The sequence below is a fragment of the Cesiribacter andamanensis AMV16 genome (assembly GCF_000348925.1).
GTDB lineage: Bacteria > Bacteroidota > Bacteroidia > Cytophagales > Cyclobacteriaceae > Cesiribacter > Cesiribacter andamanensis.
The window spans coordinates 1-57236 of the sequence record NZ_AODQ01000009.1; the positions used below are offsets into that span (position 1 = coordinate 1).

Here is a 57236-nt window from a genome sequence, read left to right on the forward strand (position 1 = left end):
GGCCCACCTGCAGGTTGATGCTCTTCAGAGGATTAAAGCTCACATGCCCGCGGGCCGTAAAATAATCGACCCCCTGCTCTTTGAAGCGCTTCCAGAAGGCTTCGCCGGGTACTACCCCCCGCTCGGCAATTCGCTCCCGCACGTAAAGGGGGTAGCGGGCCTGGTTTTCGGCCAAAAACGCATACAGGCTTACTTTCTGTTCAATGGTAGCCCGCAGCTCCAGGCCCCGGGTGTTGCGGTAAGGCTTGGGGCGGTCGCCCCCCTCGCTGCCGGCCTGCAGCCAGAGCACCGGGCTGAGGTGCAGATCAAAATCAGGGGTCTGTACGCTGAAGAGATCGGGGGTAGTGCGGTAAAAATACTTCAGGAGGGGATTGCGGGCCACCTGCGCCTTCTGGCTCCACTCCCAGTTGTCGTTGGCCAGAAACTGTATGTTGAAGCGGTCGGCGGCAGAGCCCTGCTGCTGCAGGCTGTCGTACAGCGCATCGGCCAGGCGGGCAATGGCCAGGCGGCCGTAGGGGCGGTGGCTGGTATGGTAGGGAGCAAAACTGCCCCTGCCAATCTCATAGCGGTCCAGCAGGTGGTAATAGTAGGGGTCCAGCGGCGCCATGGCTCCCTGCGCCTGGGCATAGGCAGGAGGTGAAAGAAGCACCAGCAGGCACACCAGCAGGGCGCCTGTTCCTGTGTAGCGGCCAAAGCCTGCAATCCGGTTCATACTTGTAGCAATTGCTTTGTTTTTGATCCCCTAAGTTGCGGAAACATTTTGCATCAGCAAAGAAAACACGCCTGACCCACACAAAATAGCGATAAGGCGCAACAAAAGAGCGCCTGCCCGGGTCCTACTAGCTATGCTGGGCGCCATTGCAGGTGATATTATCGGCTCGGTCTACGAGCACCACCCCCTGAAAACAACGGACTTTCCGCTGCTGCAACAAGCCTCTGCCTTTACCGACGATACAGTCTTAACGATTGCTGTTGCCGAAAGCCTGCTAACAGGCAAAAGCTATGCCGCTGCCCTCAAGCATTGGGGGCGCCGCTACCCAACTGCCGGCTATGGCGGCAACTTTTACCAGTGGCTGATGAGCCGCTGCAGTGTGCCCTATGGCAGCTGGGGCAATGGGGCAGCCATGCGGGTAAGCCCCATTGGCTGGGCCTTTGAGGGGCTGGAGCAGACCCTGGAAGAAGCTGCCCGCTCGGCAGCCCCTACGCATGACCATCCCGAAGGCATTCTGGGCGCCCAGGCGGTTGCCGGCGCCCTGTGGCACATCCGGATGGGAAAAAGTAAGGAAACAATTAGCAAATGGCTGGAAGAAACAATTGGCTATGCACTACCTCCATCCATAGAACGTATCCGGGAGGGCTATGCGTTTGATGTAAGCTGCCGGGGCTCGGTGCCCCCCGCCATTCAGTGTTTTCTGGAGGCAAAGGATACGGAAGAGGCAATCCGCCTGGCCGTTTCCCTGGGGGGCGATGCCGATACGCAGGCCTCCATAGCCGGGGCGCTGGGGGAGGCAAGATGGGGGATAGATGAAAAGCTCAGGCAGCAGATCATGGGCATGCTGCCTACTCAGATGCTGGAGGTGCTGCAGCAGTTTCAGAACCGCTACCAGAGCGGCTAACTAGCTTTTTGAGTGTGACGACACCCCACTCTGGGAGTGATGGGCAATGAGGGCCCGGTATTTATCGACCGTAAGCGGCTTTGTAACCAGCTCTTTAATGCTGGCATAGCTGGTGGCACGCTGCACATCGCGGCTATCCAGCGTAGAAGACAGCAGAAAAATATCTACCGGTTTGTCGTTGAGGAAGCCTTCTTCCTTAAGCCGGTCCAGAAACTCAAAGCCATCTAAAATGGGCATTTTAATGTCCATAAAGATAATATCGGGCAGCTGCTCGGGGGTATCTCTGGCCAGGCTGCGCAGGCGCTCATAGGCGGCAGGGCTATCGGAATAGAAAGTTAGCGTAAGATCGGGCTCGTCTGCAAACAGCTCCTGCAGGATGAAATTGTTAATCTCATCATCATCTATAAACAGCAAACGGGTCTTATGCTTCTCTTGAAATGCCATGGGCAGGGTAAATCCTTATGTTTCTCTACTAGTAGAAATCGCTTATCTAACCTAAGTACGCAGGCAGTACCTGCAAAGTTAAGTCATGCCCTGAATTAAAATACTTTAATAGAAAGATTTTTGTTTTTCAGTTTAAGTTTTTCTCTTTAACTTTGTGCCTCTAAAAATAGCAGAGGCCGCAAATAGAGATTTGGTTATGAAAAAAGACATTCACCCAAAATACAACGAGGTAGTATTCCTGGACACTACGAGCGATTTTAAATTCAAGACTCGCTCTACCATGACCTCTAAAGAAACAATTGAGTGGGAAGACGGCAAGACCTACCCCCTGATCAAAGTGGAGGTAAGCTCTGCATCACACCCCTTCTACACTGGCAAGAAAATCTTCCTGGATACAGCCGGTCGTGTTGAGAAATTCAACAAGCGCTACGCTAAAAAATAAGCGGCCCCCGGGCCAGCACATGGCGCCTCCTGCTCTTTTGCGGGAGGCGCTATTTTTTTGTGCCTCCCTGGCAGCCGGCCGCAGAAATCCCCCCGGGCAGCCCGTGCATTCCGCTGCTTTTTTCCTACTTTTGCCCGCATGAATCTTGTTCTCTTCGACGATCCCACCCTGCGGCAACAGCTTCTGCCCCTTAGCTTTACCCGGCCTCTGGCAGCCCTGCGCTGCGGCATTCTTACGCTGGCCGAAAAGTGGCAGCTACTGCTTCCGCAGGCAGGCATCAGCTACCTTACGCAGGAGTACCTGCAGCAAAAATATCCGCTCCACGCCACCGCCGATACCGTTTATTTGAATGGGGCCTGCTGCCCCAGTCCCGAGCTGCTGGCCGCCCTGCAGCAGCTGCAGCCCGGACAGGCCCTGCAGCAGGGCTCCATCCTGCTGGCCTACCGGGCGGGAACAGATGCCGCAAGTGAGTACCAAAACGCTTCCTTTTCCCCGCAGTCTACCCTGCCCTGGGAGGGGCCGCTTAGCCTTATCCAGCATCCCTGGGACCTGTTTCGCCTAAATGGGGAGCAGCTCCGGCAGGACTTTGCCCTGCTGACCCGGGGCCGCCGCTCTGCCGGCATTAACGATGTGCATACGCGTTGCTATGGCGAAGAGCAGATATTTGTGGAAGAAGGGGTAAAGATACGGGCGGCCATTCTCAATGCCGAAGACGGTCCCATTTACCTGGGCAAGGGCGCACAGGTGCACGAAGGCGCCATCATCAAGGGCCCCTTTGCCCTTTGCGAGGGCGCACATGTAAATGTAGGCGGCAAAATGCGCAGTGATACTACCATTGGCCCCTACTGCAAAGCCGGCGGTGAAATAAGCAACTCCATCCTGATGGCGCACAGCAACAAAGGCCACGAGGGCTTTTTGGGCAATAGTGTGCTGGGCGAATGGTGCAACCTGGGCGCCGATACCAACACCTCCAACCTCAAGAACAACTATGCCAATGTAAAGGTCTGGAGCCATGCCCGGGAGCGCTTTGTGGATACAGGCCTGCAGTTTTGCGGCCTGATCATGGGCGATCACAGCAAGGCGGGCATCAACACCATGTTCAATACCGGCACCATGGTGGGGGTCAGCGCCAATATTTTTGGTGATGGCTTTCCGCGCACCCTTATTCCCAGCTTTGCCTGGGGGGGCGCCGCCGGCTTTAGCACCTACAAGTTTGAAACCGCCATGGAGACCGCCGAGCGCGTGCTGGAGCGCCGCAAGCTGCCCCTGAGTGCCCAGGACCGCGCCATTCTGCAGCATGTTTTTGAGCTGTCGGCTCCGCTGCGGGTGTGGGAGAAAAAACCAAGTGACTAATCCCTACACACAGCCGCAGCCGCTACTGAAAGTGGGAGAATGCCATACAGCCCTTAGCCACAGGTCCCATCCCCTCCTTCTTTACCGTTGCAGGCCTTAATTTCCTGCCTCTACCAATAGACCCAACCCCCATGCGCTTTGCTGACATCACCGGACTAGAGGAAACCAAACACCAGCTGGTACAGGCGGTTCAGGACAACCACCTGGCCCATGCCCTGCTGTTTGTAGGGCCTCAGGGCTCGGCCAACCTGGCCATGGGCCTGGCCTTTGCCACTTACCTGCAGTGCACCACCCGCCTGGCTTCCATGCAGCCCCAAGAGGCAGAAGCTCCCGGCCTGTGGGGCGATGCGCCTGCCTCGCCTGCAGACGGGCCGGCAGGCGGGCCTGCTCCAACAACCCCTTTAGAGGATGCCTGCGGCCAGTGTTCTTCCTGCCAGCGCATGGCCAAATTTCAGCATCCGGATGTGCACTGGGTATATCCGGTAAGCTCCACCAGCACCATCAAGGGCGAGGCCCATGTGGTAAGCAAAAGCTTTATTGCCGACTGGCGGCAGTTTCTGGCCCAGAACCCCTACGGCTCGCTGGGCGACTGGCGCCAGCAGTATGGAGGTGAAGACAAACAGGTAAACATCAGCAAGGAAGAAAGCCGCAACATCATCAGCACCCTGGCGCTCAAGAGCTTTGAGGGGCCCTACAAGATCATGCTCATCTGGCTGCCCGAGCACATGCACCCGGCAGCGGCCAATGGCATCCTGAAGATCCTGGAAGAACCCCCTGCCAAAACCCTCTTTATCCTGATCACCAACGATACCGAGCGCTTGCTGGCCACTATCCTGTCCCGTACTCAGCTGGTGAAGATCCGGGGCTTTAGCGATGGGGAGATCAGCCAGATGCTAACCGAACAGCACCAGCTGGCCCCTGAGCGGGCTGCCGCCATCGCACGCCTGGCAGGCGGCAACCTGCAGGAAGCCCTGCGCCTGGCCGCCGACAGCACCGATGAGAGCTTTGCGCTGTTCCGGGACTGGATGCGGCTCTGCTACGAGCACCAGTACAGCAAGCTCATCTCCTTTTCGGACGATATGGGCAAGGCCGGCCGCGATGCCCAGCGCAACCTGCTGCTCACCGGCCTTAACCTTTTGCGGGAAACCCTGGTTTATCCCTATGCCGAGGGCAAGCTGCTGCGCACCCAGTCCGACGAGCTGGCCTTTGCCGAGCGCTTCACCAAAGTAGCACCGCCTGAAAAGGTGTACCAGATGAGCGAACTACTAAACCAAACTTTATATTATCTTGAGCGGAATGCCAATGCTAAACTAGCCCTGCTGGACCTCTCGCTAAAACTGGCAGGGGTGCTGCGGGCCTAGGCTGCCAGCCCTAAAAAGCCCCCTCAACTGCATGAAGAAAAAAGCTTCTAAACCGCTGCTAACACTTGGCCGGACCGATATAGTAGATTTGCCGGATCTGGGCCTTCACAATGTAGATGTTAAAATAGATACAGGGGCCTACACCTCTTCTATTCATTGTTCCCGTATAAAAGTAGTACAAGAAGCCGACGGCAGCCAGGCCATTACCTTTACCATACCTGGCTCCAAACTGCACGAAAAGGGAGTCCACCATTTTAAAGTAAAAGAGTTTGAGCAGCGCAGCATTCGCAGTTCCAACGGGCACCTGCAAAAACGCTTTATCATTCACAGCCACATTGTACTTTTTGGCAAACGCATACAAACCGAATTTTCCCTGGCCGACCGTAGCCGCATGAAATACCCCATTCTGCTGGGCAGGCAGCTCCTCAACAAGCGCTTTCTGGTAGATGTGAGCAAAACCAACCTATCCTACAAAGAAAAAAATAGATATGAACATAGCTGTTCTCTCCCGCAATTCCAACCTGTACTCTACCAGGCGCCTGGTAGAAGCCGCCCGGCAGCGCGGGCATGAGTGCCGGGTACTGGATCATTTGCGGTGCGATATCATCATCGAGCAAAACAATCCGGCCATCCACTACAAGGGCGATTTGGTACGGGGGGTAGATGCGATCATTCCCCGTATTGGCGCCTCGGTCACCTTTTACGGCTCGGCGGTGGTGCGCCAGTTTGAGATGATGAACGTGTTTACCACCACCAAATCACAGGCCATAGTGCGCTCCAGAGATAAGCTGCGCAGCATGCAAATTCTGGCCCGCTCGGGCGTGGGCCTGCCCAAAACCGCCTTTACCAACTACAGCCGGGAAGATAAGTACCTGATTGAGGCCGTAGGCGGCACCCCCTGTGTGATCAAATTGCTGGAAGGCACCCAGGGCCTGGGCGTGGTGCTGGCCGAAACCCGCAAGGCAGCCCAGTCGGTGATTGAGGCCTTTCACAACCTGAAGGCCCGCGTAATTGTGCAGGAATTCATTAAAGAAGCCAAGGCCGCCGATATACGGGCCTTTGTGATTGGCAACGAAGTGGTAGGGGCCATGCGCCGGCAGGGCAAGGAGGGCGAGTTCCGCTCCAACCTGCACCGGGGCGGCAGCGCCACCGTATACAAGCTCAACCGGGCCGAAAAAGCCGCTGCCCTTACGGCCGCCAAAGCCATGGGCCTTACCATTGCGGGGGTAGACATGCTGCAGTCTAACCGCGGCCCGCTGATCCTGGAGGTAAACTCCTCGCCCGGCCTGGAGGGCATCGAGCAGGCCACCGGCATCGATATAGCTTCCAAAGTGATCCGGTACATTGAGCAGGAGTTGAGTGCCCAGCAGCCCAAACGCAAAAAGCCGCATACCGATGCCTGATGGGCAGGGATGTAACAGAAGTAGGTTAAGTAATCAGACGAGTAAAAAATGAACATACGCATAGGAACCCGTGGCAGCATGCTGGCCCTCTGGCAGGCCCATTATGTGGCCGACCTGCTGAAGGCCGGAGGGCTAGAAACAGAGTTGGTCACCATAGAGACCCGCGGCGACAAGATCCTGGATGTTTCCATTGCCAAGATCGGCAGCAAGGGCGTCTTTACCGAAGAGATTGAGGAGCAGCTGGCCCAGGGCACCATTGACATTGCCGTTCACAGTGCCAAAGACATGCAGTCGGAGCTGCCCGAGGGCTTCTCGCTCATAGCTTTTACCGAGCGGGAAAAGGTAAATGATGTGATCATCAGCCACCGCAGCGACCTGGAGCTGGACAATCCGGACAAGCCCCTGGTGCTGGGCACCTCCTCTACCCGCCGGGTAGCCACGCTCAAAAAATACTACCCCCATGCCCGGCCGGTATCGGTACGGGGCAATCTGCAGACCCGCATCCGCAAGATGGAAGAAGGGGCCTGCGATGCCCTGCTGCTGGCCTATGCCGGCGTGCACCGTATGGGGTACGGCAGCCTGATTCTGCGCCACCTGCCGGTAGATGAGTTTATCCCCCCTGTAGGGCAGGGCAGCGTGGCCATAGAAGTGCATGCACAGCTGGATGCCCAAAAGCGGGAGCGCATTCGCCAGTTGGTAAACCACCCCCTTACCGAAACCCGTCTGCTGGCCGAGCGTGCCTACCTGCGCCGCCTGCAGGGAGGCTGTAGTGTGCCTGTTTATGCCCTGGCCCAGCTGGGCGAGGGAGATACGGTAAGCATCCGCGGCGGTGTGATCAGCCTGGATGGGCAGGAGCGCATTGACCTTAGCCTTAGCGGCCCCACTGCCGAAGCCGAGCGCCTGGGCACTGCCCTGGCCGAACAGGTGCTGGCTGCCGGCGGCGAGCGCATCCTCAAGCAGATCCGGGGGCAAATGGCGCATTGATCTGCTCTAAATTACCACTCTTAAGTCTTCAGGCAACCTCAGTTGCAGGTTCCCCGAACCTGCAACGCTTTAATTTCTGTCGCAGGTTTTCCAAACCTGTGACTATAATTCCCAGGTTCTCTGAACCTAATCAGTTAACCCCGGTTAATCGTTCATGAGCACAAACTACCGCAGCGGCGATGAAGCATACCCCCATTTTCTTACCCTTACGCTGGTAGAATGGGTGGATCTGTTCAGCCGGAAACGGTATAAAGACATTCTGCTGGAAAGCCTTCGCTTTTATACACAACACCAACGCTTTCGGCTGCATGCCTGGGTGATCATGACCAACCATGTGCACCTGATTGCCAGTGCTGTCCCGGGACAAAAGCTGGTTGAAGCCATCCGGACGCTCAAGCGTTTTACCGCCAAAGCCATGTATGAAAGCCTGCAGGAAGATCAGCAGGAATCCAGAAAAAACTGGATGAACTGGATCTTTAGGGCACAGGGCAAAAGAAGCAGCAGCAATGAACACTACAAAGTATGGATTCATGAAAACCACCCCATTGAGCTATCAACCCCTGTACTGCTTAAGCAACGCTTAGACTATCTTCATCAAAATCCGGTGAGGGCTGGGATCTGCTATCGGGCAGAAGATTATATTTACTCCAGCGCGGGGGCCTATGCCGGTGAACAGACACAACTGCCGCTGGTTTTATTGGAGTAAAGCAGGTTCAGAGAACCTTATTCATTTGTATCACAGGTTTGGAAAACCTGCGATAGCACGGCCTATAGCGTAGGTTCCCTGGGCCGCCCCAAAGCCCCCGAACATTAAAACTGAAACTGTCGCAGGTTTTCCAAACCTGTGACAGAAATTAAAAGGGCTCTCCGAACCCGCATCCTATCAAAACACAACTGGAACACCTTTACCATTTCATCGACCGGGCCTGGCCCAGCCCGCAGCTGTGGGCTTATCTACTGCCGCTGGCCTTTTTGTATGGCATAGGAGCAGCCTGGCTAGCCGGCTGGCTGCGGGTAACGCGCCGCTGGCGGGTGGGCTATACGCGCAAGCTTTTTCACTTTTTCATTTTTACGGCCGCTGGTGTGCTGCAACTGCGCTGGGGCCTGCCCGTGGTGGTGGTGTTTGGTACGGCCATTAGCCTGCTGGTGTTATGGGCAGTATACAAAGGTCCGAAAAGCTCGTTTTACCTGGCTATGGCCCGACCTTCTGATGCCCCGCAGGAACGCCTCTTTATCCTGATCCCCCTTGCCACCACGGCGGTGGGGGGCGTACTGGCCAACCTGTTCTTTGGCCCCTGGGCCGCCATTGGCTACCTGGTAGGCGGCTGGGGCGATGCTATTGGCGAGCCGGTGGGCAGCCGCTGGGGAAAACATCGCTACAAGGTGCCTTCCATGGCCGGTGTTGCCGCTACGCGCAGTCTGGAGGGCTCCGCAGCCGTGTTTGCCGTAAGTGCGCTGGTGGCCTTCTGGGGTCTGCTGGCACAGGGTACAACCCCTGCAGATGCTTTTACCTGGGCGCTGCTAATTGCCCTGGCGGCCACCAGTGTAGAAGCCGTCAGTACCCATGGGCTCGACAACCTTACCATTCAGCTGGCGGCGGCCGGCATGGCTTACTGGCTGGCCGCCTGATCTCCCTTGCCCTACAATCTACCTTCTAGCTTATACCCTTTACTCGCTCACTTCTCAGCAGAATTCCGTATTTTTCGGCTACCATCTAAACCCTGGCTTCATGATCCGTATTGTTGCATTTACTTTTTGCGTTCTCCTGCTGGCCTCCTGCAAGACTGAGAAGGATTCGCTGGTGATCATCCAGACCCGCTATGGCGACATGACCGCCATTCTCTTCGACGCTACCCCCCGGCATAAGGAAAACTTTTTATCCCTGGCCCGCAGCGGCGCCTTTGATAGCACCACCTTTCACCGGGTCATTCAGGAATTCATGATCCAGGGCGGCGATGTAAATGCCAAAACCCCCGATGCCGACCCCATTGACTACACCCTGCCGGCCGAATTCAACGATTCGCTTATTCACCGCAAGGGGGCGCTGGCCGCTGCCCGCCAGGCCGATCAGGTAAACCCCAAAAAAGAGAGCAGCGGCAGCCAGTTTTACATTGTACAGGGCAAGATCTTTCAAGAGGAGGAACTACGTGCCATGATGTTCAACCGCAGCCAGCAGGCAAAGCAGGAAGGCTTTAAGCGGCTGCTGGGCATGCCCCAGTACCTGCGCCTGCGCCAGGAGGTGATGCAGCTGCAGCAGGCGGGCAACTATGCGGCCATCCAGGAAAAAATGGAAGAAAGCCTTCCCCTGATCGAAAAAGAATTTGGTCCCCAGCCCCGCTATGCGCTTGACGAGCAGCAGGTGCAGGTGTATACCACCATCGGCGGTGCGCCGCACCTGGACCGCGAGTATACCGTTTTTGGGCAGATTGTAGAAGGCCTGTCGGTAATTGATTCCATTGCCAGTGTGCGAACCGCCGCTGCCAACCGCCCGGTAGAGGATATTCACATGCGCCTGCGCGTAGAAGACGTTTCCCTAAAGGAGCTGCGCAAGCGCTATCCCGCCTATTATCCCAAGGAGAACAAGAACTAATGAAACTGCTGATTACAGGAACCAACGGATTGCTGGGCCAGAAACTGGTTAGCCAGCTGGAGAAGGAAACTTTTTGGGACGTGCTGGCCACCTCCCGGGGGGAGAGCCGCCTGGGCGAAACAGCCATCCGCTACCAGTCCATGGACATCGAAAACAGGGAAGACGTACTGCAGACCGTAGCAGCCTTTGCTCCGGATGTGATCCTGCATACCGCCGCCATGACGCATGTAGACCAGTGCGAGCTGAACCGGGAAGCCTGCTGGCGCGCCAATGTAGAAGCCGTACAGCACCTGATTGCCGCCGCCGAGCAATGCGGCGCCTTTCTGCTGCATGTCTCCACCGATTTTATCTTTAGTGGCGAAGAGGGGCCGTATAGTGAAGAAGCTACCCCTGCCCCGGTAAATTTCTATGGCGAAAGCAAGCTGGAGGCCGAACGCCTGGTGCAAGGGGCCCGCACCCCCTGGGCTATTGCACGCACCGTGCTGGTCTATGGCATCACTAACAGCCTGAGCCGCTCTAACATCATCGTCTGGGTAAAGAACAGCCTGGAAAGCGGCAAAGCCATACAGGTGGTGGATGACCAGTGGCGCACCCCTACCCTGGCCGAAGACCTGGCCGCCGGCTGCCTGCTCATTGCCCGCCAAAAAGCAGAAGGCATCTGGAACATCTCCGGCAAGGATTTTCTTAGCCCCCTGGAGATGGCTCAAAAAACGGCCGATTTCTTTGGCCTGGACAGTAGCCTTATAAGCAGGGCCGACAGCAGCACCTTTACCCAACCCGCCCGCCGCCCGCCCCGCACAGGCTTTACCATCCAAAAAGCACAATCCCAATTAGGCTACCAACCCCATAGTTTTGAAGAAGGCCTGGCCCTGGTGGCCCGGCAAATAAAACAACTGCAGTAGCAGGAATCCCGTTAGGAAGTCGCATATTTTCTGCTAATTAATTCTTACATTAGCCGGTATTACCAAATAGAATACCGGCCTCATGAAGAAAAGTAGCCTGCTCTTGCTCCCCTCGCTCCTGCTGGCGATGGCACCGGCAATGGCCCAGGAAGTCCCTGTTTCCCCTTCTGTCGATGAACAGATCAACACCAAAGTCGCCCCCTTTACCCAGGCCATTTCCGACTTTGTGTTCTATCCGGTACAGATCACCGAGGCCATACAAGTGCCCTTTATTCTGATCTGGCTGCTGGCCGGCGCGCTCTTCTTCACCTTTTACCTGAAATTCATCAACGTACGGGGCTTTCTGCGAGCTTTCGAAATCATAAAAGGCACCTACACCAGGCCCGAAGATCCCGGACAGACCACGCACTTTCAGGCCTTGTCCGCCGCACTGAGTGGAACGGTAGGTCTGGGCAACATAGCCGGGGTAGCCATTGCCATTTCCATAGGGGGTCCCGGGGCTACGCTCTGGATGATCCTGGCTGGTTTTCTGGGCATGTCCAGCAAGTTTACCGAATGTACCCTGGCGGTTAAATACCGGGAGATTGATGCCGACGGCACCGTAAACGGCGGGCCTATGTATTACCTCAAAAAGGGGTTTGCCGAGCGGGGATTTGTAGGCCTGGGCAAATTCCTGGCCGTTTTCTTCTGCATCATGTGCATTGGGGGTTCGTTTGGCGGGGGCAATATGTTTCAGATCAACCAGGCCACCCAGCAGTTTATGAGCATGCCGGGCATCTCAGATTCTTTTTTTGGCCGGCAGCAACTGGATCTTTGGCCTGATAATGGCCCTGCTGGTAGCGGTGGTGATTCTGGGCGGCATTACCAGCATTGTAAAAGTAACCGAGAAGATTGTACCCCTTATGTGTGGCATTTACCTGCTGGGAGCACTGGTGGTGCTTGGCGCTAACCTTGGCAACCTGCCCGAAGCCTTTGCAGCCATTTTTGAAGGCGCCTTTAGCGGCACAGCCGTTGCCGGTGGTGTGGTGGGCGCCATGATCCAGGGCATTCGCCGGGCGGCCTTCTCCAACGAAGCCGGCATTGGCTCGGCGGCCATTGCTCACTCTACCGTAAAAACCAGCATTCCCGTAACCGAGGGCTTTGTAGCCTCGCTGGAGCCCTTTATCGATACGGTGGTAGTATGTACCATGACGGCCCTGGTAATTGTGGTAACCGGCAACTACAGCGCCGCCGATGGCGATGGCATTGCGCTTACCTCCGATTCCTTTGCTACGGTGATGAGCTGGTTCCCGATCATACTGTCAGTAGCCGTGGTGCTGTTTGCCTTCTCGACCATGATCTCCTGGTCGTACTACGGCCTCAAGGCCTGGACCTACCTCTTTGGGCGCAGCAAAACGACCGAGCTGGTGTACAAAATGATCTTCTGCGCCTTTGTGGTGATTGGCTCGGCCATGAACCTGGCCGCTGTTACGGACTTTTCTGATGCCATGATCTTTGCCATGGCCTTCCCTAACATGATTGGCCTTTACTTCCTGGCACCGGTGGTAAAGCGGGAAATGAACAGGTTCCTGGACATGGTAAACAACAAACCCCAGGGCCCGGATGCCCCAAGTATGCGGGTAGTGCGGGATGAGGCTGGAGTTAAACCGATGGTATAGGGTGGGGGCCCAGCTATGTAGTGGTGCCACAACGCAAGAGCAGAAGCCAGCAGGATCTTTGCTCCTGCAGAGTTTTGAGAAACTAAAATCGGGTACCACATGCCCTGTAATGAAAGAAGCCCGCTGCACAGCGGGCTTCTTTCATTACAGGACTATTTCCCTTATTCCAATACCTCCAGGATGGGGCTGCCGGTGGCGCCATTGGGCAGGCCAATGCCCAGCATCTGCGATACGGTAGGAGCAATGTCGGTAATGGCCTGATAGCGGTAGCTTCCGCCTCTCTTAATGCCGTTGCCATACCAGATCAGCGGTACGTGGGTATCATAGGTATAGCCCGAGCCGTGGGTGGTGGCGTAGGAGATCTTGTGCATCCAGGCCGGGTTCAGCACCAGCAGCACATCGCCGGAGCGGGGGCGGTAGTAGCCCATCTGCAACAGATGGCGTATGCCGCCGCTGTATTCATTCTGGCGCATCTGGCTGCCGGTATAGGCATCTACCGTATAAGGCTGCAGCACCAGGTAGTTTACTACTTCGGCCTGCACCTCTTCCAGATGCAGTTTGGCAGCACGTATGCGGGTATGGTTCAGGTATACCTGATCGTTGGTAATATATTCTACCAGCTCCTGCTGCTTAAAGCGTTGCTGCAGCTGCTTATTGAGCGCTGCCTTAAGCTCGCCTTCGGGATAATAACCTGCCGGCAGGCGCTCGTCCATCAGAAACTGGGGCACATCGGCAGCGGCATGATCGGCGGTAAGAAAGAGCATGTAGTTGCCCTCGCCTACCTGTGCATCCAGTGCGTCCAGCAGGCGGGCTATTTCGCGGTCCAGGCGCAGGTACATATCGTGCAGCTCCCGGGAGCGCAGGCCAAAATCATGGCCAATGATATCGGGAGTAGAATAGCTAACCGTAAACAGGTCGGGGGTTTCGTCCTGGCCCAGCCCCTCACCTGCCAGCGCTGCCAGGGCTATTTCCGTTACCAGCGTATTGCCCCATGGCGTGCTGCTGAGAATGTCATAACCCCCATTTTGCTCCTGCAATTCAGGCAGCACATAGGGAAAGGTTGCCTCGGTTCGGCCGGCAAATACCCGTTCGTAGGGCTGGTTGTCGGGGCCGCTGTTTTGATACGCGGCTTCGGGCAGCAGCAGGGTCCAGGTACTGTCCAGGTACTGTTTGGCCAGTTGGCGGCCATTGAACTGCTGCATCCAGCCGGGCAGCTGCTCCATGTAGTAGGTGCTGGTGATAAAACGTCCGGTGGTTTTATCATACCAGTAGGCGCCATCGGGAATATGGCCGGCGGGCATTACAGCACTACGGTCCTTCAGGCTTACCCCAACTACCTTGGCCCGGCGGTTGGTGGCCAGCTTTAGCTCATCGGCCAGGTTGGTGACCAGCAGGCGATGCGGCGAGGCGGCCATGCCTGTTTCGCTGCCTACGGGTTTTTCGTCCGGATCGCCGGCGCAGTAGACTGAGCGGGCCTCTTCCCGGCTGTACCAGTTGTTGCCGATAATGCCATGTGTGGCGGGTGTAGCGCCCGAAAAAATAGAGGCATGGCCCGGACCGGTAAAGGTGGGGATGTAGTTGTAATGGGTGTTATAGTTGACAAAACCCTCCCGCATCAGGCGCTTAAAGCCCCCTTCGGTAAATCCCTGTGCAAAACGGGTGAGGTACTCGGGCCGCATCTGGTCAATCACCAGGCCTACAATCAGTTTTGTAGCAGGCCGTTGGGGTTCCTGCAGCGCCTCCTGCACGGCCTCAGGGGCCGGAGGGGATGAGGAGGAGTCAGCTGCCGGGGCAGGCGGCTGGGTTTTGCAGGCGGCCATCAGCAACAGGGTACTTGCAATCAATCGGAGTTTCATGAAAATAGGGAATGGGCCTTGCAGGCCACCCCTTGGTAGCCGGCAAGGCCGGTGGTGAATCTTATTTGCGCAGGGGGGCCTGTATGCGGTAGTCGGTGCGCACCTGTCCCTTGCTGATGTTCTGCAGCTTGGTTTGCAGCAGGCGCTTTTTAAGCCCGCTCAGGTAATCGGTAAACAGCACCCCCTCGATGTGGTCGTACTCGTGCTGGATGATGCGGGCGGCAATGCCGTCATAGTCCTCGGTATGCTCCTGCCAGTCGGCATCGTAGTAGCGGATGCGGATCTGTTCGGGCCGGTACACATCGGCCCGGATGCCGGGTATGCTCAGACATCCCTCCTCAAAGGCCCAGTCCTCGCCGCTTTCTTCCAGAATCTCGGGGTTGATGAATACTTTCTTGAAGTCTTTCAGCTCCTCGTCCATGGGCTCGCCATCCACCACAAACATGCGAATGCTTTTGCCGATCTGCGGGGCGGCCAGGCCTACGCCACTGGCGGCGTACATGGTCTCAAACATATCGGCCGCCAGGGCTTTTACATCAAGGCTGCCCTGCTCAATATCCTCGGCCTGCTTTTTCAGTACCGGATCGCCATATACAACTATGGGATAGATCATCGTATTCCTTTGCTTTCCAAAAATGATTGTAAAATAATCGTGGCGCTTACCCGGTCTACCAGCTCCTTGTTTTGCCGGTCTTTCTTTTTAACCCCTCCGGCCAGTATGGCTTTCTGGGCCATGCTGGAGGTAAAGCGTTCGTCATGCAAATGTACGGGAATCTGCGGAAAATGCTTCCGTAAAATTGTGGCGCAGCCCTTAGCGCCGGCTGTGGCATCGGTATCGGTATTGTCCAGGCGGCGGGGCATGCCCACCACAAAGGCTTCTACGCTTTCCTGCCTGAGGTAAGCGGTTATAAAGGGCACCAGGTCTTTGCTGTGAATGGTCTCCAGCGGCGAGGCAATGATCTGAAGGGGGTCTGTGGCGGCCAGCCCTACCCGTTTGGATCCGTAATCAATGGCTAGTATACGCCCCATGTCTAGTTCTGTGCGGTGAGTCCCCGCCATTTGCGGCGCACCCGCTTCTCCAGCGCCAGCGCCTTGGGAAAGAGGATCTCGTCTTCAATGTGCGAATGGCTTCTGAGGCTTTGCTCAAAGGCCTGCAGCTCGCCATACACCACTTTTAGCAGCAGGGGGGTAGTATCTGAGGTGCTGTAGTTATTGGTGAGCACCCGAATGCCCTGCATCTCATCATCGTGGCAGTCGTGCTCCACGGCTAGTTCTTCAATGGTGTTTTTCTCCATCATAAAAAACAGCCTGCCCGGATGAAAATTGCCCTGCGTGGCGGCCTGCAGCAGTAAGATGTAGGTAAAGAGCGTATCTTCTTCTTTATAGATATGGCGGATAAAATCCTCTACATAGAGGGGGAAGATAAACTTCAGGTCTTCGGCAGCCGGGCTGTGCAGCAGGTCGGCGGGGCTCAGCTCCTGGATGAGCCGGGCAATGTAGGGCAATTTATGCTTTACAAAAAGATAATGGCTGTGCTTGAGGTAGGCAATGATGATATCAACCGGTAGGCTGGTAAGGTTAGGCGTCTCGGGCTGCTGCAGGGCCGATTCCAGGCTGTCTACCACTTGCTGTACACGCAGGCCCCGCTGCTGGCATACCTGCTCCAGGGTTTGCTCGGAGTACTCGTAAAATTCTATTCCAAAGTAGTACAGCACCGACGCAAACACGTAGTTCTTCTCAATCAGTTCTGTGATTTTGGATTTGTCGTAGCTCACCGCACCAACTGTTTAAAGCAAAATAACTCTCAGAAGCCGGGTCCCGTGCTGCTGCGGGGGGGTGCCCGGCTGGTTCTGATCGCCTGTTAATCCTAAAATTTCTTCGGAAGAAAAGTAAATATACAAAAATCCCCTATGCAGTGGTAAAAAATTTCGGCCTGGCCCGCAAGATGCAACTCTGGGCGGCAGATGCATGTTTTAGGCCAAAAGAAGCTTTTTTAACCGCTCCGGTCTTGCTACCTTTCTTATTCCTATATATGCAGCAGCACAAAATTTGTTTCAGCGAAAACGAAGCAACAACCGGCAGCGTTACAAAAATACACAGACTGCATGGCCGGGCCCGCTGAGCAGGGCCCCTGTGAGAGCGATCATCTACCCAAGAAGCATTACACCCTATGTATAAAAACACCAAATCCGCCGCCAAACTTCCTTTCTTTGTATTTCTGGGAGTAGCTGCAGGCCTGCTCCTGGGCGCCTCCATTACCGACCCCACCGCCAACAACCCCTTTAACAGTCTGTTGAAGTTCCGGGAAATTGTGACCCACATCGACCGCTACTATGTGGATGATGTGAATACCGAAGGCCTGGTAGAAGACGCCATTAAAGGGATGCTGGTAAAGCTGGACCCCCACTCGGTCTACATCCCCAAGGAAGATCTGCAAATCTCCAAATCGCAGCTGGAGGGCGAGTTTGATGGCATTGGCATTGAGTTTAACCTGATCCGCGATACCATTGTAGTGGTAGCCCCTCTGGCGGGCGGGCCTTCCGAAACGGCCGGCCTGCAACCCAACGACCGCATTGTGCAGGTAAACGGCCAGCCGGTAGCCGGACGTGGCGTAAGCAACAAAGAAGTATTTAACCTGCTGCGCGGCCCCAAAGGCAGCAAGGTAGAGCTGGGTGTACTGCGCCGTGGCAAAGCCCAGGTGCAGCAGTTTACCGTAGTGCGCGATAAAATTCCGCAGCATTCCGTAGCGGCCACCTACATGGTTAACGATGAGGTGGGCTACATTAAGGTAACCCGCTTTTCGGCCACCACCTATACCGAGTTCCGCAAGGCCATGGACGACCTGGCTGCCCAGGGCATGAAAAAACTGATCCTTGACCTGCAGGACAATCCCGGCGGCTACATGGACCGGGCCGTAAACATGGCCGATGAGTTCATCAGCGGCAACAAGATGATTGTGTATACCGATGGCAAAAAGAGCCGCTACGATACGCAGTCCCGCGCTCAGCGCACCGGCATCTTTGAGCAGCAGCCCGTAATTGTGCTTATCAACGAAGGCAGCGCCTCCGCTTCCGAGATTGTGGCCGGCGCCCTGCAGGACAACGACCGGGCCCTGATCGTGGGCCGCCGCAGCTTTGGCAAAGGCCTGGTGCAGATGCCCATCAGCCTGAGCGACGGCTCCGAGCTGCGGCTGACCATTTCCCGCTACTTTACCCCCAGCGGCCGATCCATCCAGAAACCCTACAGCGCCGATGGCGAATATAGCAGCGACCTGAAGAACCGCTACGAGCATGGCGAGTACTTTACGGCCGATAGCATCCGCTTTAGCGATACGCTGCGCTTTGAGACCAGCAAGGGCCGTGTGGTGTACGGCGGTGGCGGCATTATGCCCGATGTATTTGTGCCCCTGGACACTACCCAGAACAGCACCTACATGACCAAGCTGTTTCTTAACAATGCCGTAAACGAATATACCCTTAACTGGGCACAGGCCAACCGCGCCAAGCTGGAAAAAGGGGGCTTCAAAGACTATTACGCCCATTTTCAGGTAACAGATGCCATGCTGAAGGAGATTGTGAAAATGGGTGAGCGGGAAGGCACCCCCTTTGATGAAAAAGGATATACCCGCTCCAAAGAACTGCTGCGTACGCATGTAAAGGCCCTTATTGCCCGCAACATTTGGAAGAACAACGGATATTATCCAATTTACAACCAGACTAGCAGAATTTTTCAGCAGGCCCTGCAGCGCTTCGATGAAGCTGCCGAGCTTGCCAGTAACCACTAAGGCCATGTTTTATACCCGATTAGGCGAGCTTCCGCCCAAGCGCCACATCCAGTTTCGCCAGCCCGATGGCAGCCTGTATGCCGAAGAACTGGTAAGCTCCCGGGGCTTCTCCGGCGTGTACTCCAACCTCTACCATGTATACCCCCCCACCCGGGTAAAGCAGGTAGGCAAGCCGCAGCCCTTTGGCACTAAGATCAAGGAAGATTACCCCCTGCTGCAGACGCACCTGAAAACTGCCGGCGAGGGTCTTACCGGCCATGATTACCTGCACGGCCGCCGCATGCTGATGAAGAACAGCGATGTGGCCATCGGCATCTGCAACATACCGGCCGGCAGCCGCATGCCCTTTTTCTACAAAAATGCCGAGGCCGACGAGGTCATTTACATCCATGACGGCAGCGGGCGCCTCTACTCGCAGTTTGGGGTTATTGATGTGCGCAAAGGCGATTATGTGGTGATCCCCCGCACCACCATATACAGATTTGATTTTGATAACGAGGGGGATATGGTGCGCCTGCTGGTAATTGAGGCGGCCAACCCTATTGAAACGCCCCAGCGCTACCGCAACGAGCTGGGCCAGTTGCTGGAGCACAGCCCCTTTGCCGAGCGGGACATACGCCCGCCGCATGAGCTCATTACCGAAACCGAAAAAGGCGATTACCTGGTAAAGATCAAGAAAGGCAATTACCTGCATCAGTACCACTACGAGCACAGCCCCATGGACCTGGTAGGCTGGGATGGCTACCTCTACCCCTTTGCCTTCTCTATCTACGACTTTGAGCCCATCACAGGGCGCATCCACCAGCCGCCGCCGGTGCACCAGACCTTCCACTCCGATGGCTTTGTGATCTGCTCCTTTGTGCCGCGCCTGTTCGATTACCATCCGCAGGCCATCCCGGCGCCCTACAACCACTCCAACATCGATTCCGACGAGGTGCTCTTCTATGCCGAAGGCAACTTTATGAGCCGCAAGGGCATCGACAGGGGGTCGTTTACGCTGCATCCCGGCGGCCTGCCCCACGGACCCCATCCCGGAACGGTAGAAAAAAGCATTGGTAAGAAAGAGACCAACGAATATGCCGTAATGGTGGATACCTTCCGCCCCCTCTACCTCACCGAAGAAGCCATGGCCTATGTAGATGAGAACTACCCCATGAGCTGGACGGAGTAGGCCCAGCTTATTCATTAAAAGCACAGGAGCTGGTAGAATTTACCAGCTCCTGTGCTTTTTTACCCCAGCCTTTTTCCTATTCAGATTGATATTTGATCTCATTGTAGTGCTGCACCAGCAGCACTACATTATTCAGCAGCTTGTTGTTTGATCTCATTAAAATAAGCCACAATTCGCAAAACATCTCCCGGCTTTCGAAGACTCAATCGGTTTTTAGTTATAAATGCGTTTATCCGCTTCTCTTCATCCTGCATCAACTCCTGCAGCACTTTTTTTTGAGGATTACGAAGATAAACCGGCTGAGTATTCATTGGCGTTGGCTCATTATACCGTTGAACAAAAGTAGTTGGTGTAATCAGATAGATAGTCAAATAAGGAACTGTTACATTATTTGCCTCTATAACCTGAAAACTTGCAAAGTTTGTAAATAGAGGATTATAGCTACTGAACCCTTTTATGCCGCTATAATCCTCAGGAATAGCCTTATCAATATTTTCCTGAATAACCGCCCTATTTTCATACACAAGGTTTTGCTTGACATCATATTCTAATTTTTGCAATGCCAGCATATACTCACCTTCTACCAATGCCTCAAAAAAGCGAAATTCAACCTTGTTTTTAGCTGGGAAATAAGGCAATGCGTAAAATGTACGCATAGTATTTATCCGTTCATCATAAACCCAAAAAAGCCTAATCTGTCGAGCATCATAATCAAAGGGGGTGTTATTAATATAAATTTGAAGTACATCATTTGTTGCTTCAGAAGAGAACTTGATGTAACCCTGCATCTGCGTTCCTGTTTTTAGTTCCACCCCGCCCTCATACCACATCCATTTTCCTATCTCTGTCTGGCCATATAAGGTTCCCGAAGAAAAGAAAAACAGGAAGAATGATAAAAGTTGCTTACTAGTCATGCATTTAGAGTAAGAAGACAAATGTATTTTTAACAAACAGCACAAGCAATTATTGTGCCTATATTGTTACGGCATGTAGATAACTTGATGTTTTTATTACTCAATAACCCATACCACTAGAAGCAAAAAAGGAGCCTGCATACGCCGGCTCCTTTTCATTTGGATTAACTCAACCTAAAACACTCAATTCGAGCGATCTTTAATTTCGTTGTAGTACTGCACCACCCGTAACAGGTCCTGGCGCTTGCGTACATCCAGCTTGTTCTGGCTGATGAAGGCATCTACCTGGCTGCGCTTGTCCCGCACCAGCTGCATGAGCATATCGGGATTGGGCTTGCGGAAGCGCACCTCCTGGCTGGCCAGGGAAGTAGGCTGGTTGTAGGCTTCTATGTGACTATCGGGGGTAACCAGGTAAATGGTTTCATAGGGCACCACCACCGAGTAGCCCCGCATGGCGTTGCGATCATACCAGCTGGGAATGTAATGCCCGCGGTACATATAGGGATTGCGGGGCTGGCGGGTTTCGGTCCGGAACTCGGTTTTGCTCAGGGCTGTCAGATAGCCCCCCTCCAAGAGCGTTTCGAAGAACAGCATGATCTCATGCCCGCTGCCTTCTGGGGTAAAGGGCAGCGAGTAAAAGGTGCGGGTAATGCCCAGCTGATCGTCATAAAAGCGAAAGAATACCACCTGGTTGGCATCGTACGAAAGCGTACGTCCATCGGTGCGGATCTGCAGCAGGGCGGCTTTAAAATCAGAATAGTAGCTGATGGCCCCCTGCAGGCGCTGGCCCGTTTCCAGCTCAACCATCCCCTTAAACCAGAGATCGCCCCTTTGCTGGGCAGAAGCCGGAGCTGCACCAACACCTATCAACAGAAAAAGCACCAGCAGGTGTATAAAGTTTATTCGCATCGAGCGTCTATTTAGGAGTTTATTCTCAGTTTTTATAACGAAAACAGAGCAAAAAACGTGCTAGTTATCTACCATACCCTAAAACAAAAATAGTATCTTTCACTGTCATGCAGCTGCCAGTTCCCAGTTTATCTCCTTCTGCCCCCCTGGTACTTTTTAGCCTTTTTCAGCTGGAGAAGGGCCATCGCCTGTGGGCGCTGCGTAAAATGGGACTTTCCTCCTTTCTGTTACCCCCCTCTGCTGCCATGCCCTTCGGGCTGATGCTGGGGGTTGGCAAAGGCTTTGGCCTGGACCCGGACTGGGACCGCTATGCCCTGCTGAGCAGCTGGCGACGCCCGGAGGAAGCGTATGATTTCCTGGAAAAGAATCGGCTGGCGCAGCAACTGCAGCATAAAAGCCGGGAGCGCTGGTCGGTGCTGATGCAGCCTGTGGTGGCCAAAGGTGAATGGGGTGGCAAAAACCCTTTTCTGCCCGCCGCCCCTCCGCTGGAGGCCGGGGAACCTGTGGTGGTACTTACCAGAGCCACCATTCGCCCCACTCGCATGCTGGAGTTCTGGCGGCAGGTGCCTCCGGTGAGCCTTTCCACCCAACAGGCCCCGGGGCTGCTGGCCAAGATCGGCATTGGTGAGCTGCCCGTAGTGCAGCAGGCCACGCTGAGTGTATGGGAGAATAAGGAAAAGCTGGAAGGTTTTGCCTACCATATGCAGCAACACCGGGCCGTTATTGGCCAGACCCGACGCCGCAACTGGTACAGCGAAGAGCTGTTTGCCCGCTTCCGTCCTCTCTGGACGCAGGGAAGCTGGTCAGGGCAGCAGGTGCTTCCCCAGCTAAATACTCCCCTTAAATCGTCCTAAGCTCTTTTTCTTCACCCTTTTATGGAATAGGGATCCTAAATTAATAACTAAAATATTAGTTATAAAACTAAACATTTAGTATGTTTGATTACTTCTACTAGAAACTTACCCCCTTAGCCCCCATGAAGGAATTAACCAAAGCGGAAGAGCAGGTGATGCAGCTGCTCTGGCAACAGGAAAAAGCCTTTGTAAAAGACCTGGTGGCAGCCATGCCTGAGCCCAAACCCGCCTACAATACGGTATCAACCATTGTGCGCATCCTGGAAACCAAGGGCTTTGTAGCGCACCAGGCCTATGGCAAAACGCATGAGTACTACCCCCTCATCACAAAAGATGACTACCGCTCCTTTTATCTGAAGAGCATGGTCAGCACCTATTTCGGGGGCTCGTTTCAGAAGCTGGTTTCCTTCTTTGCCAAAGACAACGACCTGGATGTGCAGGAACTGGAAGAGCTGATGAAGCATGCCAAACAAGAATTAGATAACCCCAAAGGCGATGACTAACATAGTTCCCTACCTCCTTACCGCCAGTGTGCTGCTGGCCGTGCTCTATGCGGGCTACTATGTATTTCTGCGCAACCAGAAAGCCTTTGCCTTTACCCGCTTTTACCTGCTGGGCAGCCTGTTCCTTTCCCTGCTGCATCCCCTGTTAAGCGGACTGCTGCCTGGTACTTCTCTGGCATCCGGCACAATACCCCTGGAATTTTCCGAACAGTATCTACCGGCCCTGGTGATATCACCAACCCATGAAGCGATCTATCCGGCTCCCTATTCTCTTCTGCTATGGGGCTATCTGGCAGGTTGCGGGCTTGCAGGCATGCTGTTTCTTGTTCGCCTGACAAAGCTGGGGCTTGCCCTTCGGCAATTGCGCTTTCGGCCCGGCCCGGACGGTTTTTGGGTAGCGCACACCAGGAGCAAACAATCTACCTACTCCTTTTTCCATTACCTGGCCCTTAATCCGGCGCACTTCAGCAGTCCGGAAGAATACCAGCTGGTATTGCAGCATGAGCAAGCCCATGCCCGCCAGTGGCACTCGGCCGATGTGCTGCTGGGGGAGCTGGCAACCATCATCCTCTGGTTTCACCCCGGCATCTACCTGCTCAACCGGGCGCTGCGCCAGACCCACGAGCACCTGGCCGATGCCGCCGTGATAATGGGCGCTGCTTCCGCCCGCAGTTACATCAATTTAATGGCCCGGCAGGGCCTGGCCGCTGCCGGTTTCTCCCTAAGCAGTCATTTTTTTCAATCGTTTACCATAAACAGAATTCGCATGATCAACAACCCAAAAAACACCTTTGCAGCTTGGCGGCTGGCAGCTCCTCTGCTCATAGCCGCATCGCTTACTGCCTTTGTCGCCTGCGAGAAAGAAAGCCAGCTGCCACCCCCTCCGCCCCCCTCAGAAATATATGCCTCTGAAAACACTCCACCCCCTCCACCTCCTGTTGAAATTCAGACTGATCTTCCCAATCCTCCTATAAACTTGGCCACACATGGCTTACATGAGTTTAGGAATGGAGCGGATGTTAAAGTAGAATTTGAGACACTACCAGAAGGAGGTATGCAGGACTTCTATCTGCAACTGAAGAACAACATTCGTTATCCAAAGGAAGCCTTGGACAATGGTATAGAGGGAACCACCTATATTAGCTTTGTAGTAGATGTTAACGGAAATGTGGAATCAGCAGAATCTATAGAAGGTAGAGAATTGGGGTACGGGTTAGATGAAGAAGCCATCCGGGTAATCAAAAGCTCTAAATGGACCCCAGCCAAAAATGAAGGAAAAGCCGTAAAGCAGCGCAAGGTCTTGCCGGTAAAGTTTACACTCGATAAAGAAGCAAGCCAAAAACAGGCCAACAATAAAACGAGTGTCCGGTTCAAACAGCTCTTAAAGCTTCCCGTACAGTCACAGGACGCCTGTTAACGTTGAGGAGTGTAGTTGATAGACTATTTCTATCCATCAAGCAGAAAAAAAGGCCGGTAATTCACCAGCCTTTCTGCGTTAACCATTGTGTAATCCGAATCAGCTCACTAGTAAGTGCTCCTTGTTCGTCATTTCGGCGAAGGCGGCCGCCGCCTTCGCCGAAATGACGGCTCATAGGTAGCTATGGATGTTGATATTAGCGCACAAAGCAACAGATTAACCTACATACCTATTAACCAAGCTTCTTCGCCTCATTCCAATACACATCCATCTCGGCCAGCGTCATGTCGCTCAGGTTCTTGCCGGCTTTGGCGGCTTGCTGCTCCAGGTACTGAAAGCGGCGAATGAATTTTTTGTTGGTGCGTTCCAGGGCTTCTTCAGGATTAATACCGGCAAAACGGGCGTAATTGATCAGGGAGAACAGCAGATCGCCGAATTCTGACTGGGCCCGCTCCTGATCGATGGGCTGGTCGGATGCGGCATTGAACTCGCTCCTGAACTCCTGCATCTCTTCCTCTACCTTCTCCCACACCTGCTCCTTTTCTTCCCAGTCGAAGCCTACGCCCCGGGCCTTTTCCTGGATGCGCATGGCCTTTACCAGGGCCGGCAGCGAGCGGGGCACCCCGCCCAAGACTGATTTTGGCGCATCGTCCACCCCTTTTTCCTTTAACTTGATCTTTTCCCAATTGGCCTTTACGGTTTCTTCGTCGTGGGCCTCCACATCGCCATAGATGTGCGGGTGGCGGTGAATGAGCTTCTCGCAGACCCCATTCAGTACATCGCCTATATCAAAGGCGCCTTCTTCATCCCCAATTTTGGCATAAAAAGCCAGGTGTAGCATCAGGTCGCCCAGCTCTTTTTTGATCTCCGGCAGGTCCCGCTCAATGATGGCATCCGACAGCTCGTAGGTTTCTTCTATGGTGAGGTGGCGCAGGCTTTCAAGGGTCTGCTTTTTGTCCCAGGGGCAATTCAGGCGCAGTTCGTCCATGATGGTGAGCAGGCGGTCAAAGGCCTGTAATTTCTCAGTGCGGCGGCTATCGGCAGGGGGGGTAATCAGGGGCATAGGCGTAAGAAACTTTGCGGGAAAAACATTCGTTTTCACTCTAAAGAGCGTAAATTTGTAAATAAAAAAGGACTATGGCTACTTTGTTGCTGGGAATCGGGTTTGTGGCGTTGTTTTTCATCCTCATGTCCGTACGGCTCATTTTCCTGAAAGACGGACAGTTCAAGGGCACCTGCGCCTCACAAAACCCCTTTCTGAATAAAGAGGGCGAAGCCTGTGGTTTTTGCGGACGCAAGCCGGGCGAAGCCTGCGGCAATCCGGATGGTGAGCCCAAAAACGAAGTAGAGAAGGTGCTGGCCAAATTCTCCTAAGCTCCTCAGGCTCAAACTATTTTTATAGCCTGTCCCATTTGAAATAAATACGTGATTGCTGCGCTTTTTGCTGCAGCGGCTCCTGAATTTTCCTACCTTTGCACTCCCATTGCAATTCTTACCCTTTAGATCTACAACGTGGCCTTAATTAAATCAATATCCGGTATTCGGGGTACGATTGGCGGGCAGCCCGGCGATGCCCTCACCCCCATTGATGTGGTACTGTTTACTGCCGCTTTCGGCAGCTGGATCCGCGATGCCGGCGGCAGCCCCAAAATTGTAATTGGCCGCGATGCCCGCCCCTCGGGCGATATGGTTTCCAAGCTGGTGACCGCCACGCTGCAGGGCCTGGGTCTGGATGTGGTAGACCTGGGCCTTTCCACCACTCCTACTGTAGAAATGGCTGTAACGGCCGAGGGGGCCGGCGGCGGCATTATCCTCACCGCCTCGCACAACCCCGTGCAGTGGAATGCCCTGAAACTGCTCAATGCAAAGGGTGAATTTATCTCCGGCCAGGATGGCGAAGAGGTGCTGCGCATTGCCGAAGCCAAAAGTTTTTCCTTTGCCGAGGTGAAAAAGCTGGGCAACTATACGCTCAAAGAAGAAGAATACCTGGACTACCATATCCAGAAGATCCTGGACCTGCCGCTGGTGGATGTGGACGCCATCCGGGCGCAAAACTTCTCCATAGTGGTAGATGCGGTAAACTCCAGCGGCGGCATTGCCATACCGCGCCTGCTGAAGGCCCTGGGCGTAACGCAGGTTAAGGAAATGTACTGTGAGCCCAACGGCCAGTTCCCGCATAATCCTGAGCCGCTGCCCGAGCACCTGACCGATATCTGCCGCGAAATTAAAAACGGCAAGTACCACCTGGGCATAGTGGTAGATCCGGATGTGGACCGCCTGGCGCTCATCAGCGATACCGGCGAGCCTTTTGGCGAAGAATATACCCTGGTGGCCGTGGCCGATTATGTGCTGCAGGCCAATGGAGGTGGCAATACCGTTTCCAACCTATCCTCTTCCCGCGCCCTGCGGGATGTAACCGAAAAGCAGGGGGGCAGCTATGCCGCCGCTGCCGTAGGCGAGGTAAATGTGGTGGAGAAAATGAAAGAAACCGGGGCCCTCATCGGCGGCGAGGGCAATGGGGGCATCATTTACCCCGAGCTGCACTACGGGCGCGATGCCCTGGTAGGCGTAGCCCTGTTCCTGAGCCATCTGGCCAAGTGGGGCAAATCGGTGGCCATGCTGCGCAGCAAATACCCCAACTACCACATCTCCAAGAACAAGATTGAGCTTACGCCGGATATTGATGTGGACCGCGTGCTGCAGGAGATCCAGCAGCGCTACGCCAAGCACGACATTAACACCATTGATGGGGTAAAGATTGATTTTGAGCAGGAATGGGTACACCTGCGCAAGTCCAATACCGAGCCCATCATCCGTATTTATTCAGAATCCTCTTCGCCTTCTACGGCCGAGCATTTGTCTAAAAAAATAATTTCCGATATTAAGGAGATCATTTCCACCAAAGCAGATCAATAAGGCATGAGGGTTTACCTGGACAACGCCGCCACCACTCCGCTGGATCCCGAAGTATTTGAGGCCATGAAGCCGTATATGCTCAACCTGTGGGGCAATCCATCCTCCATCCACAGCCATGGGCGCGAGGTACGGTCCGCCATTGAAAAGGCCCGCAAAAAGGTAGCCGAGCTGCTGCAGGCCGCCCCTGCCGAGATCTTCTTTACCTCGGGCGGCACCGAGGCTGATAATATGGCCCTGCGCTGCACTACCGAGGCTACTAAGGTACGCCATGTGATCTCCTCGCCCACCGAGCACCATGCGGTGCTGCATACCCTGCAGCACATGGAAAAAGCCGGGCAGATTCGCCTGCACCTGCTGGAGCTGGACAGTACCGGCTCTGTTTCGCTGGACCATCTGGAGCAGCTGCTCAAGGCCCATCCCGGTAGCCTGGTGTCGCTCATGCACGGCAACAACGAGATCGGCAACCTGCTGGATCTGGAGCGGGTAAGTGCCCTTTGCCAGGAGTACAAGGCTCCTTTCCATTCCGATACCGTACAAACCATGGGGCACTATGCCCATAATCTCAGCCGGCTTACCATCCAGCACCTGGTAGGTTCGGCCCATAAATTCCATGGCCCCAAGGGGGTTGGGTTTCTCTACATCAATGCCGGGCACAAGATTCATCCCCTGCTGCATGGCGGCGCTCAGGAGCGCAATATGCGCGGCGGCACCGAAAATGTGTACGGCATCATAGGCCTGGCCAAGGCGCTGGAGATCGCCTACCGGGATATGGAGAAACACAAGCGCCACATCAGCGGCCTTAAGCAGCGCATGATCGACAAGCTGAAGCAGTCTGTACCGGGTGTAGGCTTCAATGGCAACTGCGCCGATCTGGAAGGCAGCCTCTATACTGTGCTGAACGTAAGCCTGCCCCCTACCGACGACAACGACATGCTGCTTTTTAACCTGGACATCAACGGCATTTCGGCTTCGGGCGGCAGTGCCTGCAGCAGCGGCTCTTCCATTGGCTCACATGTACTGCAGGCCATTAAGTGCGATCCCAGCCGGGGTGCTGTGCGCTTCTCCTTCAGCAAATACACTACCCCTGAAGAGATCGACTATGCCGTAGAAAAGCTGGCCGAGCAGTACCGGGTAGAGGCCTAGCACAGGGCATTAGCACATCATTCACCGTACTTGCAGCTGCACATGCAGCCGCCGCACTAATCTTTACCATTTTCTGTTAGAAGTTCATGCCAGTAAATAAACAGGCGGTAGCGCCGATTACCGGACGGCGTCACCTGATTCAGGTGATGTGTTCGGCCCCTAATTTCGAGGAACATTCCCCGGACTTTTACGAAGAGAACAACATAAAGCCCCCCACCACCCTGCAGCCGGTGCTGATTGATGTGCGCTTTATCCAGGCCATTGAAAAATGTGAGCATGGCGAGGACGAATGCCACATTACGCTGCAGGACGGCACCCAGTACCATGCCTCGGTGCCCTATGAGATCATCCTGCGCTTCTTTCAGGAGCAGGAAGGGGCCGTTATCTTTGATTTTACCAACTACAGTTTTTAAAAAGGAGCGGCCTGCGGGCTACCCCTCATAAAAAAGGAGCTTATTCGGCTCCTTTTTTTGTTTCTGCATCCCACTGCAACAGGCTTTGCAGCAGTTCTTTCTGGGTATCCAGCGTTTTATTATCGGCATACCACTTGTGCACCAGCTGCATAAACTCTTCCTGCGTGCGGCCGTTGGGGTTGGCCTTAAAGTCCATGACCACCGCCTGTGCGGTCTGGGGCGGGGGCCCCAGCTGCCGAGCTCCCCCAGGTGCTGCGGTTCCAGGGCAATCAGTTTGGGAATGGAACGGGTTCCGTTGGTCAGGTAGGCATCCATTACAGCAGGGTGCTCATCCCGCAGCAGTAGCTTCAGCCCTATTTTGGAGGAGTACTCGGCTACTTTGGCCATTACCGGCACAATCTGGGCCGCATCGCCGCACCAGCCCTCGGTAATCACCACCCATAATTGGGGCTTCTCGAGCCGGTCCAGCGCCTGCCGAAATTCATCGATCAGTACCGTGGTTTTGTTGAGCCGGCGCATGCGCTGCAGGTTCAGGCGGGCATAGTCTACCAGCCAGGGGCTTTGGTCGGTGCCGGTGGTGCGGCCCTGGGCCATTTCGCTTTCCAGCAGGTCCATGTACTGGGGGTAGCTCATGGCCTGGCGGAGCAGGTCTGGGGTTATGATAGTCTCAGTTTGTTGTTCTTGCATGATCAAAAAGATAGATACTAGTAAACAGATACGATTAAAAAAAGCGAGGGGGTTGGCCCTCGCTTCTGTAGGCAGCTTAGGCTACCTGTAATTCTTTTTCTTTGGCCGCTTTGGCCAGCTGCCTGGCGTGCTCTTTATTTCTGGAATGCTTGATGTGGTTGGGTACACCGCGCAGGTCCCAGATCAGGCCCATCCAGCTGAGCATCTTAAGGCCGTAGTAGGTAAGGTCAATCTCCCACCAGAAGAAGCCCTGCCGGGCAGCCACCTCATAGTAGTGGTGGTTGTTGTGCCAGCCTTCGCCCAGGGTGAGCAGGGCCAGCCAGAGGCTGTTCTTGGACTCATCGCCCGACTCGTAGCGCTGCTTGCCAAACTTGTGCATGATGGAGTTGATGGAGAAAGTACCATGGTAGAGCAGCACCGTACTCAGGAAAAAGCCGATCAGCAGGGTAGAAAAACCGGCAGTTGTGAACATGTCCAGAATACCGTTGCCGTTCACCATCCCGCCCAGCGCCATCAGGCCGATGGCCAAAATAGTCGGCGGCACCAGGTAGTGCTTGTTCAGCCACACCAGCTCGGGGTATTTGGCATAGTCGGCAATTACCTTATAGTTGGTTTCCTTATGGTCGGGACCCACAATCCAGCCCACATGCGAGTGCCAGAAGCCATAGAGCTTCATGGAATGCGGATCTTCGGGCTGATCGCTGTGGCGGTGGTGCACCCGGTGGTGGGAGGCCCACCAGAGGGCGCCCTTCTGGGCACTGGTTTGCGCCATAAAGGCAATCACGGCCTGAAACCAGCGGCTGGTCTTATAGGATTTGTGGGAGAAGTAGCGATGGTAGCCGCCCGTTACCCAAAACATGCGAAACACATACAGAAAGATACACACCGCCCAGTCAAAGAGGGTGGCACCGGTGAAAATAGCCGCCAGCGGCAGCAGGTGAACAATCAAAAACCCAATCTCACTGGATAGCTTGGGCTTGCCATGCGGTACCAGGGCTGGAGCGTCAGATGCGTGCTTCATTCGTTCTTTCAATCAATTCTTCACAAAGATGGGTAAATTTCCGCGCTTCATTGCACGGCAGGGCACTATTGGCTCATTGGGATTATCTATAGGGCAACAGCAGTGCGCCTGCAATAATTCAGGGGAGCGCTTTTTTTTAATTTCGGCAAAAGTGCTGCCTCCCCAGGCCATAAAAAATGATCTGGATCAGGTTTACCCCCTTTTTTAGCAACCATAGGCCTTGTTGCGGGCAGGTGGAGGACTAGTTGCCGCTGCGGCGCAGCACCATCTCCTGCAGGCATTTTACCCAAAGGGGGTGTACATTCAGGCTGGGCACCAGCTCCCATTGCTCGCCGCCATGCTCCAGAAATACTTCCTTAAAGGCCTCGCCTACTTCTACGGTGGTTTCCAGGCAGTCGGAAACAAAGGCGGGGCTAAAGGCCAGCACTTTTTTCTTCCCTTCTTTGGGCAGCTGCCGGATCAGGTCATCGGCATAGGGTTGTATCCAGGGGTCTTTGCCCAGCCGGCTCTGAAAGCAGGTGGTGTACTGATCGGGCCGCAGCCCCAGGCGCTCGCCCAGCAGGCGGGAGTTGTAAAAGCACTGCGCCCGGTAGCAATGCTGGTTCTGAGGGGTATAGGTGGCGCAGCAGGTAGCGTTTATCTTGCAGTAATCGCCGCAGGATCCCTTATAGATCTGCCGCTCGGGCACCCCATGGTAGCTAAAGAGGTAGTGGTCCCAGGCCTGCTTTTGCACATAAGGTCTGGCCACCTCCACCAGCGTTTGCAGGTACAGCTCATCCTCTACAAAGCGGCTCACAAACTGTATGCCCGGAATGGTCTGCCAGGTCCGCACAATCTCCATAACCCTGTCGATGACCGAGCCCGAGGTAGCCGAGGCATATTGCGGAAAAAGGGGATAACGATCAGCTCCTTTAGTGCACAGGCCTGCAGCTTGGCCAGCACGTCGGGAATGGAGGGGTTTTGGTAGCGCATGGCCAGCTCTACTACATACTCCTGCCCCAGCGCCTGCTGCAGCAAATCGCGCAGCTCATAGCCATAAAACTTCAGCGGAGAGCCCTTGCCCGGCACCCAGAGCTTTTCATACTCGTGGGCCGATTTTGGCGCCCGAAAGGGAGCGATAATGCCGTTAACCAGCGCAAAGCGGTTAGGATAGGGAATATCAATTACCCGGGCATCCATCAAAAACTCCCGCAGGTAGCGCCGCACATCGGGCACAGCCGTGCTATCGGGCGTACCCAGGTTTACCAGAAGTACACCGGTTTTAAACGCAGAAGGGCTGGATTGCATCTCTCTCTGTATAGCGTGTGAGTTGCAAAGTTACACAAGCAGGCGCATACTTGGTGGCCAAACGCCAAAAAGCTTACTGTTTTATTAGAGGAAGCAACACCCGCTGATCTCCCTGCCGGAGTAGCAGGTAATAGAGGCCGGCCGGCAAATGCGCCAGCGAAAGGGGCTGTTGGGGATTCAGCAGCTGTTCTGCCCCATGCAGGCGGCCCCGGGCATCCAGCAGCTGCAGGCGGGTATTTTGCTGCCAGCCATCGGGCAGCTGCAGGCGCACCCAGTTCTGGCTTGGGTTGGGGTACAGGCGAATGCCCAGCGATTCCGGATCAAGATCTTCTATTCCGGTGGGTTCTGGCGCCGGTTCGGGCTTTTCGGGAAACAGCCAGCGAAAAGCCTCGGGAAACTGCGAGCGGTAGTAGGTTTCATTATGCCCGCCCGTAGGGGTGATGGTGCGCTTCACCGGCGTGTAGCTTTCTTCCATCTCCAGCAGCCGATCGTAAAGATAATTCACATAGTTTACTGGGTTTTCGCCCTCTTCCTCACTGATCACCATATACACCCGGGTCTGATACGCATGCGGATTTTCCTGCACATACTCAATGATCTCGGGACTGAACCAGAAGGCCGGCGAGATCAGGCCAATGCGCCCAAATACCTCCGGAAAGCGCACGGCCGCATACAGGGAAATAAGCCCGCCCAGCGAGGCCCCCATCATACCGGTATACTCCCGCTCGGGCCGGGTACGGTACTGTTCGTCGATATAAGGCTTTAGGGTTTCGGCAATAAAGCGGATGTAGCGCTCCCCCTCGCCGCCCGTACCATCGGACTTTTCCCATGGCACATATTCATTGCCCCGGTGCTGCGAATCGCTGGCAATGGCCACTACAATCACGCCCGGGCTCTCCTCCTGCTCCACAAGGGCCGTGATGGCTTCATCTACCTGCCACTCTACCCCTCCCTGGGCCAGCTCGGCATCAAAGAGGTGCTGGCCGTCGTGCATATACAATACGGGATAGCGGAGTTCGGACGCTTCATAGCCGGGCGGCAGGTACACCCATATGCTGCGGCTGCGGTTCAGCTGCGGCATTTCAAAAGCCTCATCAATCAGAGAAACAGATGCCCCCAGGCTGTTTTGCGCCCATGCCCCGGAAGCAGGCAGGAGCAGCAGGCTCAGGAGCAGGAAAAAATAAGGCCTCGCCATCTGACCAACCGTTAAAAAAATAGCCACGTTGTAGGTAAATAGGACTGTGGTACCGGCAGACGATCTGCGCCCGGCAGCCAATTTGAGTGTACTGCATCGCCTGCAAAAAAGTTGGGTTTTTAGCAGAAAAGCTTGACGCGTGCAACCTATTTCTAATGACGTAGCCTGCTGCGCAGCAGGTAAAGCCCATACAGCCCCAACCCCAGGCCAACAGCCATCAGCACATCCACAAACTCCTCTGCCCGGGCACTGGCCAGCAAGGCTATAGATGCCACCACGCCACTAATGGCAAAAGCCCCTCCCCAGGGAAGCCGAAAGTAAGTGCGGTTGCCAACCCCCTTCTTCCGAAGGGGTAGCATGGCCCCGCATACCAGCAGAAAAATAAGCACTTTGCTGATCACACTGATGGATACGGCATAGATGAACGAACCCGTAAGCGAGGCCAGCAGCGAAACCCCTGAGAATACCAGCAGCGAATAGGTAGGCGTACGGTTTTTAGGGTGGAGGTGGGTAAACAGCTGCGGAAACTGCCCCTCCAGGCTTAAGGCATAGGGTAGACGAGACCCAATGAGCATCACCGCATTGAGGGTACCCCCTATGGAAACAATGGCGCCAAGTGTAATAAGGGCTGCGCCCCAGGGCCCCATAAAGCGCTGGGCTGCTTCGGTAATGGGTTTTTCTGAAGTGGCCAGCTCCGGCAGCGTACCAATGCTCACCAGCTGTATAAGTCCATAGAAAACCGCCACAAACAGAATGGCTACCAGCAGGGCAAAAGGAATGCTGCGCCGGGGCTGCTGTACCTCGCCCGTATTCACCAGCACGGCCTCAAAACCGGTAAAGGCAAAGATCAGCACCAGCACCGAGGCCGAAAAATCCGAAAGCGCAGGCCGGGCCGGGGGGACTGTCAGCAAATCAGCGTCAAGAAAAAAGAGTCCCATCCCACAAAACAGCAGCAGCGGCAGGATCTTGGAGATGGCCAGCCCATTGCTGAGCAGGGTGGCGCTGCGTACGCCCCGGTGATTTACCCAGCTAAGCAAGCCCGTAATGCCAATAATGGCCCCACAGCGATAGGTCTGCTGCTCAAAAAGGGGCATAAAATAGGCCAGATAGGTAACCAGCAGGTGAATAAGGGCCGCATAGGTAGATACCCGGGTAATGAGAATCAGCCAGCCAACCACAAAAGCCGGCAAGCGGCCAAAAGCAGCCAGCACATAGCGATACGGACCCCCTGTCTGATCAAAACGACTAGCCACTTCGGCAAACATCAGCACAATCAGCAGCACAATAAGGGCACAGACCAGCAGGGCGGCCAGGCTGTAGATGCCCGACTGGGCAAAGATCTTGGAGGGCAGACCAAAAATCCCCGCCCCAATCAGGCTGTTGATCAGCAGCAGCACCAGATCCCATCTGGAGATTTCCCGCTTAAGCAAAGTGGAAAGGGGGTGTTTTTATCATCAGGAACAGACGTAATACAGACGTTCAAGGCCTACTATCCTTCATACAGCCACTTAAATGCCTCCTCAAACTCCCGCTGCCAGTACCACTCGCTGTGGGCGCCATCGGGATGGGCCTTGTACCAGAGACGGTCTTGGGGAACCCCCCAGCGCTGCAGCAGCTGGTGCATTTGCTGCATTTGCGGAACCATGCTTTCACTCTCCTGCTCGCTGGCCAGAAACAGGAAACGCTGCCCGGCAGCAGGATCAAGCCTCTTTTCTACCAGGTCAAATATCTCAGGATTAAACCAGAAAGCCGGCGAAAACAGGCCAATGCGGCCAAATACCTGCGGATACTGCACCGCCCCATACAGGCTGATCAGGGCGCCCAGGGAGCTGCCCATCAGGCCGGTATGCTCCTGTTCGGGCAGGGTACGGTAGTGTGTATCAATGTAGGGCTTAAGGGTTTCCACAATAAAGCGCAGGTAGGCCGCGCCCTCGCCGCTGGGGTAGCGGCTGTTCACAAAGGGGGTGTATTCGGGAATGCGCTGCTCACCCCCATTGTCGATACCCACTACAATCACCCCCGGGTGTTGCCCCTTTGCCTGCAGACGGTTCAGGGTTTCATCCACGCCCCACTCGCCGGCATAGGAGGTGCTGGCATCAAACAGGTTTTGCCCATCGTGCATGTAGAGCACCGGGAAGCGAATGTCCGAACCATCATAATCAGGCGGCAGGTACAGCCAGATGCGGCGGTAGCGGTTCAGCTGGGGCATAAAGAAGCTGTCCTGCAGGATCTGCACATTGACGGCAGCACTTGGCTGCGGGGGGCTGGCCGGTTCGGCCAGTTGGTCTTTCCAGCCTGCCACGGCAAGCCGTAGGGTTTGGGGCTTGCTCAGGTCCAGACGGCGGTTGGGAATGTCCTGGCCGGCAGCATCGGTTTCTACCGTTTGCCAGCTGCCGCGGGTGATCTTAAACTCGGCTGTTTCCGCTGCCAGGGGGAGTGTAAGAAAATAGCCGTGGGGTCGCTTTTTGAGAAGATAGGCCGAATCTGCCGGCTGCCAGCCATTAAAAGAGCCGGCTACAAAAAGCGGCTCCCCGAAAGGAGTAGTGACCGGAACTTCACCAACATGCAGCTGCACCTGCTGCTTTGTGGGGCTGCAGGCCAGCAAGAGGGGCAGCAGGCAGCCAGAGACCAGGCGCAAAAAAACAGACAGGGCAGGGATGCGTTGCATAAAGTAAAAAAGACAGGCTGTAAAATAGAAAAGCCTCTGCAGCCCTCCAAGCCCTGCATCTATGAAAACACAGGAAATAGCCCTTACCACGCCTTCCGGCTCCTCCCTTACCGCCTGGCTGGATCAGCCTGCCGGTGGGCGGCCCGCTGCCTGCGCCCTGCTGGTACATTGTTTTGCCCCCGGCACTGCAGCCGAGCAGCACCTTAGCCTGGCTCTTACCCAGCAGCGCTTTGAAGTACTGCGGATCAGCTGCCTGAGCAGCGCCCCCCTGCTGAGCCAGGAGCTGCTGCAGACCGCCCATGCGTATCTGCTTGCCGAGCAGAAAGCGCCGGCCCTGGCCATTGGCCATTCGCTGGGCGGAGCCGCCCTGCTGACTGCCGCCCCCGACTGGCCCGCCCTGCAGGCCCTTGCCCTGCTTTCTGCCCCTGCCGACGACCGGGCCCTGGGCTCCCTGCTGGATGAAGATGAGCATGATGAGGAGCATGCTTTTGTGGTCTATCGGCAGGGGGCCGAGCTCTCGCTTGATCTGGACCTGCTGGACCAGTGGCACGAAGACCAGGTGCGGCAGCGCCTGCAGGGGCTTAAAAAAGCCCTGCTGATCCTGCACAGCCCCCAGGACCGGGAAATATCCGTAGACAGTGCGGCAGCACTCTTCATGGCTTCCCGCCACCCCAAAAGTTTTGTAAGCCTGGATGGGGCCGACCATTTTCTGAGCAGTGCCGAAGATTCGCGCTATGCCGGCAGCCTTATTGGTGCCTGGGCGCAGCGTTATGTGCAGTTGCAGCCCGATGCGCTGCGCACCCATATGGAAGTGGTAACCCGTACCCCTGCCGGGGGCTTTACCACTGAGATCCGGGCCGGCAAGCATAGCCTGCTGGCTGATGAACCCCTTGCCCTGGGGGGACTGGACCTGGGCCCCAACCCCTATGATTTGCTCAATGCCGCCCTGGGCGCCTGCACCAGCATGACGCTGCGCATGTACGCCGATCGCAAAGGATGGCCCCTGCAGGAAGCCATCGTGCACCTGAAGCATGACCGCATTTATGGAGAAGACTGCCAGGTATGCGAAGACAACACCAGCAAGCTGGATCAGCTAAGCCGGGAAGTAGAACTCATTGGCCCCCTGGATGCTGCCCAGCGCAGCCGCCTGATGGAAATAGCTGACCGCTGCCCGGTACACAAAACCCTGCAGAGCAAAATCTCTATCGAAACCAGAGAACTGGATACAGATTAATCTCTTCCGTTGATGTATTCCCATACGCAAGTGCCGGGTGCGGTTATAGAACACAAAAAAGCAACCTTTCTGGAAGTGCCTTGCTCACCAGGCAGTCGTCTTCTATACCGGCATTTAACTAAACCCCTGACTATGAATCACTCCACGTAAAATTTACCTGAAGGGGGCTGGCATTTTACAAACAAAAAGTATAACTTCAGCTCCACAGCTCGAGGCTCCTATTTTTTTACCCATAAATTTTTAGCCCTTTATGAAAGCCTCTCTTTCACCCTACCCCCTTTTGCTGGCTCTGCTCATGGTCTTTGGTGCTGCCTGCTCGCCCGATGAAGAACAAGAGGACCCCCTCTCCGGCCAGGCAGGGGCCAACCACTCCCAAAAATGGGCCAGTGGTGAGCTGTCCATCATGCGGGAAAACCTTTATCCCGAAGGCCTGGAGTATGACAGGCACATGAAACGCTTTTTGCTAAGCTCCATTACGCAGGGCTCTATTGGCTTTGTGGAAGAGTATGGCTCATATATGGAATGGATCAATGATCCTGATATCCCCTCTACCATAGGCCTGCACATTGATTTGCCCCGCAAGCGCCTGTTGGTGGCCGTGTCCGATCTTGGCCTGAGCAAAAAAAGTAGCGAAACAACTGCTTATATGCTGGCCGGCCTGGCCGCCTATGATCTGCGCAGCGGTGAGCGCCTGTTCTTTATCCGCATGGACGAGCTCTTGCCCGGCCTTCCCCACTTTGCCAATGATGTAACAGTAGACCAGCGGGGCAATGCGTATGTTACCGACAGCTTCACAGGGGTAATTTATAAAGTGGATGTAGAAGGCGAAGCATCCATTTTCTATCAGGATGCAGCCCTGAACCCCGCGCCGGACAATTTCGGGCTCAATGGCATCGAGTACGACCCCAGGGGCTATCTGCTGGTTTCCAAGCTGGATGAGAACAAACTTCTGCGCTTTCCGCTGAACAACCCATCTGCCTATACTGAAATAGAGGTGCCCGTAGCACTCAACAGCCCCGATGGCCTTACCCTTACATCAAATAAAGAACTGGTGGTTGTAAACAACGCCTTTGGCGGGGAGCAGGGGTCTGTCCTTAGGCTACGCAGCCGCGATGGGTGGAAGACTACAGAGGTGGTTGGCCAATTTGCTACAGGCCCGGTCTTTCCCACCACAGCTGCCCTGCGCCCCGGAGGTGATGTATTTGTAGTCTATGCCTACCTGCATGTGCTGCTGAGCGGCGGCTCACAAAGCCGCTTTCAGATAGCAGAAGCTAATTGACCGATTAATCCCTTAACCAGGAAGAAGGAGGGGCCCTGTGGCCTCTCTTTTTTTGCCTAAGGCTGGGTCCTAACTACCCCCTGCATCACTTAGCCCCTTAAAAAAAGGGAGCTTTTAGCAAACAAAACAACAAATTTATTGCTCTGATATATAGGATGTTAGCCGAATTGCTACGGATTAAACTCCTGAAAAACACACGGCAACCTGCCTGCTATGTACACCGCTACCCCAGATCAACTGCTGCAGCCCCTGCTGGCTACCCTGGCGGAAGTCAGTGAGCCGGTATGCCTGCTTAGCACCAGGGGAGAGCTCCAATTTATCAATAGCGCCTTTCAGAGAATTTCGGGCTATCAGCAGCTGGAAGACGTGCAAAAGGCCGGCGGGCTCAGCAGCCTGCTGGTAGATGAAGAACAGAAGCGCCCCCTGCCCTCTGCGCCCCCCGGCAGCACGGCAACGGCAGCTGACCTTCTTCCAAAGCGCGTGTACCTGCAGACCAGCTCGGGCAAGCGCATCCCCCTTTACCTGAAGCAAAAAGTACTCCCTGGCGGTGAGTCCGGCTCTGTAGGAACGCTTTACCTCTTTGAGCAGCACCCCCGCGCCAAGACAACCACCGATTACCACCGGCTACTGGCTTCTTTTGTAGAGCATGCCAACGATGCCATTATGATCACCGAAGCCGAGCCGCTGGAAGAACCCGGCCCCCGCATTGTGCTGGTAAACCAGGCCTTTATGCGCATGACCGGCTATACACGCAAGGAGAGCCTGGGCCGGAGCCCCCGTTTTCTGCAGGGTCCCAATACCCAGCGCCAGGAGCTGGACCGGATCAAGGCTGCCCTGCAGGCACAGCGTGCCACTACGGCCGAGATCATCAATTACCGCAAAGATGGCTCCGAGTTTTGGGTAGAGCTTACGGTGGTGCCCATTCGCCTATACGGCACCGAGCTTACGCATTTTGTATCCATACAGCGGGAAACCACCCACAAAAAAGAACTTGAAAAAGCCCTGCAGGATAGCCGCAGGCAGCTGGAAGAAGCCCTGTATGAGAATAAACAGATCCTGAATCGATCGCTGGATATGATCTGTTCACTGCACCCCGACGGGCGCTTCAAACAGATGAACAAAGCCTGCCAGCGGATGCTGGGCTATACTCCTCAAGAAATGATTGGACGCCATTTCATAGACTTTGTGCATCCTGCCGATAAGCTCAAAACCCTGGAAGTAGCCGCAGAAATCATTGCCGGCAATGTGCAGCAAAACTTTGAAAACCGGCTGCTGCACAAGGGGGGCCGGGTGGTAACCGTCTTGTGGAATGCCTGCCTCTCAGAAGATAATCAGCTCATGTACAGCACCGCCCGGGATATAAGTGCACTCAAGGATGCGCAGGAGCAACTGCAGGGCTATACTGCCCAGCTGGAAAAGATCAACAGCGAGCTGGACCAGTTTGTCTACAAAACCTCCCATGATCTGCGTGCCCCGCTGGTATCGGTGCTGGGCCTCATCAACCTCACCCAACAGGAGCCCGATGAGCAGCAGCGCAGCGAGTACCTGAGCCTGATGGTGCGAAGCATCAAAAAGCTCGATAGTTTCATTCAGGACATCATCCGCTTCTCCAAAAACGCCCGCACAGAGGTAAGCCCTGAGCCCATCAATTTTCAGCTGCTTATTCAGGAAATTCTGCAGGAACTGATGTACATGGAGGAAGCCAAGACCATAGCCGTACAGCTGAGCGTAGACCCAATTGCCCCCTTTTATTCAGACAAACGCCGCATAGAGGTGATCTTTCACAACATTATTTCCAATGCCATTCGCTACCGAAATCCGGCCGCTGAGGCTCCCTATATCCACATCCAGGTGCGGGAGAGCGGGCAGCAGCAGGTGCGCATTGACATCAGCGACAATGGCCTGGGCATAGCCCCCGAGCATCAGGAAAAGATCTTTGAGATGTTTTACCGGGCTACCGAAAACAGTACCGGCTCTGGCCTGGGCCTGTATATTGTGAAAGAAAGCCTGGCCAAGCTAAACGGTGAGATTTCCGTAGCCTCTGAGCCGGGAGCGGGTACCCGCTTTAGCATTTACCTGCCCAACCTGCAGCAGCCTCAGGGGGTAGAGGCACATGTATGATCCACCCTTTACCAGCCGGGGCTGTCGCCTCCGCTTCCCATAAACACCCAAAGCAGCACACCCAGCACTACCAGCACCAGCAGTATGCCTATGCAGCCGCAGCCCAGGCCTCGCTTAATTCTGCCACCGCTGCCCCTACCTCCTGCGCCGCCAGCCAATCTTCTTAACAGATAAAGTTTAAAAAGTCCTCTGAGCATAAAAATTGATTTTGTACTACATAGCTCTGTGGGTAGGATACGGCAAACATGCGTGTTGGTTAAGGGATGTATCGGACCTACTTGTACATAAATACCCGCTGAACATCAGAAGGCGCCACCTCCTTTGGCACACAGGCCAGGGGCTTACTGTTCGTTGAGCTGCCAGTTGTAGTACAGATAGCGTATGGGGGCATCCTTGCTCACCGGTACTCCGCTGTACTCCCGGATGGCCTCCTGCAGGCTGCGCCCTTTGGTAAAATCACCCCCATACCAATCGAACAGTTTGGAGAGCTGCAGGCGATCGCTGCGAACAATGTTCTTGTCCGGATCCAGCAAAAAGCTGCGGGCCTGCTCGGCCAGCTGCCCCTCCAGCCGATCGGCCACATAGGCCTCTCTGCGCAGCTTAGGGCAGGAGCGGGCGGCGCATACCAGCGCAAAATGAATGCGGGGCTCCTCAAAGCCGGGCCTGATAATGTTGTGTTCTATGTTGTTCAGGTCCAGCTCCCTACCGCCTATGCGAATGAACTTAATGTCCCAGGGGGTATTCACAAAGGGAATTTGCGGACCGGCCTTTATGTCTTTGATGCTCTCAAGGGGGTAGTGGCGCAGGATAAGCTCAATGGTAAAGGCATTGTAGGCATTGAGCCAGTAGGCTAGTTGCTCCTCCCGGCTCCATCGCTCAGGGTCAGGCGCGCTGGCTTCCAGCTGCTGCAGGTAGGCCCGCAGCGCCTTCCGATCGCTGGCAAAGCCTTTGTAATCAACCATGCCCCGTTCATCTACCCATTTTTTCAGCAGCCCATCCCAGGCGGCATGGCTGGGCGCCGCACTGCCCGCCTGGGCTACCCGCAGTTGCGCGCAGGCCGGCATGCTACAGCCCTGCAGCAGAAACAGGAGCAGGTAAACCAGCCAGGAGGCCCTGTGAGGACCGGCATACAAAAAACGGTATTGGGGCAGCATTGGCATGTAGGGGGTATAAAAACGTAATAAAAACAGAAATGCTGTATACTCTTCAGCAGCAGGCGGGACAGGCAAAAAATCAAAAGCCCCTATTCCTGCGGTACCAGTAGCAGGTTGGTGGGCAGATCGGCCAGCAGATACTCCAGATCATGCGAGAACATCCGGTCAAAGATATTCAGGTTTCGGTGGGGCGTTTCGGTCACCAGCAGATCGGCTTCGGCCTGGCGGGAAAACTTTGAGAGCTCGTAGCCCGATTTGCCTGCCGCTACTTTTATATTGATGCGCAGGCCCCGGCATTCGTCGCACTGATCTACCATGCGTTGCACCCGATCGATCTGGTCCTGCAGCAGCGAGCGTCGGGTATCGGAATATTCATGTTCGGGTGCCTCGCCGGCCAGGGCCATGGTAAGGCCCCACATCTTCACATCTTTTACAATGTGTACCTGCCGGGCTGCTTCCAGGCGGGCTATGCCGCAGCCGGCCTTTATGGTGGCCGGAGCCCCCTCTTTGGTGCCGGCATGGATCACAATGCGCTTAAAGGGCCGGGGCGTGCGCTGCGGTTCTATGAGCATCAGTACCGGAAAAGTTGCCTGCCGCAGAATTTTTCGGGCCACCGATCCTATGTAGTAACGGATCAGGTTTTCTTTCTTAAGGGCGCCGGCCAGCAGCAGATCTACCCCCTGCCCACGGCTGAGGGCCAGTATCTGCTGTGCAGCATCGCCCTCCTCCCAAAAAACCGATACCCCTTGCGGCTCAACGGCCAGCTCGCTCAGCTGTCGCTGCAGCTCCGCTTCTTTATCAGGGGTGCGCTCTCCCACGTGCACCAGTAGTAGCTGGGCCCCAAAAAGCTGTTGTAACCGGCGGCCTTCGGCAAGCAGCGCCTGCTGGCGGGGAGAAAATGCAATGGCAATGGCAATTTTACGGAACATGGTACTCAGTAGCCTGGGCTACCTGCTTAAAATAATGCTTTTTTTCTGACAATACGCAGCGGCAGACGGGAAAAGACACAAGAAAGAACCGCTCCACCTTCTTAAACGTCAGCTGCAACAAAAACGCCTGACTTCTCCTACAAATTATGCCCTACAGGCTACTCTGTGCAAGAACTTTTACTATCTTAACCAATTAAGACAGGAGCGATGCGTGCCTGGCATGGCACTCTCTGCAGCTGAACTCTATTTTTCCTCTGCTGGGGCAACAGGGCATTGCCTCAGCAGCCGTGCTATGCCCGCATAACCCCCTGCCTATGGAACAGACCCGTAGTAGCGCCACGTATTCCCTGCCGAGCTGCCACCTGCAGGGGTGGCGCCTGTGCGCCAGCCACCGCCGGGGCCATTTCCTTACGTATGCCTAGCCCAAGCCCCCTGCCTGCAGATGGAGAGTTTATCACATAGCGAAATTGTTAAGCTACTGCTGCAGTTAAGTATTATTCTTATTTCGGGCCGGCTCATGGCCGAGCTGGCCCGCAAGCTAAAACAGCCGGCGGTAGTGGGCGAAATTCTGGCCGGTATACTGCTGGGGCCTACCGTATTTGGCATGCTGGCCCCGCTGCAGTTTGAGACGCTCTTTCCGCCCATAGGCGCCTCTGCCCTGGTGTTTGATGGGTTTGTACACATTGCCGTTATCCTGCTGCTGTTTATTGCCGGCCTGGAGGTAGAGCTTAACCTGGTGTGGCAGCAGGGACGCCAGGCGGTGTATACCAGCATGCTGGGGCTCATTATCCCCTTTATTCTGGGTTTTATTTTCCCCTTCTATTTCCCGGCCTTCTTTGGGCGGGAGCCCGAGGCCGACCCCCTCATTTTTGCCCTTTTTGTAGGCACCGCCATGTCCATTACAGCCCTGCCGGTTATTGCCCGCATCTTAATGGACATGAACCTGTTCCGTACCCGCACGGGCATGCTCATTGTGGCCTCGGCCATGATCAACGATCTGCTGGGCTGGCTCATCTTTTCAGTGATCATCAGCATGATTGGCACCGGCGGAGGGGAGGGTATGAGCCTGGGCACTACTATAGCGCTCACCCTGGGCTTTACCATCCTGATGCTTACGGCCGGCAAGGGGGTGATAAACCGGGTGCTGCCCTGGATCAACCGCCGCTTTTCCTGGCCGGGCGGCCTGCTGTCGCTCTCGCTGGGCTTTTGCTTTCTGGCGGCGGCCTTTACTGAGTTCATTGGCATTCATGCCATTTTTGGGGCCTTTATACTGGGCGTGGCCCTGGGCGATTCGGAGCATATGCCCGAACGGGCCAAGGAAATTGTGCACCACTTTGTCAATAATGTGTTTGCCCCCATCTTTTTTGTGTCTATCGGCCTCAAGGTAAACTTTGTAGCCAATTTTGACCTGATGCTGGTGCTGGTGGTACTGGTGCTGGCCTTTGTGGGCAAGATTGTGGGCAGCGGCCTGGGTACCTACCTGGGCGGCTACAGCAGGCGCGAGTCGCTGGCCATAGGCTTTGGCATGAATGCCCGCGGGGCCATGGAAATCATTCTGGGCCTGATAGCACTGGAGAACAAGATTATTGACGAGCGCTTTTTTGTAGCCCTGGTGATCATGGCCCTGATCACCAGCATCACCAGTGGCCCGCTGATGCGGCTCTTTCTTAACCCCCCTGTAAAGATCATTCCACCCGATAAAGACCCTACCCTGCCCACCAGGGGCTATATGTAGGCTTTAGTCCCAGATGTAGAATTCCAGCAGCCGGCCATTGGCATCAAAGTTCTTAAGAGCAGGGGTTTTCTTCTTTTTCACCTTTATACCCCTGCCCGTTTTAAAGGTATTGCCTGCAGGAGTATCATAAATGCGGATGGGGGCGGGTGCTTTATCCCCCTTTTTCAGTTCATAGCGGTCTTCATCGGCACCGCCATGCACCAGCAGGCGAATGGGAGAGCGCCCGGATCCCTCAAACACAAAGGAGTCGCTGCCCGCCAGACCCAGCAAATTTATTTCCCGGGTCTCGGATGCCAGAAACAGGCGGCTGAACAGCAGCTCTTTTTCCTTTCCCTTGCTGCTGGTCTGCCACATTTCTATTTCCAGATCTACTCCCCGGGCCCGCACCACAAATTTTTCGTGCTTATCGGTCCCGTAAATGACCGGCTTGCGGGCCAGAGCCTCGTAGTAGTTCATTACCTCTGCAGGAAGGGCATCGCGGCGGGCTTTCAGGCTGTGCTCGATCCAGGCTCCGTTCAGTGCATACACTTCGGGGGGCAGCTGGCGCACCCCCTGCTCTATGGCGGCATCCCCTGGTATGGTAAACACCCAGCGCCTCGGCCATGGGGGGGCAGGGTAAGCGCAGCATACGGGTGGGCCGATGAGTTCTGGTCCTTAACCATAGCCCCCAGGCCTATGGGCCGCAGGGCCCGGGGCAGGTTGGCCGCCGGATCTTTATCAATAGAGCGAAGCACGTATTCATTTCCCGCCTCATCGGCCACACGCAGGTTATGAGTCTGGCGGCCACCGCCCTTTTTCAGGATGGTATAGCCACCTGCCTGCAGGTTAAAGACCGGCAGCTCTACCGGCGTGGCCCACTCGTCCCGATACTTATCGCCCCACAGAAAACGATGGGCCCGGCTGCGGGCATAATGCGTGCCGGCAGCCAGGGTAACGGTCTGGCCCGTTTCGCCATCCTGCACTTCGGGACCCTGGCGGGGGTTCTCTACCTGCCGGGTAGCCCCCACCCAGGAAGGTTGGCCGCTGCCCAGCACAAGTGAGCCGATCAGGCAGAGCGTTGGCAAAAAAATGTACTTCATTAAAAAATGGGATCTGGTCCTGATGCTAAAGTACTACGGAGATTAAATATGAACAGTTGCCCTATACCACGGCAGCAGGTGGTACCCTTTAGATCCGCTGTGTGGAGCCAGAGCAGCTCTTGCGTTGGCTGTGTTGCCGGAGTAGGTATCTGACGGCAGGGATACTGTATTGCTGCACACTTCACTCTTTCCCTATTTCCTTTACAGCAAAATAGGGCACAGCTACTCGCCAACACCTAAAAAGTATTACCTTTGCCCCTATGGCAACCGACGACAAAGACCTCTTTAAGAAGATTGTATCGCATGCAAAGGAGTATGGGTTTGTATACCCCTCTAGCGAAATATACGATGGCCTGCAGGCCGTATACGACTATGGCCCCTATGGCGCCGAGCTCAAAAAGAACCTGAAGGACATCTGGTGGCAGAGCATGACCCGCCTCCATGCCAATGTGGTGGGCCTGGATGCGGCCATTTTCATGCACCCCCTTACCTGGAAGGCCTCCGGCCACGTGGATAGCTTTAACGATCCCATGATCGATAATAAAGACTCCAAAAAACGCTACCGGGCCGATACCCTCATAGAAGACTGGGCCGCCCGTCTGGAAGCCGAAGGCAAGCCCGAGAAAGCCCAGGCCCTGGTAACGGAAATGAACCAGCTGCTGGAAGCCGAAAACCTCACTGAGCTGCGGGAGCTGATCGTGCGCGAGGGCATTAGCTGCCCTCTGAGCGGCACCACCAACTGGACCGAGGTGCGCCAGTTTAACCTCATGTTCTCAACCGAGGTAGGTTCTGTGGCCGAAGATGCATCCAAGATCTACCTGCGGCCCGAAACCGCCCAGGGCATTTTTGTGAACTTCCTGAACGTGCAGAAAACGGCCCGCATGAAAGTGCCTTTTGGTATTGCCCAGATCGGCAAGGCATTCCGTAACGAGATTGTAGCCCGGCAGTTCATCTTCCGCATGCGGGAGTTTGAACAGATGGAAATGCAGTTCTTTGTGCGCCCCGGCACCGAAATGGACTGGTACGAGCAGTGGCGCGAAACCCGCCTGCGCTGGCACAAGGCGCTGGGCATTCCGGCCGAGAGCCTGCGCATTCACCCCCACGAAAAGCTGGCCCACTATGCCAATGCGGCCCTGGATATTGAATTCAAATTTCCCTTTGGCTTTAAGGAAGTAGAAGGTATCCACAGCCGCACCGATTTTGACCTGCGCAGCCACCAGGAGCTGAGCCGCAAAAAGCAGCAGTACTTCGATCCGGAACTGGACGAGAACGGAAAGCCTTATGGCAACTACATCCCCTATGTGGTGGAAACTTCCATTGGCGCCGACCGCCTGTTTCTGATGCTGCTCTGCAGTGCCTATCGGGAAGAAACCACCGGCGAGGGCGAGGAGCAGAAGAGCCGCACCTACCTGAAGCTGCACCCGGCCCTGGCCCCGGTAAAAGCCGCTATTTTCCCACTGGTGAAAAAAGATGGCCTGGCCGAAAAAGCCATGGCTATCTACAACGAGCTGCGCCACGATTTTAACCTGATCTATGAAGAGCAGCAGTCCATTGGCAAGCGCTACGCCCGCCAGGACCAGATTGGTACCCCCTTCTGCATTGCCGTAGATTATGATACTATGGAAAACGATACCGTAACCATCCGCTACCGCGATACCATGGAGCAAAAGCGGGTGCCCATTTCGGCCCTGCGGGAAGAGATTGGCCGGGAAGTATCGGCGGCAAATATCTTCAAGAATCTGTAAGGGCGGCAGGCTGCCGAAATCATTCCAAACATGAATCATCCCATTTAATTTTGATCAGGATGATTACTAAAAAGGCCTCAGGATTTATTCTGAGGCCTTTTTAGTAAGGTTGGCAGTCATTTCGAGGCTACGCGCCCCGCCAGCGGGAGAAATCTTGGAAAGCCTCCAGTCAAGAGCTGTCTTTTCCAGGATCTCTCCTGATGGCGGGGCGCGTAGCCTCGAGAGGATGGCGCTTGTTTACGCTTTCAGGCTACTAAAACAGCCATTTGAAACCGTTTTGCTTATTTTTAGAAATTCGGGATGATTCATGTTTTTGTTTACTCCCCGCTGCTGCCTTTCCGGCTGATTTTCTTACACCTGCTTGCTTCGCCCCCGGGGCTGTTGCATCTTCGCTCTTTGAGTGACTACCTATCATACAGGCTAGGCCCTCTGCCTGCTGCGAGAGGTGCTACACTACAGCCGCCAGCCCATTGCCGGAGAGCAGACCGGCCCTTCCGGACGCCGGCTGTAAATAGACAGGCAAAAAAAGCACCTCCGGCAGGCAATTCCCGTACGTTATAGAAAAAAACAGGCCTTGACTACAGCCCCCTCTCCACCGCTTCTGGATACAGTCCTGCAGCTTTTCTCTGCAGGCCCCACCGGTGTGGGTATTCTGCTGTTGCTGGCGGTAGGGGGTATCTCCTTTATGGCCTGGGTGCTTTCCCGCCAGGATGCCCCGGCCGTACTGCCCCTGAAACCGGCTTACCGCCGGCTGCTGCAGCAGCACTCGCTCTACTACCAGCAGCTGAGCCCCTACAACCAGAAACGCTTTGAAAAGCGGGTGCAGCAGTTCATCAACCTCAAGCGCTTTGTGCCGCGCAACATGCCGCAGGTAACCGCCGAAATGAAAGTACTCATTGCCGCCTCGGCCGTGCAGCTTACCTTTGGCCTGCCCAATGTATACCTGCGCCATTTCAAAACCATTCTGGTTTATCCTGATAATTACTATTCTACCATCAGCAAGCGCTACCACAAGGGAGAGGTCAATCCCTGGTACGGCATTATTGTGCTTTCCTGGAAGGCCTTTGTGGAGGGCCTGGCCGATCCCGGCGATTCGCTCAACCTGGGCCTGCACGAAATGGCCCACGCCCTGCGGCTGGAAAATGTAGTGCGCAATGACGAGCACAGCTTCCTGAAACCCCACATTCTGAAACAGTGGACCGATGAGAGCCAGCTGGAGCGGCAGAAGATTGGGGAAGGCCAGAGCCACTTCTTTCGCCAGTACGCTGCCCTGGACGATGAGGAGTTCTTTGCCATTGCCGTAGAGAACTTCTTTGAGCGCCCCCAGCAGTTCTGGCAGGAGCTGCCCCACCTCTACCGCACCCTCAGCCTGTTGCTCAACCAGGACCCCCTGTTGGTTGTAAAGGAGTGATGGGTTGAGTGTGGTAGCTGCAAATTACGTATCTTGCCAGTTGCTAGTCTGTGGCTGATGGCTGCCTGCTTGCTGCCAGCCCCCTGTCTCACTACTTACTACTCAGTACCCATACCCTACATGACCTGGATACAGCTGCTCTCTGCTCAGCGCGCCGATGGCAAACCGGCCGACCCCACAGCCACCCGCTCGGCTTTTGAGCAGGATTTTGACCGCATCATCTTCTCCCACCCCTTTCGCCGCCTGCAGGATAAAACACAGGTCTTTCCCTTGCCCAAGGAAGATTTTGTGCACACCCGCCTTACCCACAGCCTGGAGGTAAGCTCGGTGGGCCGCTCGCTGGGCAAGCGCGTGGGCGAGGTGCTGGTGCAGCGCCATCCCGAGTTGGAGCAGGCCGGCATCAGCCAGTTTGATTTTGGGGCCGTGGTGGCCGCCGCTGCCCTTACGCACGATATCGGCAACCCTCCCTTTGGCCACTGTGGCGAGGCAGCCATCTCCGAATTCTTCAAATCTCCGGAAATAGAAGCCCTGCTGCGGGAACACTGCAGCCCGGCCCAGTGGCAGGACCTTATCTCTTTTGAGGGCAATGCCCAGGGCTTTCGCATCCTCAACAAAGCGGCCAATACAGGCCTGCGCCTTACCTACGCCACCCTGGCGGCCTTTAGCAAATACCCCTGCCAGTCGCTGCTGGAGCAGCGCGACAAAAGCAAGGTGAGTCAGAAAAAATACGGATTCTTTCAGAGCGAGCGGGAAACCTTTGCTGCCCTGGCCGAGGCTACCGGCCTGCCCCGCCTGCCGGGCGAAGAAGCGGCCTGGCAGCGCCATCCCCTGGCCTTTCTGGTAGAGGCCGCCGATGATATCTGCTACCACCTCATTGACCTGGAAGATGGCTGCCGCATGGGGCTGATCTCCTTTGAGGAAACCCGCGACTTTATGGCCCAGATTCTGCAGGAGCGCTACAAGCCCGAAAAGCTGCAGCAGATCCGCGGCCGCGATGAGCAGCTGGGCGTGCTGCGCTCGCTGGCCATTGGCACCCTCATTGATCAGGCCACAGCCGTATTTCTGGAGAATGAGCAGGCCATGCTGCAGGGGCGCTTTGAAGAGGCCCTCTGCGATCTGGTGCCCAGCCGGCAGGTGCTTTCTGCTATAAAAAAGCGCTCGGTGGAAAAGATTTACCGCTCCCAACCCGTGCTGGAAACTGAAATTGCCGGCTTTGAGGTACTGGCCGGCCTGCTGGAGGCATTTGTAAAAGCCGGTTTTTATCAGCAATTTGCGCCCGAAAAGTTTTCGGCCCGGCACCGCTCTGCCCTGTTGCTATTGCCTGAGTCATACCGCTCGCAGCCAGGGGTTTCTGTGTATGAGCTGGTGATGGACTGCCTCGATTTTGTATCGGGCCTCACCGACCGCCATGCCGTAAGCCTGTACCGGAAAATAAAGGGTAGCGCCCTGCCGGTCCTCTAGTGTAGTACACCCCCCTTTCTGGCCTGCCAATAACCCGCCGGGATGGATTTATTAAAGAAGAGCCTCCAGAGAGCATGTTCGATTTTCTTGCTCAGTTCATACTCCGTTACCGACTGAATCTGCTGCTGGCCGTAGCACTGGTTACGGCCTTCTTTGCTGTACAGATCCCCAAACTGGAGCTCAGCTACGATTTTGCCCAGGTAGTGCCGCCCAATGATCCGGAGATGCTCTTTCTCTCCGAATTCAAGCAGGAGTTTGGCGAGGATGGCAATGTGCTGGTGATTGGCCTGCAGGACAGCAGCCTGTATACCCCCCAGAATTTTGCCCGCTACCGCTACATGAGCCTGGAGCTGCAAAAAATCCGCGGAGTAGAGGGGGTATTGTCGCTACCCGTCATGCCCCGCCTGGTGCGCAACGACTCGCTGCGCACCTTTGAGCCGGAGCCCATTTTTACCGGTGCCCCCGAGAGCCAGGCCGAACTGGACAGCCTGCTGCAGCTGGCCCTGGACCAGAAGATCTACAGCCGCCAGCTGATCAACCCGGCCAATGGCGCCACCCTTATGGTGCTTACGGTAGACATGAGCGTTATTGGCTCGCCCGACCGCCAGCGCCTGATGGATGATTTGCTGATGGTGACCGAGCCCTTTGAAGAGAAGACCGGCATCAAACTGCACTATGCCGGGGTACCCTTTGTACGGGCGGTCATGACGGGCAAGGTGCAGCAGGAGCTCAAGCTCTTTCTGGTGCTGTCGGTGGTGGTAACGGCCCTTATCCTCTTTGCATTTTTCCGTTCGGTAAAGGCCGTGGTGTTTCCCATGGTGGTCATTGGGGTGATGATCGTCTGGTCGCTGGGCACCCTGGTGCTGTTTGGCTTTAAGATCACCCTGCTGACGGGCCTTATTCCCCCCATTATCGTAGTCATCGGCATTCCCAACTGCATTTACCTGCTCAACAAGTACCACCAGGAGTTTGCCAAAACGGGCCATCAGCAAAAGTCGCTTTCGCACATCATTCGCCGCATAGGGTTTGTAACGCTCATTACCAATTTTACTACGGCCATTGGCTTTCTGGTGCTGCTCTCCACCGATATCCGCATCCTGAAGGAGTTTGGCATTGTGGCCGGCCTGAACATTCTGGCCACATTTGTGGTGAGCCTGATCCTGATCCCGGCCATTTTCTCTTACCTGCCTCCTCCTTCGGCCCGGCACCTGCGCCACCTGGAGAGCCGCCGCCTGGACCGCATCCTCACCCTTTTTGATGTGCTGGTGCACCGCCACCGCTACCGCATTATGCTGGTGACCATAGGGGTGGTGCTGGTATCGCTGCTGGGGGTATGGCAGGTGCAGACCATCGCCTACATGGTAGATGATATTCCTGAAGAAAGTGATCTGAAACAGGACCTGTACTTCTTTGAGCAAAACTTTGGCGGAGTAATGCCCATGGAGATTGTGGTGGATACGGGCCGGCCCCGCGGCATCATGAACCTGCGCACCCTGGGCCAGGTAGACTCCCTGCAGCAGTACCTGGCCAGCCAGCCCGAGCTTAGCCCTCCTATCTCCATCATCAACTTTCTGAAGGCCAGCCGGCAGGCGTTCTACAAAGGCAGCCCGGCCTTTTATGAGCTACCCAGCAGCCGGGAGCGCAGCTTTCTGCTGCCCTACCTGCAGAATAATTCCGATATCGGCCGCCTTTCAAGCTCCTTCATGGACTCTACCGGCCAAAAGATGCGCCTGTCGCTAAAAGTGGCCGATGTGGGCTCCCAGCACATGGATACACTGGTAAACCTGCGCATACTGCCCCAGATCCGGCAGCTGTTTCCCGATAGCCTGGGGGTAGGGGTGCAGGTAACGGGCACCACCCTGCTCTTTATCAAGGGCAACCAGTACCTGATCCAGAACCTGCGCAGCAGCCTGCTCATTGCCATTGTGATTATTGCCCTGGTAATGGCGCTGCTCTTCCGCAATGGCCGCATGATCCTCATCTCGCTGGTGCCCAACATGGTGCCGCTGATTGTAACGGCGGGCCTGATGGGCTTTTTGGGCATTCCCCTTAAACCCAGCACCGCGCTTATCTTCAGCATTGCCTTTGGCATTTCCGTAGACGACTCCATTCACTTTCTGGCCAAGTACCGGCAGGAGCTCTTCAACCAGAAGTTTTTTGTGGCCAAGGCCATTAGCCTTAGCCTGCGCGAAACCGGCTCCAGCATGATCTACACCTCCATTGTGCTCTTTTTTGGCTTTGTGATCTTTGTGTTCTCCGAATTTGGCGGCACCGTGGCCCTGGGCATGCTCACCTCCATTACCCTGCTGCTGGCCATGCTTACCAACCTGCTGCTGCTGCCCTCGCTGCTGCTGGCCTTTGATAGCGGCAAATATGAGCGGGACCAGCAGGCCCTCATTGAGCACTACGATGAGTTTTATGTAGAGAGTGAAGATGAGGAAATAGACCTCAAACAGCTGAGAAAAGAGCCGCTGGATCAGAACAAACCTTCTTCCGGCCAATAACCTCTCCCTTGCCTGCTTCGTAACAGATAGGCGCCCCTTCATCTGGGAGATACGCCTATGCACCGTTCAACTACCTGCAATCATCGTCAGAAATGCGCTGTTGCCCACCGGCTGCCGCGCCGATGTAGGGGCACCCTGTGGCTCCAAAAAAACAGCCCATCCTTTTTGTTGGCTTATTTTTTTGTACAGGGCCGCAAGCCCCTTTTTACCCCCTTTTTACTACTTGTTTCAGCCAAACATGAACTATCCTGAAATTATCGCCGCCAATGTTCCCATTTTCTTCTTTGTGTATGAGCTGCCCAGCCAACGGATCGTCTACGTCAGTGAAAAATTCTTTGAGATGGCCGAAAAGGGGCGCAACAGCGATTCAGATGCCAGCCGGTTCCATCAGTACATTCATCCCGAAGACCAGCCCAGGCTTGAGCAGTTTTTCAGGGACCTTCATGAGGAGAATAACTATATCTCCCGTGTAGAGCTCAGAACCAACGAAACCGTAGAGCAGATCGACTGGCTGGAGGTCAAAACCTATCCGGTAGAGGAAAATGGAGAAGAAGTGCGACTGCTGGTAGGCCATATTACCGACATCACCGAGCGCAAAAACCGCCTGAGGATGCTAAAGGAAAGCGCCAACAGCAAAGACAACATCATCAACATCCTTACCCACGACCTGCGGGCCCCCTTTCACCAGATCCAGATCATCACCGACCTGCTGCGCAAGGAAATGAGCCCAGAAGAGCAGCAAAAGCACAAGCGCTACCTGGATGTGCTGCTTACCATCGGCAAGCAGTCCGATGGGCTCATTCAGCGGCTCATGCACCTCTCCCGCCTGCAGGAGCGCAGCCTGCACCCCGAGATGCGGCTGCACGACATGCGGCAGCTGGTGCGCGAAACCAGCCTGCAGTTTGATGCGCTGCTGCAGCGCCATGCGCTGGAGGTGCACTTTGAGCAGCCCGATTTTGCCGTAGAAGCCGAGGTAGACCAGGTACTCCTGCGCCAGGCGCTGGGCAACCTGCTCAACAACGCCATCAAATACACACCCGAAGGGGGCAGCATCACCTTTACCACGGGCTATACCAAAGCACATGACCACATAGAGCTGCGCCTGCGCGATACCGGCATTGGCATCCCTGAAGAAAAGCTGCAGCAACTGCTGAAGAACCCCTCTGCTGCCAAGCGCACCGGCCTGAAAGGCGAAAAATCGACCGGACTGGGCCTGCTCATCTGCCAGCAGATCCTGCAGCTGCACAGGGGGCAGCTGGCCGTAGAAAGCCAGCAGGAAAAAGGCACTACCTTTATCATTACCCTGCCCATGCCCAACCCGCAGCACAACTAGCCCTACATTTGCCTGTGCGCCTGCTCATTCGCCTACCAAAACCAGGGGATTTGCCTATATTTGCATCTTCTTTAGACGATTTGCAGCCATGGCTCAAAAATATCCTGAATACAAAGGCATCAATTATGCCGACATCGCCGAGCAGGTCCTTACTTTCTGGAAAGAAAAAGAGGTGTTTGAACGCTCGGTAAGCGAGCGGGAAGGTGCCCCCACCTTCACCTTTTTCGAAGGCCCCCCTTCGGCCAATGGTACGCCGGGCATTCACCACGTCATGGCCCGTACGGTAAAAGACATTTTCTGCCGCTACAAAACCATGCAGGGCTTTCAGGTAAAGCGCAAAGGCGGCTGGGATACCCATGGCCTGCCCGTAGAGCTGCAGGTAGAAAAAGAGCTGGGCATCACCAAGGAAGATATCGGCAAGAAAATCTCCGTAGAGGAATACAACCGCAAGTGTCGGGAAGCGGTGATGAAATTCAAGGACCAGTGGGACGAGCTGACCCAGAAAATGGGTTATTGGGTAGACCTGGACAAGCCCTACATCACCTTTGAGCCCCAGTACATCGAAAGCCTCTGGCACCTGCTCAAAAAGCTCTACGACAAGGGCCTGCTCTACAAGGGGTATACCATCCAGCCCTACTCGCCCGGTGCCGGTACCGGCCTGAGCTCGCACGAGCTGAACCAGCCCGGCTGCTACCGCAATGTAAAGGACGTATCGGCTACGGCCCTGTTTAAGGTAAAGGGTACGGAGCGGGACTACCTCATGGCCTGGACCACCACCCCCTGGACACTGCCCTCCAACAACTCGCTGGCCGTGGGCAAGAACATTACCTACGTAAAAGTAGCCACCTATAACCCCTATACCTACCAGCCCATCAATGTGATCCTGGCCAAAGATCGCCTGCCTGCTTATTTTAATGAGAAAGCAAAGGAGATAGCGCTGGAGGAGTACAAAGAGGGAGACAAACTGATTCCCTGGCAGGTGCTGGACGAACTAAAGGGAAGCCAGCTGGTAGGCACCTCCTACGAGCAGCTGATGCCCTACATCCCCCTGGCCGCACCGGCCCTAACGGTGCTGGAAGGCGATTTTGTGACCACCGAAGATGGTACCGGCATTGTGCACTTGGCCCAGGCCTTCGGTGCCGATGACTACCGCGTCAGCGTCGCCAATGGGGTACCCGGCGTATTTGTAAAAGATGAGGACGGCAACCCCATGCCCGCCGTCGACAAGCAGGGCCGCTTTGTAAAGGAAATGGGCGATTTGGCCGGCCGCTATGTGAAGGAAGAATTTTATGCAGATGAGGTGCGAAATGCTCCCGACTTTAAGTCGACCGACGTCTACATCTCCATCAAACTAAAGGAAGAGGGCAAGGCCTTTAAGGTAGAAAAGTACGAGCACAGCTACCCCCATTGCTGGCGCACCGATAAGCCTATTCTTTACTACCCCCTGGAGAGCTGGTTCATCAAAACCACCGCCTACAAAGAGCAGCTGGTGCGCCTGAACCGCACCATCAACTGGAAGCCCGAAAGCACCGGCATCGGCCGCTTTGGCAACTGGCTGGAAAACCTGGTAGACTGGAACCTGAGCCGCAGCCGCTACTGGGGCACCCCCCTGCCCATCTGGCGCACCGAAGACAAGAAAGAAGAAAAATGCATCGGCTCGCTGGCCGAGCTAAAGGCCGAAGTAGCCAAAGCCATTGCCGCCGGCATCGACCAGAAGCCCATCGAGGGCGATTTCGATCCGCACCGCCCCTTTGTGGACGAGGTGTATCTGGTAAGTGACAGTGGCAAAAAAATGACGCGGGAGGCCGACCTGATCGACGTTTGGTTCGATTCCGGCGCCATGCCCTATGCCCAGTGGCACTGGCCGTTTGAGGCCCAGGATGTATTAAAGGAAAACTTCCCCGCCGACTTTATCGCCGAGGGGGTAGACCAGACCCGCGGCTGGTTCTTTACGCTGCATGCCCTGGCGGTGATGCTCTTCGATGATGTGGCCTTCAAAAATGTGATCGCCAACGGCCTGGTGCTGGACAAGAATGGGAATAAGATGAGCAAGCGCCTGGGCAATGCCATCGACCCCTTCAAAACCCTGGCCCAGTACGGTCCCGACGCCACCCGCTGGTACATGATCGCCAACGCCAACCCCTGGGACAACCTCAAGTTTGATCTGGAGGGCATTGTAGAAGTGCAGCGCCGCTTTTTCGGCACCCTGCACAACACCTACAACTTCTTTGCCCTCTATGCCAACCTGGATGGCTTCCGCTACCAGGAAGGCGAAGTGCCCCTGGAGCAGCGCACCGAAAGCGACCGCTGGATCATCAGCCGCCTCAACAGCCTGATCGCAGACGTAGAGCGCGCCTACAACGACTACGAGCCGACCAAAGCCGCCCGGGCCATCTCCGACTTTACCGTCGATGACCTGAGCAACTGGTACGTGCGCCTGAACCGCAAGCGTTTCTGGCGCGGCGATTATACACAGGACAAACAGGCCGCCTACCAGACCCTCTACGACTGTCTGGAGGTGATTGCCCGCCTGTCGGCCCCCATTGCCCCCTTCTATGCCGAGCTGCTCTACCGCAACCTCAATGGGGTAAGCGGCCGCCAGCAGCAGGAGAGTGTGCACCTGGCGCTATTCCCCAAAGCCGACCAGGGCCGCATTGATCTGGATCTGGAAGAGCGCATGCACGATGCCCAGATCATCTCTTCGCTGGTGCACTCGCTGCGCAAGAAAGAGAAGATCAAGGTGCGCCAGCCCCTGAGCCGCATCCTCATCCCCATCCTCAACCAGCACCAGCGGGAGATGATCTCGGCCGTGGAAGACCTGATCCTGAATGAGGTGAATGTAAAAAGCATTGAGTACATCGACGATGCCTCCGGCGTGCTGGTGAAGCAGATCAAGCCCAACCTGCCCCGCCTGGGCAAGACGTATGGTCCGCGCATGAAGGAGATCACAGGCGCCGTAGCCAAGTTCGAGCAGGCCGATATTGCAAGACTGGAGCGGGAAGGGGTATATACCCTGGAGCTGCCTGGCGGCCCCATTAACCTGACGCTGGAAGATGTGCTGATCACCTCCCAGGACATTCCCGGCTGGTCAGTGGCCTCGGAAGAAGACATCACCGTGGCCCTGGACATGCAGATCTCCGACGAGCTGCGGCAGGAAGGCATAGCCCGGGACCTGGTAAACCGCCTGCAGAACCTGCGCAAGGATATGGGGCTGGACGTACAGGACAAGATCAGCATTACCGTAGCCCGTGGCGAAACCCTGGTGAATGCCGCCCTGGAAGCCAACCGGGAGTACATCTGCACCGAAACCCAGGCCCTGCAGCTCCAGTTCACCGACCAGCTGCCCGAGGGCACCCTGCTGGAAATGGACGATGTGCAGCTACGGGTGCAGGTAGAGCAGGTGTAAAGCGCTGTTTGCAGGAATTTAAACCAAAAAAGACATGAATCCTGTAGAATCTTGATGTTTCATCATAAACAAAAAGATAATTCATCCCGAATTTTAGAAATGGCTCACTAGATAAAAAAACAAGCTCTAGATAATATTCTAGAGCTTGCTTTTTTATCTCTACAGTCTGTCTTTGCTGAGAGGCATGGCTGGACCTCGGTGACGGTTGCTGCCGACCGATTCTTCTGCTCCGCTCCCTAATAATAATGTCTCCAGAGAATAAAAAAGACCTCAGAGCTACTTCTGAGGCCTTTTAATTAAGATCATCGCCAAATTAAAATTCGGGGTGCCCCATGATTAAGTGGCCGGCATTAG

At 55.3% G+C, this 57236-nt stretch carries 51 protein-coding genes and 2 pseudogenes (1 of these 53 running past the window's edge); 33 read left to right on the forward strand and 20 right to left on the reverse strand.

Translation table 11 applies throughout. The features are described 5' to 3' along the window. Nucleotides 1-712 (reverse strand): annotated as a pseudogene (locus ADICEAN_RS02810) (hypothetical protein); the annotation flags it as partial. A gap of 133 nt (nucleotides 713-845) precedes the next feature. On the opposite strand from ADICEAN_RS02810, the gene ADICEAN_RS02815 reads away from it, so the two are divergent. Further along, nucleotides 846-1616 carry an ADP-ribosylglycohydrolase family protein gene (locus ADICEAN_RS02815; RefSeq protein ID WP_009194006.1) on the forward strand — a complete coding sequence of 257 codons (771 nt, stop codon included), beginning with the start codon at nucleotides 846-848 and terminating at the stop codon, nucleotides 1614-1616. Here ADICEAN_RS02815 and ADICEAN_RS02820 read toward each other — a convergent pair whose 3' ends face one another. Next, complete coding sequence (locus ADICEAN_RS02820) at nucleotides 1617-2060, reverse strand: response regulator (RefSeq protein WP_009194007.1); 444 nt, start codon at nucleotides 2058-2060, stop codon at nucleotides 1617-1619. It abuts the gene before it with no gap. 196 nt (nucleotides 2061-2256) lie between these two features. Between ADICEAN_RS02820 and ADICEAN_RS02825 the strand changes: the two genes are divergently transcribed. The 12 genes from ADICEAN_RS02825 (at nucleotide 2257) to ADICEAN_RS23495 (ending at nucleotide 12753) form a co-directional block, all read left to right on the forward strand. Then, nucleotides 2257-2502 (forward strand): type B 50S ribosomal protein L31, encoded by a 246-nt coding sequence (locus ADICEAN_RS02825; RefSeq protein ID WP_009194008.1) that lies wholly within the window; start codon nucleotides 2257-2259, stop codon nucleotides 2500-2502. Between the two features lie 138 nt (nucleotides 2503-2640). After that, on the forward strand, nucleotides 2641-3855 hold the full coding sequence (locus ADICEAN_RS02830) for a GlmU family protein (RefSeq protein WP_009194009.1): 1215 nt from the start codon (nucleotides 2641-2643) through the stop codon (nucleotides 3853-3855). A gap of 131 nt (nucleotides 3856-3986) precedes the next feature. Next, complete coding sequence (locus ADICEAN_RS02835) at nucleotides 3987-5216, forward strand: DNA polymerase III subunit (protein WP_009194010.1); 1230 nt, start codon at nucleotides 3987-3989, stop codon at nucleotides 5214-5216. A 31-nt stretch (nucleotides 5217-5247) separates the two neighbouring features. Beyond that, nucleotides 5248-5787, forward strand: coding sequence for an ATP-dependent zinc protease family protein (locus tag ADICEAN_RS02840; RefSeq protein WP_083879660.1), 540 nt, complete (start codon nucleotides 5248-5250; stop codon nucleotides 5785-5787). Beyond that, the gene (rimK, locus tag ADICEAN_RS02845; RefSeq protein WP_009194012.1) at nucleotides 5705-6619 is read left to right on the forward strand and encodes a 30S ribosomal protein S6--L-glutamate ligase; all 915 of its coding nucleotides are present in this window, start codon (nucleotides 5705-5707) and stop codon (nucleotides 6617-6619) included. The genes ADICEAN_RS02840 and rimK overlap by 83 nt, the downstream gene beginning before the upstream one ends. Nucleotides 6620-6667: 48 nt before the next feature. Beyond that, nucleotides 6668-7603 carry a hydroxymethylbilane synthase gene (hemC, locus tag ADICEAN_RS02850; RefSeq protein ID WP_009194013.1) on the forward strand — a complete coding sequence of 312 codons (936 nt, stop codon included), beginning with the start codon at nucleotides 6668-6670 and terminating at the stop codon, nucleotides 7601-7603. Between the two features lie 154 nt (nucleotides 7604-7757). Next, nucleotides 7758-8309, forward strand: a complete 552-nt coding sequence (locus tag ADICEAN_RS02855; protein ID WP_009194014.1) for an REP-associated tyrosine transposase — start codon at nucleotides 7758-7760, stop codon at nucleotides 8307-8309. Nucleotides 8310-8575: 266 nt separating this feature from the next. Then, entirely contained in the window at nucleotides 8576-9232 is a 657-nt protein-coding gene (locus ADICEAN_RS02860) for a diacylglycerol/polyprenol kinase family protein (RefSeq protein WP_009194015.1), read from the forward strand. A 100-nt stretch (nucleotides 9233-9332) separates the two neighbouring features. Next, nucleotides 9333-10193, forward strand: coding sequence for a peptidylprolyl isomerase (locus tag ADICEAN_RS02865; RefSeq protein ID WP_009194016.1), 861 nt, complete (start codon nucleotides 9333-9335; stop codon nucleotides 10191-10193). Then, nucleotides 10193-11095, forward strand: coding sequence for an SDR family oxidoreductase (locus tag ADICEAN_RS02870; protein ID WP_009194017.1), 903 nt, complete (start codon nucleotides 10193-10195; stop codon nucleotides 11093-11095). Before ADICEAN_RS02865 ends, ADICEAN_RS02870 begins: the two co-directional genes overlap by 1 nt. A gap of 82 nt (nucleotides 11096-11177) precedes the next feature. Further along, nucleotides 11178-12044, forward strand: coding sequence for an alanine:cation symporter family protein (locus tag ADICEAN_RS23490; RefSeq protein ID WP_009194018.1), 867 nt, complete (start codon nucleotides 11178-11180; stop codon nucleotides 12042-12044). Next, on the forward strand, nucleotides 11926-12753 hold the full coding sequence (locus ADICEAN_RS23495) for an alanine/glycine:cation symporter family protein (RefSeq protein WP_262486172.1): 828 nt from the start codon (nucleotides 11926-11928) through the stop codon (nucleotides 12751-12753). Before ADICEAN_RS23490 ends, ADICEAN_RS23495 begins: the two co-directional genes overlap by 119 nt. A 161-nt stretch (nucleotides 12754-12914) precedes the next feature. On the opposite strand, the gene pafA is transcribed toward ADICEAN_RS23495, so the two are convergent. The 4 genes from pafA to ADICEAN_RS02895 form a co-directional block, all read right to left on the reverse strand. Further along, nucleotides 12915-14609 carry an alkaline phosphatase PafA gene (gene pafA / locus ADICEAN_RS02880; RefSeq protein WP_152426292.1) on the reverse strand — a complete coding sequence of 565 codons (1695 nt, stop codon included), beginning with the start codon at nucleotides 14607-14609 and terminating at the stop codon, nucleotides 12915-12917. Between the two features lie 61 nt (nucleotides 14610-14670). Next, complete coding sequence (gene def / locus ADICEAN_RS02885; RefSeq protein WP_009194021.1) at nucleotides 14671-15222, reverse strand: peptide deformylase; 552 nt, start codon at nucleotides 15220-15222, stop codon at nucleotides 14671-14673. Continuing rightward, the gene (gene ruvX / locus ADICEAN_RS02890) at nucleotides 15219-15638 is read right to left on the reverse strand and encodes a Holliday junction resolvase RuvX (RefSeq protein WP_009194022.1); all 420 of its coding nucleotides are present in this window, start codon (nucleotides 15636-15638) and stop codon (nucleotides 15219-15221) included. The genes def and ruvX overlap by 4 nt, the downstream gene beginning before the upstream one ends. Before the next feature lie 2 nt (nucleotides 15639-15640). After that, the gene (locus ADICEAN_RS02895; RefSeq protein WP_009194023.1) at nucleotides 15641-16384 is read right to left on the reverse strand and encodes a hemerythrin domain-containing protein; all 744 of its coding nucleotides are present in this window, start codon (nucleotides 16382-16384) and stop codon (nucleotides 15641-15643) included. A gap of 395 nt (nucleotides 16385-16779) precedes the next feature. Here ADICEAN_RS02895 and ADICEAN_RS02900 point away from each other — a divergent pair, with 395 nt between their 5' ends. After that, nucleotides 16780-18393, forward strand: a complete 1614-nt coding sequence (locus ADICEAN_RS02900; protein WP_009194024.1) for a S41 family peptidase — start codon at nucleotides 16780-16782, stop codon at nucleotides 18391-18393. 4 nt (nucleotides 18394-18397) lie between these two features. Further along, complete coding sequence (locus ADICEAN_RS02905; RefSeq protein WP_040396056.1) at nucleotides 18398-19564, forward strand: homogentisate 1,2-dioxygenase; 1167 nt, start codon at nucleotides 18398-18400, stop codon at nucleotides 19562-19564. A gap of 128 nt (nucleotides 19565-19692) precedes the next feature. On the opposite strand, the gene ADICEAN_RS02910 is transcribed toward ADICEAN_RS02905, so the two are convergent. Beyond that, the gene (locus tag ADICEAN_RS02910) at nucleotides 19693-20478 is read right to left on the reverse strand and encodes a hypothetical protein (protein WP_009194027.1); all 786 of its coding nucleotides are present in this window, start codon (nucleotides 20476-20478) and stop codon (nucleotides 19693-19695) included. 183 nt (nucleotides 20479-20661) lie between these two features. Then, nucleotides 20662-21387, reverse strand: a complete 726-nt coding sequence (locus ADICEAN_RS02915) for a hypothetical protein (RefSeq protein ID WP_009194028.1) — start codon at nucleotides 21385-21387, stop codon at nucleotides 20662-20664. A 107-nt stretch (nucleotides 21388-21494) separates the two neighbouring features. Between ADICEAN_RS02915 and ADICEAN_RS02920 the strand changes: the two genes are divergently transcribed. The 3 genes from ADICEAN_RS02920 to ADICEAN_RS23125 all read left to right on the forward strand — a co-directional run bounded on the left by ADICEAN_RS02920 (nucleotide 21495) and on the right by ADICEAN_RS23125 (nucleotide 24161). Further along, nucleotides 21495-22241 carry a DUF3291 domain-containing protein gene (locus ADICEAN_RS02920; protein ID WP_009194029.1) on the forward strand — a complete coding sequence of 249 codons (747 nt, stop codon included), beginning with the start codon at nucleotides 21495-21497 and terminating at the stop codon, nucleotides 22239-22241. Nucleotides 22242-22363: 122 nt separating this feature from the next. Then, entirely contained in the window at nucleotides 22364-22744 is a 381-nt protein-coding gene (locus ADICEAN_RS02925; RefSeq protein WP_009194030.1) for a BlaI/MecI/CopY family transcriptional regulator, read from the forward strand. Continuing rightward, nucleotides 22737-24161 (forward strand): M56 family metallopeptidase, encoded by a 1425-nt coding sequence (locus ADICEAN_RS23125; RefSeq protein ID WP_009194031.1) that lies wholly within the window; start codon nucleotides 22737-22739, stop codon nucleotides 24159-24161. Before ADICEAN_RS02925 ends, ADICEAN_RS23125 begins: the two co-directional genes overlap by 8 nt. A 232-nt stretch (nucleotides 24162-24393) precedes the next feature. On the opposite strand, the gene mazG is transcribed toward ADICEAN_RS23125, so the two are convergent. Next, nucleotides 24394-25224 carry a nucleoside triphosphate pyrophosphohydrolase gene (mazG, locus tag ADICEAN_RS02935; RefSeq protein WP_009194032.1) on the reverse strand — a complete coding sequence of 277 codons (831 nt, stop codon included), beginning with the start codon at nucleotides 25222-25224 and terminating at the stop codon, nucleotides 24394-24396. A gap of 74 nt (nucleotides 25225-25298) precedes the next feature. Here mazG and ADICEAN_RS02940 point away from each other — a divergent pair, with 74 nt between their 5' ends. The 4 genes from ADICEAN_RS02940 (at nucleotide 25299) to ADICEAN_RS02955 (ending at nucleotide 28633) form a co-directional block, all read left to right on the forward strand. After that, nucleotides 25299-25535 (forward strand): hypothetical protein, encoded by a 237-nt coding sequence (locus ADICEAN_RS02940; protein WP_009194033.1) that lies wholly within the window; start codon nucleotides 25299-25301, stop codon nucleotides 25533-25535. A 138-nt stretch (nucleotides 25536-25673) separates the two neighbouring features. Beyond that, on the forward strand, nucleotides 25674-27077 hold the full coding sequence (glmM, locus tag ADICEAN_RS02945; protein WP_009194034.1) for a phosphoglucosamine mutase: 1404 nt from the start codon (nucleotides 25674-25676) through the stop codon (nucleotides 27075-27077). A gap of 3 nt (nucleotides 27078-27080) precedes the next feature. Beyond that, nucleotides 27081-28220, forward strand: coding sequence for a cysteine desulfurase family protein (locus ADICEAN_RS02950; RefSeq protein ID WP_009194035.1), 1140 nt, complete (start codon nucleotides 27081-27083; stop codon nucleotides 28218-28220). Nucleotides 28221-28306: 86 nt separating this feature from the next. Further along, complete coding sequence (locus ADICEAN_RS02955) at nucleotides 28307-28633, forward strand: hypothetical protein (protein ID WP_009194036.1); 327 nt, start codon at nucleotides 28307-28309, stop codon at nucleotides 28631-28633. An 18-nt stretch (nucleotides 28634-28651) separates the two neighbouring features. Here ADICEAN_RS02955 and ADICEAN_RS02960 read toward each other — a convergent pair whose 3' ends face one another. From ADICEAN_RS02960 to ADICEAN_RS02985, 6 genes and pseudogenes are all read right to left on the reverse strand, one after another. Further along, nucleotides 28652-29320 (reverse strand): thioredoxin family protein, encoded by a 669-nt coding sequence (locus ADICEAN_RS02960; protein WP_009194037.1) that lies wholly within the window; start codon nucleotides 29318-29320, stop codon nucleotides 28652-28654. A gap of 76 nt (nucleotides 29321-29396) precedes the next feature. Continuing rightward, on the reverse strand, nucleotides 29397-30341 hold the full coding sequence (locus ADICEAN_RS02965) for an acyl-CoA desaturase (RefSeq protein ID WP_009194038.1): 945 nt from the start codon (nucleotides 30339-30341) through the stop codon (nucleotides 29397-29399). A gap of 241 nt (nucleotides 30342-30582) precedes the next feature. Next, nucleotides 30583-31628 (reverse strand): annotated as a pseudogene (gene hemH / locus ADICEAN_RS02970) (ferrochelatase). Nucleotides 31629-31701: 73 nt separating this feature from the next. Beyond that, a complete protein-coding gene (locus ADICEAN_RS02975; RefSeq protein WP_009194041.1) occupies nucleotides 31702-32823 on the reverse strand; it encodes an alpha/beta hydrolase-fold protein in 1122 nt (373 codons plus the stop codon). Nucleotides 32824-32975: 152 nt separating this feature from the next. Continuing rightward, nucleotides 32976-34253, reverse strand: coding sequence for an APC family permease (locus tag ADICEAN_RS02980; protein WP_009194042.1), 1278 nt, complete (start codon nucleotides 34251-34253; stop codon nucleotides 32976-32978). A 59-nt stretch (nucleotides 34254-34312) separates the two neighbouring features. Further along, entirely contained in the window at nucleotides 34313-35491 is a 1179-nt protein-coding gene (locus tag ADICEAN_RS02985; protein ID WP_009194043.1) for an alpha/beta hydrolase-fold protein, read from the reverse strand. Between the two features lie 61 nt (nucleotides 35492-35552). Here ADICEAN_RS02985 and ADICEAN_RS02990 point away from each other — a divergent pair, with 61 nt between their 5' ends. From ADICEAN_RS02990 to ADICEAN_RS22525, 4 genes are all read left to right on the forward strand, one after another. Then, a complete protein-coding gene (locus ADICEAN_RS02990; RefSeq protein WP_009194044.1) occupies nucleotides 35553-36725 on the forward strand; it encodes a bifunctional alpha/beta hydrolase/OsmC family protein in 1173 nt (390 codons plus the stop codon). A 250-nt stretch (nucleotides 36726-36975) separates the two neighbouring features. Then, complete coding sequence (locus tag ADICEAN_RS02995; protein WP_009194045.1) at nucleotides 36976-38004, forward strand: gluconolactonase; 1029 nt, start codon at nucleotides 36976-36978, stop codon at nucleotides 38002-38004. A 213-nt stretch (nucleotides 38005-38217) separates the two neighbouring features. Beyond that, entirely contained in the window at nucleotides 38218-40125 is a 1908-nt protein-coding gene (locus ADICEAN_RS03000) for a PAS domain S-box protein (protein WP_009194046.1), read from the forward strand. Next, nucleotides 40122-40292, forward strand: a complete 171-nt coding sequence (locus ADICEAN_RS22525; protein WP_161622653.1) for a hypothetical protein — start codon at nucleotides 40122-40124, stop codon at nucleotides 40290-40292. The genes ADICEAN_RS03000 and ADICEAN_RS22525 overlap by 4 nt, the downstream gene beginning before the upstream one ends. 174 nt (nucleotides 40293-40466) lie before the next feature. Here the strand turns inward: ADICEAN_RS22525 and ADICEAN_RS03005 are convergent, their stop codons facing one another. Both ADICEAN_RS03005 and ADICEAN_RS03010 read right to left on the reverse strand, forming a co-directional pair. Further along, complete coding sequence (locus ADICEAN_RS03005) at nucleotides 40467-41285, reverse strand: DUF547 domain-containing protein (protein WP_009194048.1); 819 nt, start codon at nucleotides 41283-41285, stop codon at nucleotides 40467-40469. A gap of 83 nt (nucleotides 41286-41368) precedes the next feature. Further along, the gene (locus ADICEAN_RS03010) at nucleotides 41369-42208 is read right to left on the reverse strand and encodes a universal stress protein (protein WP_009194049.1); all 840 of its coding nucleotides are present in this window, start codon (nucleotides 42206-42208) and stop codon (nucleotides 41369-41371) included. Nucleotides 42209-42650: 442 nt separating this feature from the next. Here ADICEAN_RS03010 and ADICEAN_RS03015 point away from each other — a divergent pair, with 442 nt between their 5' ends. Next, nucleotides 42651-43943 (forward strand): cation:proton antiporter, encoded by a 1293-nt coding sequence (locus ADICEAN_RS03015; RefSeq protein ID WP_009194050.1) that lies wholly within the window; start codon nucleotides 42651-42653, stop codon nucleotides 43941-43943. Nucleotides 43944-43946: 3 nt separating this feature from the next. Here the strand turns inward: ADICEAN_RS03015 and ADICEAN_RS03020 are convergent, their stop codons facing one another. Both ADICEAN_RS03020 and ADICEAN_RS03025 read right to left on the reverse strand, forming a co-directional pair. Beyond that, the gene (locus ADICEAN_RS03020; RefSeq protein ID WP_009194051.1) at nucleotides 43947-44531 is read right to left on the reverse strand and encodes a hypothetical protein; all 585 of its coding nucleotides are present in this window, start codon (nucleotides 44529-44531) and stop codon (nucleotides 43947-43949) included. After that, a complete protein-coding gene (locus tag ADICEAN_RS03025) occupies nucleotides 44501-45022 on the reverse strand; it encodes a hypothetical protein (RefSeq protein WP_009194052.1) in 522 nt (173 codons plus the stop codon). Before ADICEAN_RS03025 ends, ADICEAN_RS03020 begins: the two co-directional genes overlap by 31 nt. A 260-nt stretch (nucleotides 45023-45282) precedes the next feature. Between ADICEAN_RS03025 and ADICEAN_RS03030 the strand changes: the two genes are divergently transcribed. From ADICEAN_RS03030 to ileS, 6 genes are all read left to right on the forward strand, one after another. After that, the gene (locus tag ADICEAN_RS03030; RefSeq protein ID WP_009194053.1) at nucleotides 45283-46767 is read left to right on the forward strand and encodes a glycine--tRNA ligase; all 1485 of its coding nucleotides are present in this window, start codon (nucleotides 45283-45285) and stop codon (nucleotides 46765-46767) included. A gap of 574 nt (nucleotides 46768-47341) precedes the next feature. After that, on the forward strand, nucleotides 47342-48178 hold the full coding sequence (locus ADICEAN_RS03035; RefSeq protein WP_236612854.1) for a zinc-dependent peptidase: 837 nt from the start codon (nucleotides 47342-47344) through the stop codon (nucleotides 48176-48178). 120 nt (nucleotides 48179-48298) lie between these two features. After that, on the forward strand, nucleotides 48299-49639 hold the full coding sequence (locus ADICEAN_RS03040) for a deoxyguanosinetriphosphate triphosphohydrolase (protein WP_009194055.1): 1341 nt from the start codon (nucleotides 48299-48301) through the stop codon (nucleotides 49637-49639). Between the two features lie 74 nt (nucleotides 49640-49713). Then, entirely contained in the window at nucleotides 49714-52143 is a 2430-nt protein-coding gene (locus tag ADICEAN_RS03045) for an efflux RND transporter permease subunit (RefSeq protein WP_009194056.1), read from the forward strand. Between the two features lie 238 nt (nucleotides 52144-52381). Then, complete coding sequence (locus ADICEAN_RS03050; RefSeq protein WP_009194057.1) at nucleotides 52382-53476, forward strand: PAS domain-containing sensor histidine kinase; 1095 nt, start codon at nucleotides 52382-52384, stop codon at nucleotides 53474-53476. Between the two features lie 88 nt (nucleotides 53477-53564). Continuing rightward, nucleotides 53565-56882: an isoleucine--tRNA ligase gene (gene ileS / locus ADICEAN_RS03055; protein WP_009194058.1), complete on the forward strand. Its 3318-nt coding sequence runs from the start codon at nucleotides 53565-53567 to the stop codon at nucleotides 56880-56882. Between the two features lie 350 nt (nucleotides 56883-57232). Here the strand turns inward: ileS and ADICEAN_RS21680 are convergent, their stop codons facing one another. Then, nucleotides 57233-57236, reverse strand: the final stretch of a protein-coding gene (locus tag ADICEAN_RS21680; protein ID WP_009194059.1) for a T9SS type A sorting domain-containing protein. 2252 nt of this gene lie beyond the right edge of the window; the window shows 4 of its 2256 coding nt (coding positions 2253-2256); its start codon lies beyond the right edge, outside the window; the stop codon is at nucleotides 57233-57235.

Excerpts from the sequence above, each read along its gene's own strand:
- ADICEAN_RS02815 (WP_009194006.1), top strand. The coding sequence starts at position 846 with ATGCTGGGCGCCATTGCAGGTGATATTATCGGCTCGGTCTACGAGCAC.
- ADICEAN_RS02820 (WP_009194007.1), bottom strand. The coding sequence starts at position 2,060 with ATGGCATTTCAAGAGAAGCATAAGACCCGTTTGCTGTTTATAGATGAT.
- ADICEAN_RS02825 (WP_009194008.1), top strand. The coding sequence starts at position 2,257 with ATGAAAAAAGACATTCACCCAAAATACAACGAGGTAGTATTCCTGGAC.
- ADICEAN_RS02830 (WP_009194009.1), top strand. The coding sequence starts at position 2,641 with ATGAATCTTGTTCTCTTCGACGATCCCACCCTGCGGCAACAGCTTCTG.
- ADICEAN_RS02835 (WP_009194010.1), top strand. The coding sequence starts at position 3,987 with ATGCGCTTTGCTGACATCACCGGACTAGAGGAAACCAAACACCAGCTG.
- ADICEAN_RS02840 (WP_083879660.1), top strand. The coding sequence starts at position 5,248 with ATGAAGAAAAAAGCTTCTAAACCGCTGCTAACACTTGGCCGGACCGAT.
- rimK (WP_009194012.1), top strand. The coding sequence starts at position 5,705 with ATGAACATAGCTGTTCTCTCCCGCAATTCCAACCTGTACTCTACCAGG.
- hemC (WP_009194013.1), top strand. The coding sequence starts at position 6,668 with ATGAACATACGCATAGGAACCCGTGGCAGCATGCTGGCCCTCTGGCAG.
- ADICEAN_RS02855 (WP_009194014.1), top strand. The coding sequence starts at position 7,758 with ATGAGCACAAACTACCGCAGCGGCGATGAAGCATACCCCCATTTTCTT.
- ADICEAN_RS02865 (WP_009194016.1), top strand. The coding sequence starts at position 9,333 with ATGATCCGTATTGTTGCATTTACTTTTTGCGTTCTCCTGCTGGCCTCC.
- ADICEAN_RS02870 (WP_009194017.1), top strand. The coding sequence starts at position 10,193 with ATGAAACTGCTGATTACAGGAACCAACGGATTGCTGGGCCAGAAACTG.
- ADICEAN_RS23490 (WP_009194018.1), top strand. The coding sequence starts at position 11,178 with ATGAAGAAAAGTAGCCTGCTCTTGCTCCCCTCGCTCCTGCTGGCGATG.
- pafA (WP_152426292.1), bottom strand. The coding sequence starts at position 14,609 with ATGAAACTCCGATTGATTGCAAGTACCCTGTTGCTGATGGCCGCCTGC.
- def (WP_009194021.1), bottom strand. The coding sequence starts at position 15,222 with ATGATCTATCCCATAGTTGTATATGGCGATCCGGTACTGAAAAAGCAG.
- ruvX (WP_009194022.1), bottom strand. The coding sequence starts at position 15,638 with ATGGGGCGTATACTAGCCATTGATTACGGATCCAAACGGGTAGGGCTG.
- ADICEAN_RS02900 (WP_009194024.1), top strand. The coding sequence starts at position 16,780 with ATGTATAAAAACACCAAATCCGCCGCCAAACTTCCTTTCTTTGTATTT.
- ADICEAN_RS02905 (WP_040396056.1), top strand. The coding sequence starts at position 18,398 with ATGTTTTATACCCGATTAGGCGAGCTTCCGCCCAAGCGCCACATCCAG.
- ADICEAN_RS02910 (WP_009194027.1), bottom strand. The coding sequence starts at position 20,478 with ATGACTAGTAAGCAACTTTTATCATTCTTCCTGTTTTTCTTTTCTTCG.
- ADICEAN_RS02915 (WP_009194028.1), bottom strand. The coding sequence starts at position 21,387 with ATGCGAATAAACTTTATACACCTGCTGGTGCTTTTTCTGTTGATAGGT.
- ADICEAN_RS02920 (WP_009194029.1), top strand. The coding sequence starts at position 21,495 with ATGCAGCTGCCAGTTCCCAGTTTATCTCCTTCTGCCCCCCTGGTACTT.
- ADICEAN_RS02925 (WP_009194030.1), top strand. The coding sequence starts at position 22,364 with ATGAAGGAATTAACCAAAGCGGAAGAGCAGGTGATGCAGCTGCTCTGG.
- ADICEAN_RS23125 (WP_009194031.1), top strand. The coding sequence starts at position 22,737 with ATGACTAACATAGTTCCCTACCTCCTTACCGCCAGTGTGCTGCTGGCC.
- mazG (WP_009194032.1), bottom strand. The coding sequence starts at position 25,224 with ATGCCCCTGATTACCCCCCCTGCCGATAGCCGCCGCACTGAGAAATTA.
- ADICEAN_RS02940 (WP_009194033.1), top strand. The coding sequence starts at position 25,299 with ATGGCTACTTTGTTGCTGGGAATCGGGTTTGTGGCGTTGTTTTTCATC.
- ADICEAN_RS02950 (WP_009194035.1), top strand. The coding sequence starts at position 27,081 with ATGAGGGTTTACCTGGACAACGCCGCCACCACTCCGCTGGATCCCGAA.
- ADICEAN_RS02955 (WP_009194036.1), top strand. The coding sequence starts at position 28,307 with ATGCCAGTAAATAAACAGGCGGTAGCGCCGATTACCGGACGGCGTCAC.
- ADICEAN_RS02960 (WP_009194037.1), bottom strand. The coding sequence starts at position 29,320 with ATGCAAGAACAACAAACTGAGACTATCATAACCCCAGACCTGCTCCGC.
- ADICEAN_RS02965 (WP_009194038.1), bottom strand. The coding sequence starts at position 30,341 with ATGAAGCACGCATCTGACGCTCCAGCCCTGGTACCGCATGGCAAGCCC.
- ADICEAN_RS02975 (WP_009194041.1), bottom strand. The coding sequence starts at position 32,823 with ATGGCGAGGCCTTATTTTTTCCTGCTCCTGAGCCTGCTGCTCCTGCCT.
- ADICEAN_RS02985 (WP_009194043.1), bottom strand. The coding sequence starts at position 35,491 with ATGCAACGCATCCCTGCCCTGTCTGTTTTTTTGCGCCTGGTCTCTGGC.
- ADICEAN_RS02990 (WP_009194044.1), top strand. The coding sequence starts at position 35,553 with ATGAAAACACAGGAAATAGCCCTTACCACGCCTTCCGGCTCCTCCCTT.
- ADICEAN_RS02995 (WP_009194045.1), top strand. The coding sequence starts at position 36,976 with ATGAAAGCCTCTCTTTCACCCTACCCCCTTTTGCTGGCTCTGCTCATG.
- ADICEAN_RS03000 (WP_009194046.1), top strand. The coding sequence starts at position 38,218 with ATGTACACCGCTACCCCAGATCAACTGCTGCAGCCCCTGCTGGCTACC.
- ADICEAN_RS22525 (WP_161622653.1), top strand. The coding sequence starts at position 40,122 with ATGATCCACCCTTTACCAGCCGGGGCTGTCGCCTCCGCTTCCCATAAA.
- ADICEAN_RS03005 (WP_009194048.1), bottom strand. The coding sequence starts at position 41,285 with ATGCCAATGCTGCCCCAATACCGTTTTTTGTATGCCGGTCCTCACAGG.
- ADICEAN_RS03010 (WP_009194049.1), bottom strand. The coding sequence starts at position 42,208 with ATGTTCCGTAAAATTGCCATTGCCATTGCATTTTCTCCCCGCCAGCAG.
- ADICEAN_RS03015 (WP_009194050.1), top strand. The coding sequence starts at position 42,651 with ATGGAGAGTTTATCACATAGCGAAATTGTTAAGCTACTGCTGCAGTTA.
- ADICEAN_RS03025 (WP_009194052.1), bottom strand. The coding sequence starts at position 45,022 with ATGAAGTACATTTTTTTGCCAACGCTCTGCCTGATCGGCTCACTTGTG.
- ADICEAN_RS03030 (WP_009194053.1), top strand. The coding sequence starts at position 45,283 with ATGGCAACCGACGACAAAGACCTCTTTAAGAAGATTGTATCGCATGCA.
- ADICEAN_RS03040 (WP_009194055.1), top strand. The coding sequence starts at position 48,299 with ATGACCTGGATACAGCTGCTCTCTGCTCAGCGCGCCGATGGCAAACCG.
- ADICEAN_RS03045 (WP_009194056.1), top strand. The coding sequence starts at position 49,714 with ATGTTCGATTTTCTTGCTCAGTTCATACTCCGTTACCGACTGAATCTG.
- ADICEAN_RS03050 (WP_009194057.1), top strand. The coding sequence starts at position 52,382 with ATGAACTATCCTGAAATTATCGCCGCCAATGTTCCCATTTTCTTCTTT.
- ileS (WP_009194058.1), top strand. The coding sequence starts at position 53,565 with ATGGCTCAAAAATATCCTGAATACAAAGGCATCAATTATGCCGACATC.